Below are 53,626 nucleotides of genomic sequence, written 5' to 3' on the forward strand. Positions count from 1 at the left end.
GCAAATATTTGATTCCAGTGTGGTTTAGGGATTTGGAATACGCTCCAGACCAAGCCGCTACAATGTGGCGTATTTCAAATCCACCACACTGGCTGTCGTTGGCAGAATAAGCGTCGGCCGGTCCTTGTGGCGGGGTGTCCCCGCCGCTAGATATGCCATCACATTCGCGGCAGCGCAGCATGGAAGGCCGGTAGCTTGTTCGAACTTCTCAACGCCCTGAACGGCATCGTCTATATCGTGCTGGAAGCGGTCTGGTGGATCATCATCGTGCAGGCGGTGCTGAGCTGGCTGATCGCGTTCAACGTCATCAATACGTCGAACGAATATGTCCGCAACGGCCTCTATGCGCTCGACCGGATGACCGAGCCGCTCTATCGCCCGGTGCGCAAGGTGCTGCCCGATCTGGGCGCGCTGGACCTGTCGCCGATGGTGGTGTTGCTGGCGGTCATCATATTGCAGGGGCCGGTGCGCGAGAATCTGTTCGCGGCGCTGATGCGGGCCGCGGCCTGAATCCTGTCTGTCCGACCCCCGTCTGGACCATAGCGGGCGACGACCTGTTGATCGCCGTCCGGCTGACGCCGGGTGCGGCGAAAGAGGATATAGGCGGTGGCTGGATCGATGAGCGCAATGCGCGCTGGCTGTCCGCGCGGGTCCGCGCCGTGCAGGAAAAGGGCCGGGCCAATGCGGCGCTGATCGCGCTGCTGGCGAAAGGGCTGGATTGGCCGCGCAGCGCGATTTTGCTGGAATCGGGCGACACCAACCGGCTAAAGCGGCTGCGCATCATCGGCGGCGGCCGCGCGTCGGCGCGCCTGACCGCGCTTATCGAAACATGGGTAGGACAGACATGACCATCGGCAAGATCATCGACGGCAAGGCGTTCGCCGCCACCCTGCGCGACACGGTGGGCGAAGGCGTGGCGGGCTTCGTCGAGGCGACCGGGCGCAAGCCGGGGCTTGCGGTGGTTCTGGTGGGCGAAGACCCGGCCAGCAGCGTCTATGTCCGGTCCAAGGGCAAGATGACGGTCGCGGCGGGCATGGAAAGCTTTGAATTCAAGCGGCCCGACAGCATCGGCGAGGAGGATCTGCTCGACCTGATCGAAGAACTGAACCATGACGAGCGGGTCGATGGCATTCTGGTCCAATTGCCGCTGCCGGGGCATATCGACGAGGCCGCCGTGATCGGCGCGATCGACCCGGCCAAGGATGTGGACGGTTTCCATGTCGTCAATTCGGGCAAGCTGGCGACGGGGCAGGAGGCGCTGGTGCCCTGCACGCCGCTGGGCTGCATCATGCTGCTGAAGGACGAGCTGGGCGACCTGTCGGGACTGGAAGCCGTGGTCGTGGGCCGGTCCAACATCGTGGGCAAGCCGATGGCGGCGCTGCTGCTGGCGGAAAGCTGCACCGTGACGATCGCGCATAGCCGCACCCGCGACCTGGCCAGCGTGGTGCATCGCGCCGACATCGTCGTGGCCGCCGTGGGGCGCGCCGAGATGGTGAAGGGCGAGTGGATCAAGCCCGGTGCAACGGTGATCGACGTGGGCATCAACCGCGTGGCGGATACCGAGGATGGCAAGAGCCGGATCGTCGGCGACGTCGCCACCGCCGAGGCGCTGGCCCATGTCCGCGCCATTACGCCGGTGCCGGGCGGCGTCGGGCCGATGACTATCGCCGTGCTGCTGCGCAACACGCTGGTCGCGGCCCATGCCCGCGCCGGGCTGGCCAAGCCGGCGGGTCTGTGACGGCGCGGCTGGCGCTGCTGGCGTTAGGCGCGGCCGCCCTGGTCGCTGCCCCAAGCGCTGCCAAGCCGCCGCCACGCTTCCAGCCCGATCCGAGCAGCGTGATCGCGGCGGAGATCGCCTTCAACCGGCTGGCGCAGAGCAAGGGGCAATGGACCGCCTTTGCCGAGACGGCCGCCGACGATGCCGTGATGTTCGTGCCGCAGAAGGTGGTGGCGAAGGACTGGCTGAAGAAACAGGCCAATCCGGCCGCCTCGGTTCGCTGGTCGACGTCAGTCGTCTATGTATCGTGCGACGGCAATCTGGCCGCCAGCACCGGCAATTGGACGCGGCCGGACGGGTCGGTCGGCTATTATACCACGATCTGGCGGCGCGACCGGAAGGGGCGCTGGCAATGGATCATGGACCATGGCGACACGCTGGCCACCGCGCGTGCGACGCCGGAGTTTCTGAGCGGCAAGGTCGCGACCTGCAGGCGCGGGCCGCAGGGCGCCATGCCGCCGCCTCCGCCATCGGGCAAGAAGGGGGAATTACCGCCACCGCCCGACGAGAGCCTGATCTGGACCGCGGACGTCGCGACCGACGGCAGCCGGCAGGTGACGGTGCGGATGTGGACCGGCGCGGCCTATGAGACGGTGATCGACGACAGGGTAAAGGCGGGATCATGATCGAGCTTTTCATTTCCGCCTTCGTGACGTTGTTCGTCGTCATCGATCCGCCGGGCTGCGCACCCATCTATGCCAGCCTGACCAGCGGGGCCAATGCGGCGCAGCGCCGGGCGATGGCGATCCGGGCGGTCGGCATCGCGGCGGCGATCCTGCTTGTCTTCGCCCTGTGGGGCAAGCAGCTGCTGGGCGTGCTGGGCATCGCGCTCGACAGTTTCCGCATCGCGGGCGGCATCATGCTGTTCATGATCGCGATGGACATGGTGTTTGAAAAGCGGACCCAGCGGCGCGAGGACCGGGCGAACAAGATCACGACCGAAGAGCCGCATGTCGAGGATGTGTCGGTATTCCCGATGGCGATGCCGATGATCGCCGGGCCGGGATCGATCGCGACCGTCATGCTGCTGATGTCGCGGGCCAATGGCATGGCGGAGCGCGGGGTGGTGCTGGGCGCTGTGGTGCTGACGCTGGCGCTGATGCTGGGCGCGCTGATCGCCGCCGGGCCGCTGATGGCGCTGCTGGGGCGCAAGATCGAGGCAGTGATTACGCGGCTGCTGGGCGTGCTGCTCGCCGCACTGGCGGCGCAGTTCGTGATCGACGGGTTGAAGGCGAGTTTTTGAGGCGCCCGATCCTCTGATATGCCGTCATCCCAGCTTTCGCTGGGATGACGATAGATTGGTTAGCCCTTCACGTCGGCTTCGGTGACCGGCGCGATCTTGATTTCGACGCGGCGGTTGGACGCCTTGCCTTCTTCGGTGGCGTTGGAGGCGATCGGCTGGGTTTCGCCGAAGCCGCGGGTGCCGATGCGGGCCGACTGCACGCCCTTGCTCACCAGATAGCCGGCGACCGACTGGGCGCGCCGTTCGGACAGGGTCTGGTTGTAGGCGTCGGCGCCGTCGCTGTCGGTATGGCCGTACACGTCGATATAGGTCTTTGGATATTGCGACAGGACCGAGGCGACGTCGTTCAGCGTCGGCTGGAACTGCGGCTGCACGTCCGCCTTGTTATAGGCGAAGGTGATGCCCGACGGCATACGCAGCAGCAGATTGTCGCCGTCGCGAATCACGTCCACGCCGCTGCCGGCGGTTTCTTCGCGCAGCTTGCGTTCCTGGGCGTCCATATAGGCGCCGATGCCCGCGCCCGCGACCGCGCCGATGCCCGCGCCCAGGATCTTTTCGGTGCGGTCGTTGCGGCCGCCAACCAGATCGCCGAGCAGATAGCCGCCCAGCGCGCCGCCGATGCCGCCGATCGCCGCCTTCGAAATGCTGCGCTGGCCCGTGGTCGGGTCCGTCGTGCAGGCCGTGGTGGCCAGCATGGCGGCCAGCCCTGCGGCGCCGATGATGCGGTGAGAAATCCTCATGATCCTGTTCCCTTGTCTTTTTCGCGCCTGTAGGAGCGACTGCCCCTCATAATGGCCGAACATGGCGTTTGTTCCACATGCGAACTGAACCGATGATGAGGGGGATGTTGTGAAATTGAAAGATTAGCGGTTATAGGAGGTAGTTGACCACCATGGCCACGATCCCCCTCCATAATCCGACGCCCTTTCCCTGGGCCGATCTCGTCATCATCCTGGCGCTCGTCGCCCTGAATGGTGTCTTCGCCATGTCCGAACTGGCCATCGTGTCCGCGCGCAAGCCGCGGCTGCAGGGGCTGGAGAAGGCGGGGCGCAAGGGGGCGACAACGGCGCTGGCGCTGGCCAGCGATCCCGGCAAGTTCCTGTCCACCGTGCAGATCGGCATCACCCTGATCGGCATCATCGCGGGCGCCTATTCGGGCGCCAGCCTGGGCGGGCCGACGGGCGAGCGGTTGCAGTTGCTGGGCCTGTCGCCCAATCTGGCGGAAAATGCGGGTTTTGCGCTGGTCATCGGCCTGACCACCTATGCCTCGCTGATCGTGGGCGAGCTGGTGCCCAAGCAGTTCGCGCTGCGCGCGCCCGAGCCGATCGCGGTGCTGGTGGCGACGCCGATGCTGTGGCTGTCGAAGATCACCGCGCCGATCGTATGGGTGCTGGACGGGTCGAGCAGCCTGATCTTCAAGCTGCTGCGGCTGGACCGCGAATCGGAGAACCACGTCACCGCCGAGGAATTGCACCTGATCGTCGCGGAGGCGAGCAAGTCCGGCGTGATCGAGGAAAGCGAGCGGGCGATCATTTCGGGCGTCGTGCGGCTGGCCGACCGGCCGGTGCGCGAGGTGATGACCCAGCGGATGGACGTCGACTGGATCGACATCGCCGCCGACGATGCGACGATTCGCAGTCGCCTGCTGGAAACGCCGCATACCCGCCTGCCGGTAGGCCGCGGGTCGGTGGAAGATATTATCGGCATCGTCCAGGCACGCGACATCATGACCGCGCTGTTTCGCGGCGAGGCGCTCAATGTCGGCGCGCTGATGCGCCGGGCGGAGGTGGTGCCGGACCAGGTCGATGCGATGGACGCGCTGGAAGTGCTGCGCCGGTCCGACGTGCCGATGGTGATGGTCCATGACGAATATGGCCATTTCGAGGGGATCGTAACCCCGGCTGACCTGCTGTCGGCGATCGCCGGCCATTTCGCGTCGGACCGCGACGCCTATGACGAGCCGGACATGGTCGAGCGCGACGATGGCAGCCTGCTGGTGTCGGGGCAGATGCCGATCGACCAGCTGGCTGAGCGGATCGGCATCGACCTGTCGGAGGACCGCGACTATGCGACGGTGGCGGGCCATGCGCTGTGGCTGCTCAAGCGGTTGCCGGAGGTCGGGGACTTCATCGACGACCAGGGATGGCGGTTCGAGATCGTCGATATGGACGGGCGCAAGATCGACAAGCTGTTAGTGGCGGAGCGATAGGGGGCTGCCCTTTGGCCAAGCGACGAAGCATGACAGCTGTCGACCAGAAAGTGCCATTCAAGCGATCAGGCTCAATCGCTGATTGCGGACGTCACCTTCCGCTGCACAATCGTATCTATGTGGCGATGCAGACCATTAGAAGCGTGACCAAGCCCGGTTGGGTCGGCGGACGACGACCAGTTGCGATTGTACTTCTCCGCTGCCAAGATCAGAAAATGGATATTGTTCGAGAGATCGTCAGCCCGACGGGCAAACGGAAGATCAGGCTCTACCAACGCGCCGACGGCTTCTTTACCTATGACGAGACATTTGAAGCCTTTGATGAAATCGCAGGTTCGTATTGGTCTTCCGGCTATGAAGCAGGCATCTTTGAAACCGAAGAAGCAGCCACCGCCGACATGACGGCCACGACCCCTTGGATGCGGCATGAGGCTTAGCACACCCGCTTGTCCCATCCACCTGCTGCTGGGCTGCAATCGACAATTTTTGTTATTCCAAGTCATTCCTCTTATGCCTTAAAGCGGTCGTAAATTTCAGAGGTCATGGGGAGATTGCAGTTGGCCGCTCGAGAGTTTGTTAGGGCCTGCAAGCAAGAGCGAGATGCATTGCTCGCTATGTTCAGCGATGCATCCGTAGGCACAACTGTCGGACAGCACCTCGACGCAGCACAATTGAACTCGGCACAGCGTCGCAATGTGATTGCCGCGCTCGACGTGGCTCTGACCGACACCTTCTACACTTTGTTGATGGGCCTTGCTGGCGAAGCCTCACTTGGAGGGCAGCAGCAGGCATATAGGCTGTCAGATGAAATGGGGCGGCCTATCTCGCCGTCCGAACATGCAGGCCTTGGTGACCTCGCGTTTGAAGCCTTTCAAGCCGATTGAATGTCTGAGTTCGTGGTTGAAGGACTCGCCAGCAGACTGTCCGCAATCCACCCAAGTCGGCCATCATCTTACCCGCCAAGGTCGTTTTCGCTGCGGACGCAATTAGCACGAACGACAAAGGGCGCGGCAATCGATGCCGCGCCCTTTGTCCTTTGCTCTCTGGCGCCGCTTACTCGCTGGCGTTGGCCGCGTTCGCTGCGGGGGCTTCCGTCGCATTGGCGGCGTTGCCCGCTTCGGCGGCGTTTGCGCCTTCCGCTGCGGCAGGCGCGGCGTCGGCGGCGGGCAGCGGCAGGTTGGACCCCTGCGTGTTGAGCCAGGCGATCAGGTTGGCGCGATCGGCCGGATTGCCAAGGCCCGCAAAGGTCATCTTGGTGCCAGGCGCGAATTCACGCGGGCTTTTCAGCCAGTGATCGAGATTGTCGAAGCTCCATTCGCCGCCCTTGCTCTTGAGCGCGTCGGAGAAGGCGAAGCCGCCCTTGCCCTGGCCGATCGCTTCGCCGACCGTGGCGTAGAGATTGGGACCGATGCCGTTGGCGCCGCCTTGGTTCACGGTGTGGCAGGCGGCGCATTTGGCGAACACCTTCTCACCGGCCGCGACGTCCGCGCTGGCAAGCAGCGTGTTGAGGCCGGGGCCGGTGTCGCCGCCGCCTTCGCCTTCGGCTTCGACGCCTTCGATCGCATAGCCCATCTTTTCGGGCCGTTCGTCATGGAAATATTTGGAGCTGACGATCGCGCCGCCCAGCGCGATGATCCCCGCAAACAAAGCCCAGCCCGCCACGGTGTTGAAACGATCGCCCATTTCGCTCGATTTCCCTTGCGTTTCTGTTCTGGCGGCTGTCTTCCGCGCCCCCTCTTGTGCGCTGCCATAATGGCGGACACGCCACCATGCAAGCCGGGTTGGCACGGTAAATCGCCCTTCGCGTGCGCGGACGCCGCGCGGATGCTTGCGTGGGGGCGGGTGAAACCCTAAGCGCGCAGCCAGTCATGGAAAATTATCCCGCCCCCGCCCGCGCGATCGTCGCGCAACTCGCGCAAAAGGCCGCGGCCGACCCGGCGCGTGCCGTCGCCTATCAGGGCGCGCCCGGCGCCAATTCGCATCTGGCGGCGCTCGGCTATGCGCCCGATTGCGTACCTTTGCCCTGTTTCGCGTTCGAGGATGCGATCGATGCGGTGCGCAATGGACAGGCGGCGCGGGCGATCATTCCGATCGAAAACAGCCTGCACGGGCGCGTGGCGGACATGCATTTCCTGCTGCCCGAATCGGGGCTGGCGGTGATCGACGAATATTTCCTGCGCATCCGTCATTGCCTGATGGCGCCGGACGACAGCCCGGTGAAGAGCGCGATCAGCCATCCCCAGGCGCTCGGCCAATGCCGCCATTATCTGCGGGAGCGAGGCATTCAGCCGGTCGCCTATGCCGATACGGCCGGCGCGGCGGCGCTGGTGGCGGAAACGCGCACGCCCGGCGAAGGGGCGATCGCGCCCTATCTGGCGGCGGAATTGTACGGCCTGCGCCTGATCGCCGAGAATATCGAGGATAGCGACGACAATATGACGCGCTTCCTGGTGCTGGCGCAGGAGGCCAAGATGCCGGTCGCCAATGTCGGGCCGGTGATGACGACATTTCTGTTCGAGGTGAAGAATGTGCCCGCCGCCCTCTACAAGGCGATGGGCGGCTTTGCGACCAACGGGGTCAATATGACCAAGCTGGAAAGCTACCAGCGCGGAGCCAGTTTCGCCGCGACCGAATTTTTCTGCGATATCGAGGGGATGCCGGGCGACCCGGCGGTCGATCGGGCTTTGGCGGAGCTGGAGTTCCACACCAAGTGGGTGCGGCAGTTGGGCAGCTATCGGCAGGCGCGGCCGCGGACCTGAGGCGCGCGCGGGCGTGGGCCTGTTTCGGGCTAGGGAGACGGCTGAGATGGTTATTTTCCTGCCATTCCCCTCCCGCTGGCGGGAGGGGGAACGTGTCAGCTGGTCGTTCGCAGTCTTTGCCGCCAGTTTCGCGTCGGCGCTTTCGCAGGAGCGAGATCGCGCCTATAGCGCTTCCCATGGTCGCAGCCATCCTTCTGTCCGCCCTGGCGATGAGCGCGATCGTCGGCGTGCGTTACCTGCTGGCGAGCGGCGGGTTCGCACTGGCGACGCGGATTCGCCAGCCGGGACTTTACCGGGGGCTGGAGCGGCAGATGCGGCGGGAGATCGGCTGGTCGCTGGCGTCCGCGCTGATCTATGGCGTGCCCGCCGGCGTGGTCGCCTGGGGCTGGCAGGAACGGGGCTGGGCGCGCATCTATAGCGATGTCGGCGACTTTCCGCTGTGGTGGCTGCCGCTGTCGGTGCTGCTCTATCTCGCGACGCACGACACATGGTTTTACTGGACGCATCGCTGGATGCACCGGCCGCGGCTGTTTCGCATCGCCCATGCGGTGCATCACGCCAGCCGGCCGCCGACCGCCTGGGCGGCGATGAGCTTCCATCCCTGGGAGGCGGTTACCGGGGCGGTGGTGATTCCGGCTCTGGTGTTCCTGATCCCCATCCATGTCGGCGCGCTGGGATGCGTGCTGACGATCATGACGATCATGGGCGTGAGCAATCATATGGGGTGGGAGATGTTCCCGCGCTGGATGGTGCGCGGGCCGATGGGCGGGTGGCTGATCACCGCGACCCATCATCAGCGGCATCACGACCAGTATAATTGCAATTACGGGCTGTATTTCCGGGTCTGGGACCGTGTGTGCGGCACCGACAAGGGGTTGGGAGATTTCCGGGAGTTGGGCGAGTTCAAGAAGGTGGATGCGTGAGGCTTTTGCGAGGGCTGGGGCTGGCGCTGGTGGCGGTGGCGGGGCTGACGGCGGCGGCACCTGCGGGTCAGCCGCAGGCGCTCGGCATGGTGCTGGAGGGCCTGCGATCCACCAGGGGGCAGATATTGGTGTGCGTCACCCGGTCGGCCGACCATTTTCCCGATTGCACCAAAGATCCGGACAAGCGCCATTTCGCCGTAGCGGCGCGGAGCGGGGCGATCCCGCTCGGCCTGGTCGCACCGGGCGATTATGCGATCGCCATCGTCCATGACGAAAATGGCAATGGCAAGCTGGATACCTTTGCCGGCATCCCGCGCGAGGGCGTGGGCTTTTCGCGCAATCCGGTGCTGCGCTTCGGCGCGCCGAGCTTTCGGTCGGCCGGGTTCCCGGTCGCGGGCGCGCCGGTGGAGCAGGCGATCCGGCTCAAATATTTCCTGTGAAAAGCTGGGCTGGGAACCTGTAACCGCCTCAAAACATTCTTAGGCCCAGACGCACCTTCACGAACAGGGCCATCATGCATATTTTCCGCAGCCGACTGGCCGCGACTCTCGTCGCGGTCCTGCCCCTTTGCGCGCCCGCGATGGCGCAGGAGGAGGAACAGCATAGCAGCCTGACCATCGGCGTGGGCGGCGCGGCGATCCCCAGCTATGAAGGGTCGGACGACTATCGCGTGATGCCGATCGTGCAGGCGCGCGGCAAGGTGCATGACTTCGCCTTCTGGACCCGCGGGACGACGCTCTATGTCGACGCCATCCCCGATCCCACCGGCACCGGCGTAAATTTCGAGCTTGGCCCGGTCGTCAATGTCCGGCTGGACCGCACCAGCCGCAAGGGCATCAAGGACGATGCCGTGCGGCTGCTGGGCAAGCGCGACGTGGCGGTGGAGGTCGGCGGCTTCGTCGGCATCGGCAAGACCGGGGTCATCACCAGCGATTATGACAATCTGTCGGCGCGCGTGGCGGTGACCAAGGATGTGGCGGGCGCCCATGGCAGCACCGTCATCACGCCCACGATCGAATATTTCACGCCATTATCGATGACGACCTTCGTTGGTCTGAGCGCGTCGGCGGACTATGTCGGCAAGAAATATGGCCGTTATTATTTCGACATCACGCCGCAGGAGAGCCTGGCTAGCGGGCTGGATGTCTATGACCGGGCCGGGCGCGGGTCGGGCTTCAAGCGGATGAGCGTCAACCTGACAGCCGGCAAGTCGCTGTCGGGCGACCTGCGCAAGGGCTGGGCGGTGTTCGGCCTGGCCGGTTATGCGCGGGTGTTGGGCAAATATGGGGATTCGCCGATCGTGGCGGACGCGGGATCGCGCAACCAGTGGGTCGGCGCGATCGGCGTGGGTTATACTTTCTGATTCTGTCCAATCGCCGCCCGTCTTGTCCGTGAGGGGTGACGCCCCACATAAGGCGCGGTATGACGGCGGCGCATGACCGCATGGACAGGAGAATAGAAGCGTGGCGACCCTGGGATTGAGCGAGGCCGACAAGGCGGCCGTGGAGGCGTTTCGCCAGGATGTGGTGGAGCCTTCGCGCACGCAGTTGGTGATCGTCGATTTCTGGGCCGCATGGTGCGGCCCGTGCAAGCAACTGGCCCCGGTGATCGAGAAGGTCTGCGCCGACTATGCGGCCAAGGGCGTCAAGCTGGTCAAGGTCAATGTCGATGAGAATGGCTTTATCGCCAGCCAGTTCCGCGTGCAGTCGATCCCGACCGTCTATGCCGTGTTCCAGGGCCAGCCTGTCGCGGACCTGACGCAGGCGCGGACCGAAGGGCAGCTCAAACAATATCTCGACCAGCTTTTGTCGCAATTGCCGATCGAATCGGATGAGAAGGCGCAGTTGCAGGAAATCGCGCCGCTGATCGCCATGGGCGAGGAGGTGCTGGCGGCGGGCGATGCGGAGCGCGCCTTGTCGGTGTTCGGTCAGATCGCCGAGATGGCGCCCGACAATGTCGAGGTGGCGTCCGGTCTGGCGCGGGCGCTGGTGGCGCTGGGGCGGCTGGACGAGGCGGAAGCGGTGCTGGATGCGCTGCCGGCCGATGTCGCCAGAAATGTCGCGATCGATCAGGCGCGCGCGGCGATCGCGCTGGCGCGGGACGTGAAGCCGGTGGCCGACCTGTCGAGCGTGCAGGCGAGAGTGGAGGCCGATCCCGACGATCATGACGCGCGGTTCGAGCTGGCCGGCGGGCTGATGGCCAATGGCGATCGCGATGGCGCGGCCGAGGCGCTGCTGGAGATCGTGCGGCGCGACCGGGCGTGGAACGACGGCGCGGCGCGGGCGCAGTTGCTGACCATTTTCGATGCGGTGGGCCTGGAAGATCCGTGGGTGTCGGCGCAGCGGCGCAAACTGTCCCAGATCCTGTTTTCATAACCGCCATGCCACTGGCACGCGTCTCCATCTTTCCCTTGTCCGGCGCGCTGCTGCTGCCGGGGATGGACCTGCCGCTGCATATTTTCGAGCCGCGATACCGCGCGCTAATCCATGACGCGATGGCGCGCGACCGGCGGATCGGCATGATCCAGCCGCGCGGGGCCGGCGCCGTACCGCCCTTGTTCGATATGGGGTGCCTGGGCCATGTCAGCCAGATCGAGGCGCTGGAAGATGGGCGGTTCAACATCGTGCTGACGGGCCTGGCGCGGTTCCGATTGGTGCGCGAATTGCAGGTGCCGACCCAGTTTCGCCAGATCGAGGCCGATGTCGAGCAGGCGCCGCAGGAGGATGAGGTGCTGCACATGGCGGAGCGGGCGGCGCTGGAACAGGAATCACGGCGTTTCGCTGATGCTCTGGGCTATGTGGTGGACTGGACCGCGGTGTCGCGGCTGGACGATACGGCGCTGGTCAACGGCATCGCCCAGATCGTGCCGTTCGACCCGGCGGCCAAGCAGACCCTGCTGGAAGCCGACACGCTGTCCGAACGGTCGGAACGGATCATCCAGCTGATGCAGATCGTCGGCCGGATCGAGCGCGACGGCGGGGCCACGATGCAATGATTGGGCATGAGATCGCCCCCATCGATCCATGGCTGCTGGACAAGCTGGTCTGTCCGGTGACGCGCATGCCGCTGCGCTGGGACGCGGCGCGCGGCGCGCTGGTATCGGAGACGGCGGGGCTGGCTTTTCCGGTGCGCGATGGCGTGCCGGTGCTGGTGGTGCGGGAGGCTGTGGCACTTTGACCGTCTCACCCTTTTCCCGCTAGACCTCTTGGAGAGGTAGAGGCCACCTGTCTCAAGGTCGGGTGTTATCGAAAGCCCCCACCCCAACCCCTCCCCTGAAGGGGAGGGATTTAAGATTTGAACGCGGCGATGCATTCCACTTCGAGCGGGGCGCCCAGCGCCAGGCCGTCGGCGCCGAAGGCGCTGCGGGTGGGAAGGCGTTTGCCTTCGAAATAGGGGAGATAGGCGGCGTTGAAGCGCGGCCAGTCGGCCATGTCGTCCAGCATGACCGTGCATTTGACGACATGGCCGAAATCCAGGCCATTGCTCGCCAATATCTTGCCGATCGAATCCATCGCCCCCTTCACCGCGGCGTCGAAGCCTTCCTTATGCTTGTCCATGCCTTCGGGCACCTGACCGATCTGGCCGGACATGAAGAGGAGGTCGCCGACCCGGATCGACGGCGAAAAGGGGAGCCTGACGGGCAGGGCTTGCGGCGCGGCGGCGGGCTGGGCCAGAGCGGGTTGGGCGAAGGCGGGTGCGGCGGCCAGCAGCAGGGCGGTGGCGAGAAGGCGCTTCATAAGTCTCTCCTTGAAAAGATCAGGCGCGGGGCAGGGCGGCGAGCAGGCGGTCGACATCCGCCCTGTCGTTGAAGATCGACGGCGCGATGCGGAAATGATGATCGTGCAGCGAGATGCGCACCTGCGCCTTGGCCAGTGGGTCGGCGAGGCGGGTCTTCGCGTCGGGCAGCAGGGCGGTCAGCAGTGGCGTGGTTGTGCCGGGCGGGGTGATAAGGCGATAGCCTTTCGCGCTCAGGCCGTCGCGGAGCGGGGCGATCAGGCTTTGGGCATGGGCCTGGATCGCGGGGACGGTGAGGGTAGCGATATGGTCGAGGCCATGGTCGATCGCGGCGACCACCGCCTGCGCATAGGTGCCGGTGCCGAAATGGCCCAGCGCGCCGGGGCGGATGGCGTAGCTGACCGGTTCATTTCCGGGCGGGTCCATCGGATAGACATGGGTTTGCGGCGGGGACAGGCCGATGCCGGGCGGGGCGCCGGGCGCAGCGAAGCCATAATAGCCGAAATCGGCCAGCGGCAGGGCATCCAGCACGCCCCGCCGGGCATAGAGGAAGCCGAGGCCGAAATCGCCCATCAGCCATTTATAGGTGGCGCAGGCGGCGAAATCGACGCTGCTGGCGTGGAGATCGACGGGAATCGCGCCGGCGGCATGAATGATGTCGGCATAGACCAGTGCGCCGGCGGCATGGGCGAGGTCGCAGACGGCCTTCAGGTCGTGCTGGAAGCCATTATAGGTGGAGACGAGCGAGAGGCTGACCAGCGTCGTGCCGGGGGTGATGGCTTTGGCCATGTCGTCCATGTCGATGCGGCCGTCGCGCGCCTGCACCCAGGCGACATCGACGCCCTGTTTCGCCAGTTCCTGATACATGGGGAAGCCGGCATAGAAATGCAGCGTGTCGGTGACGATGCGGCCGCTCCTGTGTGGGAAGCCCAGCGCGCGGAGCACGGCCTGTTCGCCCATGGTGGTGGACTGGACCCAGCAGAGTTCGTCCGGATCGGCGTTCACCAGTCGCGCGAATTTGGCGATGGTGGCGGCGCGGTCCACCGGTCTCAGCGCCGCGGCGGCGGGATCGAGCGTGCGGGCGGCGACATAGGCGTCCATCGCCGCGCGCGCGCCGAGGCTGATCGGATGGGTGGAGGCGCTGTCGAGATAGGCGATCGGCGTGGGCGCGAAGTTCCCCTTGTCGGGCAGGCTGAGCGTGGTCGCGCTGGTGCGGGCCGCTTGCGCCGCCAGTGGGACGGCGATCGCCGCGCCCAAGGCCTGACGGCGGCTGAGCGTCATGCCATGACCTTGAGGAAGGCGGCCTTGAACGCCTGCATTTCGGCCGGGCTGCCAAAGGAGACGCGGACCCAGTCGTCCATATGTTTGCGCGGGCCGCCGATGAATATGCCCGCCTGGGCCAGCGCGGCGGTGACAGCGGCGCCGGGGCGGCCGACATGGATCATGGCGAAGCTGGCCTGGCTGGGCAGGTAGCGTAGCCCTCTGGCGTCGAGCCAGGCGAAGAGGTCGTCGCGCACGGCCTTGTTTTCCGCCTTGCGGGTCGGGAGCAGGGTCGGGTCGAGCAGGCTGGCCTCCGCCGCCAGCACGGCCGGCATGGGCGTGATGTTGGTGCCGTAGCGTGCCATGCCGTCGAGCAAATCCTTGCGCCCTGCGATCAGGCCGCAGCGCAGGCCGGCCAGGCCGTAGATTTTCGAGAAGGTGCGGGTCACCAGCAGGTCAGCTTGCCTCGCGACCAGATCGAGGCAGCTTTGCGCATCGCTGAAATGAATATAGGCTTCATCCACCAGCAGGATGCTACCCTTGGGCTTGTTCGCCAGCAGCCAGTCGATATCGGCGCGCGACGTGGTGAGGCCGGTCGGGTTGTTGGGATTGCACACATAATAGACGCCGGCGTCGGGCGCAGCGGCCAGCAGCGTGCGCGGGTCGGCAGCGAAATCGCCCGACAGCGGGACGGCGACCGAGCGGGTAATACTGGCATTGTCGAGGCCGAGAAAGCCCTGGTCGAAGGTCGGTTCGAAATAGGCGATCGGACGATCGGCGCTGGAGTAGCTGAGCGCCACCGAGCGCAGCGGCATGAAGGAGCCGGGATGGACCTGCACCTGGGTTGGCGACAGTCCGTTCTGGCGCGCGAAGAGGCTTTCGAGCTTCCCGGCAAAGGCCATGCCGTAGCGGCCCGACAGCGGCGGCAGCTTCGCCAGCGCGGCGAGCGCCGCGGGGCAGGGGCCGACCGGATGTTCGTTGCTGTTGATATAGACAGCGTCGGTCAGGCTCGCAGCCATGCCGGCTGGATCGTCGGGCAGGTCGACCTTGCGCCCGCGCTGGGCGATGGCGGTGGCTGCGCCCGCGACGGTAGCGGCGCCGATCGCGCCGCGCATCAGCATCCGGCGGGAGAGGGCGGCGGGTTCGGTCATTCTTCGCTTGCCCGGATGGCGGCGGCGACGCGCTTCACATCGGCTTCGCTGACCGGATCGGCATAGCTGTTGTCGAAATGGGTGCGGACATAGCCGACCACACCGGCGACCTGGCCGGGGGTGAGCATTTCGGAGAACCAGGGCATCCCGCCCTGGCCCTTCATCACAACGGTGATCGGATAGTCCGCCGTTGCCAGTTTCGCATTATGGGCCAGCGCCGGGACGGTGCCGTCGGGCGATCCCTGCGCATGGTCGAGATGGCAGGCGGCGCAGACCTGCTTATAGACCTGCTCGCCATCGGGCAGCGCCAGCTTGACCGGGCGGCCGCCGGGGGAATCCGCCAGCGCGGGGGCCGCGGCCAACGCCGCGAGAGCGCCGAGGCGCAGGAGCCAGCGCCGCATCTCAGGCCGCCTGCGCGTGTTCGTGGATCTGGGTGATCGCGTCCATGCCCGACAGGATCGACCCTTCCATCCAGCCGCCATAATAGCTGGCATGTTCGCCCGCCAGCACCACGCGATTGTCGAGCGTGACGAGAGTCTTGTAATGCGCCTTGCGGTTGTCCTCGCTCCAGGCGGAGGTGCAGCCCAATATCCACGGCACCCGGCTCCAGGGCACGGATACGCCGTTCATAAATTCCTTGCGATATTGCGGGTGGAACACTTCGCCCTGTTTCAGCGCGGTTTCGATCCGCTGCTGCGGCGTCATGCCGGCGAGCTGGAAGCCGGCAAGGTCGCGGGCGAAGGCGCCGAGCAGCACGGCGGGGCCGGTGCCGAACATCCTGTCGTTGGGATAGGATAGCTGGGTGATCGACTGGTCGGTGAAGCTGTGGCCGCCATAGATATTGTCGTCCTCCTCCCAGAAGCGGCGCTTGAATTCGAGGCCGATCTTGACGTGGCCGCCATAGGGCACCGCCTTCATCGCGGCCTTGAGCGCCGGGGACACCTGCATGTCGACCTGGCTGATGATCGAGAGCGGGATGGTGCAGACGCAATAATCGGCGCTGACATCGTGCATCTGCCCGCTGGCGACATCCTTGTAGCTTACCGTCACGCCCTTGTCGGACTGCGCGACCTTCACCGCCTTGGCATTGTAGGTGACGATCTTGCCGATCTTCCTGGCGAAAGCCTTGCCGATCATGTCCATGCCGCCGACTGGCTGGAACATCGTGGTCTGCATCACATAGCTGAAATAGAAGGACATGGCGGTCCAGACCTGCGGGTCGAGCACGTCCTGCAATTTGGCGATCTGCGAGGGGGTGGGCGCGCCGTTGCGGCCGCCGCCGGGCGCCTGGTCGTAGCCGCGCTGGGCGGAGACTTTAAGGCTGCTGGTGTAAGCGAGATTCTTGTCGAGCACGCCCCAGCCGCGTAGCGCCTCCATCAGTTTTTCCTGGTCTTCCGCGGACAGCTTGTCGTCCAGCGCCTTGGCGCTGATCGCCTTGGCCAGCAGTTCGGAGGTGTGGCCCTTGAAGTCGGTCGCGACTTCCTTGTAGCGCATCGGCTTGCCGCCAAAGGCTTCGGTCGAATGGATGAAGCCATTATGGTTGAGCTGGATGAAAGGCTCCAGCGCGACGCCGAACTGGCGACAATAATGGAGCAGCGCCTTGTGATGGTGCGGGATGCGCCAGGGGCCGGGATTGAGGTAATTGCCCGCCGCGAACTGCACCTTCTGCACCGTGCCGTCGCTTTCGGTGAAGCTGTCGCCGCCGCGCAGCGAGTAATTGCGGCCGCCGGGGCGATCCTGAAACTCCAGTATCCTGACCGCATAGCCGGCCTTTTGCAGCTCATAGGCGGCGGCCATGCCGGCAAGGCCCGCGCCCAGGATGAGGACGGAGGCGCCGGGCTTCGCGCCGGTCAGGACCGGCGGGCCGGTGAACTGGGTTTCGGCGGCGTGGCCGAGCGCCGTCATCGCCTGATACATGGCGGCGGCGCCACCGACCTTGCCGATCATGGTCAGGAGGTCGCGGCGGCTGGGTGTGGTGTCGTGCGTCATGAATGTCCCCCCTTGTTGCGCGCATTGCATGGTGCTTAGGGCGCCTTGGCGGCGATCGCCTCGATCTCGACCAGTTGCTGCGGCCGGGCGAGGCCGGCGATCTGGAAGGCGGAGCGGGTCGGCAGGTTGGGCTGGTCGGCGGTGCCGAAGAATTTCTTGTACGCGCGGGTCATGCCGTCGCGGTCCATCTTGCCGCCGAGCCTGGGGTCGCCGACCAGGAAGGCGGTGAGTTTCACGACGTCGCCCATGGTGAGGCCCATGTCGGCCAGTTGCGCCTTCATCCTGGTGAAGATGGAGAGGGTCTGCGCCTCGGTGTCGCCGAAGGCATCGGGGCTTTCGACATCCTTGGGATCGATCGGCGCGCCGGTCGCGCCGGAGAGATAATAGAGCGTGCTGCCGGGCGGGATGATGGCCGCGCTGGCGATCATGGCACCGGGCGCCTGCTTATGTTCGACGGTGGCGGCCCGGGCCGTGGTGAAGATCGGGGCCGAGCTGGCGGCCATGGCGGCCAGCAGGAAGGCGAAACGCGCTTTCATGGACAATCCCCCTATTGATGATGCTATTGGTTGGACGCGATTTCCGAGTCATCAGATGATTTCATCCGATTAGAAGTCGCTCCAAGAAAAAGGGCCGGTCCTTGCCGGACCGGCCCTTCCCTCGTGACGTCGATCAGAATTTGAAGTCGATGCGGGCGTAATAATAGCCGCCCGATGTGCTGTAGGCGCTGTGGCCGTAGGACGCGCTGTAGGAGCCCGAGCCGTTTTCATAGGGCGACACGCCGGGCGCCACCGTCACGCCCTTGAGCAGCTTGGGGATTTCCGGCTTCTTGTTGAACAGGTTGTTGGCGCCGAGCGAGAAGGTGACGGCGTCGGTGAAGTCGTAATTCACTTCCAGATCGGTGATGGCCGCCGCCTTGGCTACGCCGTTGAAGTAGAGCTGGTTGGCGTTCACCCCGTTCACCAGCGCGCCGTCGGCGATCAGGAAACCGCCTTCGGGGATGATGACCGACCCGTTGGCGGAGGAGGTGAAGGCCGGCCGCACCAGGACGCTGGTCTTGCCGTAGAAGGTTTCGCGCACGTTGACCGCGAAACGCCCGCTCTTGAACAGGGCGTTGGCGACGACCTTATAGTCCGGGTTGGCGCGTTCGATATTGCTTTCCGACGCGGCGTTGAACAGCGGATAGCCCAGCTTGTTGTTGGTGATCTTCGTCTTGTTATAGTTGGCGGTCAGCGACAGGTTGAGCTGGCCGAAGTCCAGCGCGACGGGATAGCTGGCCGAGAAGTCGATGCCCCAGGTGCGGGTGTCGACGCCGTTGGTGAAGCTTTGCACGCCGATCGTGCCGCTGCTGAACAAAGAGGGCTCGAGGGTAATGCCCGCCGCGGTCAGGGCCGCCAGAATGTCGGCACCACCCGCTTGCGGCACCCCGTTGAGGATGGCGTTGCGGGCCGCTGTGCCGGTGATCCGATCCTTGATCTTGATCAGATAGCCATCGACCGTGATTGCCAGCTTGGGCACCGGGCGGACGACGAAGCCGGCCGAGAAATTCTTCGACTTTTCCGGTTTCAGCGAATCGAAGCCCAGCAGCGCGGCGGCAGGCGAGCCGGCGGGCAACTGTGCGACGGCGCTGGTCGGGCCGACGTTGATGGTCGAATATTTCTGTTCCTGCAGCGTCGGCGCACGGAAGCCCGTGCTGGCGGTGCCGCGGATCGCGAAGGCGTCCGAGAAGTCGTAGCGGGTCGTGACCTTGCCGATCAGCGTGTCGCCGAAATCGGTATAGTCTTCGTAACGGCCGGCAAAGTCGACGCTCCAGCCATCGGTCGGCTTGGCGATCAGGTTGAGATAGCCTGCCTTGGAGCTGCGCTGGAATTCGCCGGCGTCGCTCGCCTTGTAACCGGGGAAGGACTGGACGCCGGTCTTGTAGGTCGAGATGGAATCGCCGGCGATGATTTCATATTCGTCCTTGCGATATTCGCCGCCGAAGGCGAGCGTGATCGGCGTCGCCATGCCGACATCGAATTCCTTGCGGATGTCGGTGGTGAGCGTGGTCTGGGCGAGTTTGAAACCGCCGTCGTAAGCGCTGTCCGGCGAGTTGGCGACGCCGATCCCGTTTAACTGATTCTGGTAGCTTTCCCGCCAGATTTCACGATGGGCCGACGCTTCGGTCCAGATATCGTCCTTTTGCGACCCATAGGTGCCGGACACATCATAGTTCCAGCCGCCGCCAAATTCGCCCTTGGCGCCGATGGTGAAGCTATATTCGTTTTCGATCACATGCTGGAGCGGGACCATGCCCACGACGCCGGTATTGCCGTAACAAACGCCGGGATCATAAGGGGTGTTGGTGACGTTGCCGCCCGCGTTGATCGCGCCGGTGGCGTCGCTTTCGTAGCAGATGCGCTTGGGATGGCGATAACCCTGCTTCGCCCAACCTTCGCGGCGGCTATAGTCGCCGAAGCTGTAGAGTTCGACGCCGCCGAAATCATAGCCCATATTGTAGAAGGCGACGTTGAGGTTGGTCTTGGGCTGGCCGCCGTTGATGCCCGACAGCGCATCGCCCGCGAGGTTCGACCATTGGGCCGGCGCGTTGGGTTGCAGCGTGCCGTCCTGCTGGGTGACGAGCACTTGGCCCTTGCCGACGGTGGTATAATCCTGGCGGCGGTGGAACAGGGTCAGGTTGAAGAAGCCGTCCTCGCCCAGTTTGAAGCCGACATTGCCCGAGGCGGAGAAGAGTTCGCCTTCGCTGTCATAATATTGACCGCCGGTGACCTTGAACGAGCCGCCTTCATCATTGTCCTTGAGGATGAAATTGAGGACGCCCGCGATCGCATCGGTGCCGTAGACGGCTGCTGCGCCTTCCTGCAACACTTCGACGCGCGAGATGGCGTCGGGCGGGATGACGTCGATGCTGGGCGCGGCAGACCCCTGGAACGCGCCGGAAATCACCTGAAGAATGGCGTTGCCGTGGCGGCGCTTGCCATTGACGAGGACCAGCGTGTGGTTGGGGCTGAGGCCGCGAAGACGGGCCGAGAGCGAGAAGCTGGACAGATCGGTGCCCTGCGTCTGCGCGGTGAAGCCCGGCACCATTTGGGTCAGAACCTGGTTGAGGTTCGGCTGGCCGACATGGCTGATGGCTTCTTCGCTCAGCACCTGAACCGGCGCGGCGGATTCGGCGGCCGAAATGCCGACGGCGCGGGTGCCGGTGACGATGATGGCGGCGCCGTCATCGGTCTGCGGTTCCTGCGGTGCATCCTGCGCGATGGCGCAGGCGGACCAGGACGAAGCCAGAATAAGTGAAAGTTTGAGCGCGGACAGTCGCGTCATTCATGCCCCCTGTTTTTGCATTATGATGACAAGGGGGATGACGGACGGGCTGTGGCAATCCTCTATTGCAGTGCAAAAAAATGCATTAAAACGTAATATTTCTCAATTGTTTCCATGGCAAAAGCCATCGAGGATATTGCGGGGATCGGCGAATCGGCAAGTGACAACTGTGCATCGCCGCCACGCCATTTTGCAATCAACTGGCATGGCGGATTTTTGACTCTGCTTCGTTATGGTTTCATTCAGCCGGTCAGGACGCCATTGCCGCGTCGATCAGCGCCTTGGCCTCCGGGCCTTCCCAATCCATCGCGCCGATCACCCGCACCATTTCCTTGCCCTGGGCGTCATAGATGACGGTGGTGGGCAGCAGGCCGGTGGCATAGTGGAAGCCGAGCTGGTTTTCCGGGTCGGCCCAGGCCTTGAGATGGGGCAGGTCATGTTTGGCGAAGAAGGGCTTGGCGGCCTTCAGCCCCTGATTGTCCTGCGAAATGGTCAGGACGGCGAGGCCCTTGGGCCCATAGGCCGCGGCGATCCGGTCGAGCGTGGGCATTTCCGCGATGCAGGGCGCGCACCAGGTCGCCCAGAGATTGACGAGGATCGGCTTGCCGGCGAAATCCTGGAGCGTCTTTTCGCCGCCACCGGGGTCCTGGAAGGCGAAGTCGGGGGCGGGGGCGCCCGCCTTGCTGCGGTCGAGCCGATAGTCGAAGGCGCCCTCCTTCTTCGTCGCGCCGCCTGTTGCCTCTCCCGACGTGGCGGGAACCTCACCGGGGAGGGCGGCATTGGCTTGCTCCTTCGGCGGCGATTGCCTATCGCAAGCCGCCAGAGCGGCAGGCAGGAGCAGTATCATTAGCGCGCGGAATGACGATATCACGGAAGCAGGCTCCAACAGCATGTGGGGCGGCCGGTTCGCCGCCGGCCCGGCATCGATCATGCGTGAGATAAATGCCTCCATCCCCTTCGACAAGCGATTGTGGAAACAGGATATCGCCGGGTCCAAGGCGCATGTCGCGATGCTCGCCACACAGGGCATCGTTGCGCAGGCCGATGCGGACGCGATTGCAGCGGGACTCGACACCATCGCCGCCGAATATGAAGCGAACGGCGTGCCGGTGAACCTGGACCTGGAAGACATCCATATGGTCACCGAGTCGCGGCTGGCCGAACTGATCGGGCCGGTGGCGGGTCGGCTGCACACCGCGCGCAGCCGCAACGACCAGGTGGCGACCGATTTCCGCTTGTGGGTGCGCGACGCGATCGACGAGGTCGAGGCGGGCTTGCTCGGCCTCCAGCGCGCGCTGGTGGCGCGGGCGGAGGAGAATGTTGATGCGGTGATGCCGGGCTTCACCCATTTGCAGTCGGCGCAGCCGGTGACGCTGGGGCATCATCTGATGGCCTATTATGAGATGGTGCGGCGCGACCGCAGCCGCTTTGCGGACGCGCGCGCGCGGCTGAACGAATGTCCGCTGGGCGCGGCGGCGCTGGCCGGCACCGGCTTCCCGACCGATCGCCATGCGACGGCGGCGGCGCTGGGCTTTGCCAAGCCGACCGACAACAGCCTGGACAGCGTATCGGACCGCGATTTCGCGCTCGACTATCTGATGGCCGCGACCCAGGCGTCGCTGCACCTGTCGCGGCTGGCCGAGGAGTTCATCATCTGGGCAAGCCAGCCCTTCGGCTTCGTGAAATTGCCCGACGCCTATTCGACCGGCAGTTCGATCATGCCGCAGAAGCGCAATCCTGACGCGGCCGAGCTGGTGCGCGGTCATGCCGGGCGGATCATGGGCTGCATGACGGCGCTGTGCGTGACGATGAAGGGGCTGCCGCTCGCCTATTCGAAGGATATGCAGGACGACAAGCCGCCGGTGTTCGAGGCGCACGACCTGCTCGCTTTGTCGATCGCGGCGATGACCGGCATGGTCGGGACGGTGACGTTCCGCACCGACCGGATGCGCGGGCTGGCCGAGAGCGGCTTTGCCACCGCGACCGACCTCGCCGACTGGCTGGTGCGCGAAGGCGGCATTCCCTTCCGCGAGGCGCATCATATCACCGGGCGCGCGGTCGCGGCGGCGGAGGCGGCGGCGGTGCCGCTGGACCAGTTGCCGATCGCGACGCTGAAAGACATCGACGCGCGGATCGACGAACGGGTCTATGCGGTGTTGACGGTGGACGCGTCGGTCGCCAGCCGCCAGAGCCATGGCGGCACGGCGCCTGCCCAGGTGCGGGCGCGGATCGCGCAGGCGAAAGAGGAACTGGCGAAACAGGAGCTGGGATCATGAAGAAGCGGACGCTGGCTGGCCTGTCCCTGATCGCGCTGGCGCTGGCCGGATGCGGGGGGCGCCAGCCGCTGAAACCCGTCAAGGGCCAGAATCTGCCTGCGGTGCCGACGGGCGCTGCGACCGCGCCGACCGCGGCGCAGTTGATGGAACCCTCCATCCAGGCCCGGCCCGAGCGCAATGTGGAATTGCTGACGCAATCCCGGCAGCGGGCCGACGACCCGTTCGACCTGCCGCCCGAAAAGCGGCCGCAATAAGCTTTTAAGGACGCGAAGTTGGACCATTTTGACTATGTGAACGGCGCCATGCAGGTGGAGCAGGTGCCGCTGGACGTGATCGCCGATGCGGTCGGCACGCCCGTCTATGTCTATTCCACCGCGACGCTGGAGCGCCATGTCAGCGTCTTTCGCGACGGGCTGCGCGCGCTCGACAACCCGCTGATCGCCTTTGCGGTGAAGGCCAATCCCAATGGCGCGGTGCTGGCGACGCTGGCGAAGCTGGGGCTGGGCGCGGACGTTGTGTCGGGCGGCGAATTGCTGCGCGCGATCGCCGCGGGCATTCCGGCCGATCGCATCGTCTTTTCGGGTGTCGGCAAGACCGCGCAGGAAATGCGGCTGGCGCTGGAACAGGGCATTTACCAGTTCAATCTGGAGAGCGAGCCGGAAGCCGAGATGCTGTCGGAGGTCGCGCTGTCGATGGGCCTGCGCGCGCCGGTTGCCTATCGCATCAATCCCGATGTCGACGCGGGCACCCATGCCAAGATTTCGACCGGCAAGTCGGAAAACAAGTTCGGCATCCCCTACACCCATGCGCTGGAATCCTATGCCGCCGCGCGCGATCTGCCGGGCCTGGACGTGCAGGGCGTCGCCGTCCATATCGGCAGCCAGTTGACCGACCTCGCCCCGCTGGAGGCCGCCTTCACCAAGGTCGGCGCGCTGATCGAGCAATTGCGGGCGGCGGGGCATGACATTCGCACCGCCGATCTGGGCGGTGGCCTTGGCGTGCCCTATGATCCCTCCCAGCCTTTGCCGCCCAGCCCCGCCGATTATGGTGCGATGGTGTGCCGGGTGACGCAGGGCTGGCCGGTGCGGTTGATGTTCGAGCCGGGCCGGGTGATCGTGGGCAATGCCGGCGCTTTGCTGTCGCGCGTGGTGCGGGTGAAGCAGGGCGCGCAGGCGCCCTTCGTGATCGTCGATGCGGCGATGAACGACCTGATGCGACCCAGCCTCTACGACGCCTGGCACGATATCCGCGCGGTGAAGCCGGCGGGGACGCGCGAAACCGCCAATGTCGTGGGGCCGGTGTGCGAGACGGGCGACACCTTCGCCATGCATCGCGACATGGACGTGGTGCAGGCGGGCGACCTGGTCGCCTTCATGACGGCGGGGGCCTATGGCGCGACCATGGCGGGCACCTACAATAGCCGTCCGCTGACCCCTGAAGTGCTGGTGTCGGGCGACCAATGGGCGGTGGTGCGCGCGCGGCCGCCGGTCGAGACGCTGATCGAAGCGGACATCATCCCGGACTGGGTCGGCCGCTGATGCACAGCCTGCCCGTCTTCCTGCGGCTGACGGGCAGGCCGGTGATCCTGACGGGCGAGGGCGAGGCGGCGGACGCCAAGCGCCGGCTGCTGGAACGGGCGGGCGCGATCGTCGTGGGCGAGAGCGATCCCGACGCCCGGGTCGCGATCGTGGCGGACGGGGACGCGGCGACCGTGACGCGGCTGCGCGCGCGGGGCGTGCTGGTCAATGCGACCGACACGCCGGACCTGTGCGATTTCACCCTGCCGGCGATCGTGGACCGCGATCCGGTGCTGATCGCGATCGGCACCGGCGGCGCTTCGGCGGGGCTGGCCAAGGCGTTGCGGCAGCGGCTGGAGGCGATGCTGCCGGCGCGGCTGGGGGCGTTGGCGACGGCGCTGTACGCGGCGCGGGCGGTGATCCGGGCGCGCTGGCCGGAGGCGGATGCGCGGCGGCGGGCGATCGATGCGGGGCTGGTCCCCGGCGGCGCGATCGATCCGCTGCGCGACGGGGCGGCCGATGGCGTGCCGGGCTGGCTGGCGGGGGAAGGCGCGGCGACGCCGTCGCGGCTGGAGGCGATCCGGCTGCTGTCGGGCGATCCCGACGATCTGACATTGCGGGCGGCGCGGCTGCTGGGGGAAGCGGACCGGGTCTATCATCATCCGGCGGTGGCGCCGGCCATATTGGATCGCGCGCGGGCGGATGCGGCGCGGATCGTCACCCAGGCGCCGCCTGCGATGGCGGGGGACGGCCTGTCGCTATGGCTGGAGCTGGATCAGCCCTGAGCGGCGTGGAGCCGTTCGACCTCGTCATGCAGCGCCTGGATCGAGCAGACGAGGCGGGCGCGATCGAGCTGCATTTCGCGCAGCGCTTCGCGGGTTTCGCCCAGTTCCACAGCGCGGCGGGCGATGCGGGCGTCGAGTTCGGCATTGTGGCGGGTGAGGGCGCCGAGCTGTTCCGCGCGCTGGCACAGATGGCGCAGACGGGCGTCGAGAACGTCGAAGTCGAAGGGCTTGACGACATGGTCGTCAGCGCCGGCGGCGAGCGCCTCCACCGTGGACTGGCTGTCGAGCCGCCCGGCGATCATCACGAAACAGGCGTTGCCGGCCAGATTGGCGGCGCGGATCTTTTGCATCATGCCGACCGCCGGCAGCATCGTCAGGCCCATGTCGACCAGGATGATATCGACCGGGCGGGTGACCAGCAGGTTGAGGGCGATGAAGCCGTTTTCGGCCAGCACCACGTCATAATTGAGGTGCGACAGGCGGCGGGCGACGACCGCGCGCGCGGTAGGATTTTCATCGACCAGCAGCAGGCGCAGGCGGCGGGGGGAGCGCAAGGCTTCGGCTGCGCCGTCGAGTTCGCCGTGGCGGATGCGGTTGCGCTTGAAGATCGGCATGTCGTCCCACTTTTCCCGATTCTGGCCTGATGGGAAAAGGATAGGAACCGCGCCCGAAGAAATGGTTAACGCGCGGAGGTGCGATTAATTCGATTTAATTGGTTCGGTGCGGTCGCGCGCCATAGCCTCTCCCCGACATCAACGGAGGAGATCGTCATGTCCGAACAGATCACACAGCTTGCCATCGACGATATTGCGGACCTGCAGGACGGCGCCAGCCTGTTCGGGCTGGAGGATCGCGACGCGCTGGAAATCAGCGTGATGGACGTGGTGATCGCGGTGATCGTGCGGCCGTGATCCCGGCGGCGCTGGCCGCGGCGGTCGATGCGGCCGAGGCCGCGCCGCTCGATCGGGCGGTGGCGCTGATCCGGCCGTTCATGACGGACATTGGCTGGTTCGAGGCGTTGCTGGCGGCGGAGATACAGGCGATGGCGGGCGACCCTCGCTACCTGCCGGGCTTTCGCGCCAGTCGCCAGGGCGGCGCGCGCCATCTGGTGCTGGCGCGGACAGAGCGGATATGGCTGACCGCGAGCCTGCTGGATGGGGGGCAGGCACCCTCCGACAGGGTGCATTTTTCCGGGCGCCTAAGCTTGTGCCGGCCGTTGAACGGACCGCTGGCGGGCGACGCCTGGCGGCTGGAGGGCGAACGGGCGGTGGTGGTCGGCACGCGGTCCTGCGCGGCGGGGGCCACGATCGAACTGGACGAGCGGCGCGAGGCGCTGTGCCTGCGGCCGGCCGACGCGCCGCTGATGCTGCTGCGGGCGCAAATCGCGCCGGTCGGGCCGGTGCAGGCGCGCATCCATGACCGCAGCGACGGGCGGGCGATCGCCAGCGCGCAGGCGGACGAAGCTCATGCCCGCACGCTGATGCTGTTGTCGCTGCTGCGGCTACAGGGGCGGCGCGATGCCGCCGGGCAGTTCGCGCAGGCGCTGGACGCGCCGCTGCCGGGCCAGCGCTGGGCGGTGATGCGGGAATATCTGGCGCTCGATACGCAGCGCGCGCTGCCGGCGTTGCGGGCCATGGCGAGGCGGGAGGCCGATGCGACGGTGCGGGGGCTGGCGGCGCGGACGCTGCGGCAGGTGGAGGGCGAACCATGCCCCGCCTGATCGTGCCGCCGGAGGACGGTGCGACCATCGATCTGGAGGCGCTGATCGACTGGTGCGAGAGCGCGGCCTTCGACCCCGGATGCGAAGAGGGGCTGGCGGAAGCTGCGCCGATGCTGCGCGCGCTGTCGCGCAACCGCGATTTCCTGTCGGAGCTGGCGGTGGCGGAGCTGAAGGATCGCTGCGCCGGGCAGAGGCGGGTCAATCCCTATTCGGCGCAAGTGCTGCTGCTCCATCCGCCGACCGACCGCTATGTGCTGCGTGCCGCCTTCTGGCCGGCGGAACGCGACCATGTGGTGCGGATGAGCGGCGCGTCGGCGTTCCTTTATCATGTGCCGCACGACCATAGTTTCGACTTCCTGACCGTGGGCTATCTGGGGCCGGGATATGCGTCCGACTATTATGACTATGACCCCGCCGATGTGGCCGGGGCGGACGGGGAGGCAGTGGCGCTGCGCTTCGTCGAGCGCAGTTGCCTGTCGGAAGGCAAGATGCTGCTCTACCGCGCCAATCGCGATGTCCATGCGCAATTGCCGGCGGAGTCGCTGTCGGTGTCGCTCAACATATTGGCCAGCGCGCCCGACCAGGGGTGGCGGCGTCAATATCGGTTCGACACGGCGCGCGGCGTGATCGCCCAATGCATGACGGCGGCGAGCGCTCAACTGCTTCTGGAACTGGCGGTCGGATGCGGCAGCGGCGATGCGATCGACTTGGCGCATGATTTTGCCGCGCGCCACCCGGTCGACGCGATGCGCTGGACCGCCTGGCGCACGATCGGCGCAGGGCTGGCGGATGCCGCCGCGCGGCTGGCCCATGCCGAGCAGGGCGCACGGAGCGGCAGTCCGCTGCTCCGTCGTGCGGGCGAGGCTGCGTTGCGAAACATCCATAACGGATATGAAATGGCTTGTTTTTGACCCCCTCCGCAGGTGGGATGTGGATGACGAGGATATGGCGGGCCAGATGTGGGCAGACGGGTGGAATGCCATGGCATGGGGCCGGATTTCGCGCCGGTCGCGCGGGCGCTGAGCGCGCGCGGCCTTGAATTGGCGATCCGGCCGGGGCGGGACCAGTCGCCGCTGGTGCGCGTGGGCGACGCGACCATATTGTGGCAGGGGATAGACGATCCGGCCGCCCGCGCTCGCGCGCTGGAGGAGGGGATGCAGGAGGTGGTCGGCCCCTGGATGCACGAGGCGGAAACGGTCGCCCGGATCATCCGTCTGGCCGATGCCGAACAGCCCCGGTTGCGGCTGGGCGAGTTGACGATCCGGCTGGTCGACCGGCGGGTGGAGCGTAACGGCCGGCCGATCCCGCTGCTGGCGCGGGAATATGCGCTGCTGCTGCATCTGGCGCGGCGGCCGGGTCAAGCGGTGAGCCGGACGGAGTTGTTACGCGCGGTCTGGCGGCTGGACTTCGACCCCGGCACCAACAGCGTCGAGGTGCATATGTCGCGGCTGCGCGGCAAGCTGGATCGCGGGTTCGCCGTGACGATGCTGCATACGGTGAAGGGGCGCGGCTACGCGCTGTGCCCGGACGGGCGTTGGCCCGACACCGCCTGACGTCCTGATGTCAGACGGGCGGCGCGTCCGGCGGAAGCGAAGGCCCGGACAGAGGCGCATAGGCGCGCAGGAAGATGTCGACAGCGAAGGCCGCGTCGGCGGCGATTTCATTGGGGGCGGGACGGTCGATCCGGCCAATCAGCATTTGCTGGTGACAGCCGGACATCGACAGCGACATCAGCGCGCGTGCGGCATCGATCGGATCGGCCATCCGCAACTGGCCGCGCGTCATTGCGCCATGCAGGAAGTCGGCCAGCAGCAGGCGGGTATTCTGTGGCGCGAGATCGAAGAAAATCCGGCTTAGATCCGGGAAGCGGCGCCCCTGCGCGACGATCAGCCGATGCAGGGCGCTGGCGTCTGGCGAGGTTATTTTCTCGATCAGGCTGCGGCAAGCGCTCTGCAAGGTCGGCTCCAGCGCGCCGTCTGGATCGAGAATCTGCGATAGCCGGCCCTGATAGGCCTTGGCTGCCCGCTCGACCACGGCGGCGAACAGCGCTTCCTTCGAAGGGAAGTAGTTCCACAAGGTGCCCTTCGATCCGCCCAGTTCCGCGGCGATCCCCGACATGGTGGTGTCGGCGAAGCCATGTTCGAGGAAATAGGTCTGCGCCACGGTCAGGATCGCGTCGCGTCGATCCTGGCGGCGGGCCTCCCTTCTGCTGGGAATCACAGGCGTATCGGGCGTTGTCATAAAATCGTACCATAGAGTACGCTATTTCGGTTGACAAGGCCGGGCGGGGGCGGCAAGTGCAATTTTCATACTAGGTGGTACGGTTAGATATGTCCGTGAGTCGCATTGCCCTGGCCGCCCGCACGGGAGGCATGGCTTCTTCCCTTCTGCTATTGGCGGCCTGCGCCGCGGTCCCCGATCTGGGCGCTAAGCCCGAGCTGCGCACCCCTGCGGCCGTCGCGGCGGAGCGCAGCCTGGCTGCCGCGCCGGTGGCATGGCCGGGCGACGGCTGGTGGAGCGCCTATGGCGATCCGCAACTGGATGCGCTGATCGCCGAAGGGTTGCGCGCGTCGCCCGACGTCGCCGCGGCCGGCGCCCGTTTCCGCAAGGCGGCGGGCATGGCGCAGCAGGCGGGCGCGGCCTTGCTGCCGTCGGTCGATCTGGAGGCGAGCGGCGCTGCGACCAAGCAAAGCTATAATATGGGTCAGCCCCGGAATTTCGTGCCGAAAGGCTGGCTGGGCACAGGGCGCGTGGCGCTGGACATGGGCTTCGACCTCGACCTGTGGGGCAGGAACAAGGCCGCGTTGGCCGCGGCCACCTCCGAAACCCGGGCGGCGCAGATCGACGCGCAGCAGGCACGGCTCGCGCTGACGACGGCGATCGCCGACGCCTATGCCGATCTGGCGCGGCTGCATGACGAAGCGGATATCGCGCAGCGCACGCTCGACATCCGGATGGCGAGCCAGAAGCTGGTCGCCGACCGGCGGGACAATGGCCTGGAAACGCGCGGCAGCGTGCGGCAGGCGGACGCGACCGTATCGTCCGCCCGCGCGCAGCTGGCCGCCGCGACCATGGCGATCGAATTGCGGCAGCATCAGATCGCGGCGCTGATCGGCGCAGGACCGGACCGGGGGCTTTCGATTGCCCGGCCGAAGATCGGCGCGCTGGCGCCGCTGGGCCTGCCCACCGATGTCACCACCAATCTGGTCGCCCGCCGTCCCGACATCGCCGCCGCGCTGGCCCGCACCGAAGCGGCGGCCAAACGGATCAAGGTGGCCCATGCCGATTTCTTTCCCGCGTTGCGGCTGAGCGCGCTGATCGGCGTGCAGTCGCTGGGCTATGACACGGTGTTCAGCGGCACGTCGGCGACCGGTACGCCCAAGCCCTTCATCAACAGCCTGTTCGACAAGGGATCGCTGTTCGGCACGGTCGGTCCGGCGATCAGCCTGCCGATCTTCCATGGCGGGGCCTTGCAGGGCCAGTATCGCGGGGCGCGTGCCACCTATGACGAGGCGGTCGCGTCCTACGACAAGACCGTGCTGGCCGCCTATCAGGAGGTGGCCGACGCCGTCACCACGCGCAAGACGCTGGACCAGCGGCTGGTCGATGCCCGCGCGGCGGTCGCCGCATCGGAGGACGCCTATGGCATCGCCCAGAAACGCTATAAGGGCGGGCTGTCCACCTATCTCGACGTGTTGAATGTCGAGGACCAACTGCTCGGCGCGCGCCAGTCTCTCGCAGGGCTGGAGGCGAGCGCCTTCTCGACCGATATTGCTCTCATCCGTGCGCTGGGCGGCGGCTTCGCCGCCAGCGACTTCCAGTCCAAGGACAAGCCCCATGGCTGACGCCAATCCGCAAACCCCAGCGCCCGACAGCGACGATATGCAGCAGGAAGGCCGCCAGTCGGCGCGCAAGACATGGCTGATCCGGCTTGGCCTGGTCGTCATCGTCGGCGGGCTGTTGTGGGGTGTCTGGTATCTGCTGGTCGGCCGCACCCATGTCGCCACCGACAATGCCTATGTGAATGCCGAAATGGCGCAGGTGACGCCGCTGACGTCGGCGCAGGCGACTGAGGTGCTGGTCAGCGACACCCAACAGGTCAAGCGCGGCGACATATTGGTGAAGCTGGACCCGACCGACGCGAAGATCGCGGTGGCGCAGGCCGAAGCCGACCTGGCCGAAGCCAGGCGTCGTTTCCGCCAGACCGCGGCGACCAGCACGTCGCTGGCGGCGCAGGTGGATGCGCGCGGCGCGGATATCGTGCAGGCGCGCGCGCAGATGGCGACCGCCCAGGCCGACTTCGACAAGGCGCGGATCGACCTGCAACGGCGCGAGGCGCTGGTGGGCGATGGCGCGGTGTCGGGCGATGAAGTGACCGGCGCGCGCAAGGCCTATGCCTCCGCGCGGGCGGCGCTGGACCTGGCCCGCGCCGGCGTCCAGACAGCGCAGGCGACCCGCAGCGCTGCCAGCGGGCAACTGGCGGCCAATGATGCGCTGGTGCGCGGATCGACGGTCGATACCGACCCGGCGGTGATGGCGGCGCAGGCCAAGCTCGATTCGGCGAAGCTAAACCTCGACCGCGCGGTCATCCGCGCGCCGATCGATGGCGTCGTCACCAAGCGGCAGGTGCAGGTGGGCCAGCGCGTGGCGCAGGGTAGCCCGATCATGAGCATCGTCCCGCTCGCCCAGGTCTATGTCGACGCCAATTTCAAGGAGCGGCAACTGCGCGGCGTGACCGTCGGCATGCCCGCCAAGGTGACGTCCGACCTCTATGGCAGCGACGTCGTCTATCATGGCAAGGTCGTCGGCTTTTCCGGCGGCACCGGATCGTCCATGTCGCTGATCCCGGCGCAGAATGCGACCGGCAACTGGATCAAGGTGGTGCAGCGCCTGCCGCTGCGGATCGCGCTCGACCCCAAGGAACTGGCCGCGCATCCGCTGCGCGTCGGCCTGTCCATGGATGTCGAGATCGACCTGTCCGACAAGTAGGGCGAGATTGAGGAAGGTTCGGGCGATGAGCAGCGACGACGATATCTTCTCGCGGCTCTCGCCGCGCACCCGGACCCTGGCGGGACTGGTGCTGGCCATGAGCAATTTCATGGTTGTGCTGGACCTGACCATCGCCAATGTCTCGGTGCCGCACATTGCGGGCAATCTTGGCATATCGCCCGACCAGGGGACGTGGATCATCACATCCTATGCGGTGGCGGAGGCCATTTGCGTGCCGCTGACCGGCTGGCTGGCGCAGCGTTTCGGCGTGGTGAAGATGTTCACCTTCGCGATGGTCGGGTTCGGCATCTTCTCGCTGCTGTGCGGCATGTCGATGACCCTGGGCATGATCGTCGCCTGCCGCATCGGCCAGGGCATTTGCGGCGGGCCGATCATGCCGATGTCGCAGACGCTGCTGATGCGCATCTTCCCGCCGGAGGCGCGACCCCGCGCCATGGGCCTGTGGGCGATGACGACGCTGCTCGGCCCGGCGATGGGTCCGATCATCGGCGGTTATATCAGCGACAATTGGAGCTGGCACTGGATCTTCTTCATCAACCTGCCGATCGCGGTGATGTGCGTCTTTGCCGCGCAGGCGCTGCTGCGGCCGGTGGAGACCGACACGGCCAAGGTGCCGATCGACAAGATGGGCCTGTTCCTGCTGGTCTTCTGGATCGGTTGCCTGCAGGTCATGCTGGACATCGGTCGCGATCATGACTGGTTCGCCGATCCGATGATCGTCATTCTGGGCGTGCTGGCGGTGATCGGCTTCTTCGCCTTCATCATCTGGGAACTGACGGAGGAGCATCCGGTCGTCGATCTGCGGGTGTTCCGCCATATCGGCTTCACCTCCGGCGTGTTTTCGCTGGCGCTGTGCTTCGGCGCCTATTTTTCGGGCATCGTCATCATCCCCCAATGGTTGCAGATGACGCAGGGCTATACCGCCACCTGGGCTGGCATCCTGACCGCCTTCACCGCCATGGCGGCGCTGATGACCGCCCCTGTCGCCGCGCGTTTCGTGGGGAAGGTCGATCCGCGGCTGATGATTTCAGGCGCGGTCTTCTGGCTGGGGCTGATGACATTGTGGCGCGCGCACTGGACCAGCGGCATTGATTTCTGGACGATGGCGGCGCCGCAATTCATCCAGGGCTTCGCGATGCCCTTCTTCATGATTCCGCTGACCACGCTGACGCTGGGATCCGTGCTGCCGAGCGAAACGGCGTCGGCGGCGGGTCTCCAGAATTTCGTCCGCACCATGGCGATCGCGATCGCGACCTCGCTGGTGCTGACCGGCTGGAGCGATTCGCAGCGCGTGTCGCGCAACGAGCTGGCAAGCGTCTTGCAACCGGCCGATGCGCAGGCGCAGTTGGGCGGCCTGGGCTTTTCCACCGAGCAGATCCGCCAGACCATCTCCAATATCGTGGAGCAGGAGGCGATCGTGACGGCGGTCGACCATATCTTCTTCATCTCAGCGCTGATTCTGTTCGGCGCCGCGATCATCGTCTGGCTCGCGCCGCGTCCGACCGGGCCTGTGGACACCTCCGCCGCCCATTGAGCCTCAGCGCAGCGGCAGGGCGATCCGCCGCGTGATGCCGATCGCCTCGAGGAAGGCGGGGTCGTGGCTGACGACGAGCAGCGCGCCATCATAGGCGGTGAGGCCCTGTTCGATCGCGGCGATCGAATCGAGGTCGAGATGGTTGGTCGGCTCGTCCAGCAGCAGCAGCGGGGGCAACGTCTCTCCGCCCAGTACGCAGGCGAGCGCGGCGCGCAGCCTCTGCCCGCCGCTCAGGCTTTCCACCCGTTGCAGCGCCAGGTCGGCGCGGAAGCGGAAGCGGGCGAGCGCGGCATGGACGGCGTTGCGGGAGGCGCCGGGATGCAGGCGTGCGAAATTGTCGGCAATGCTGGCATCGGCATCGAGCAGGCTGGCGTCCTGATCGAGCAGGGCGTAGTCGGCGGAGCGATGGATGCGGCCCGACAGTGGCGCGAGGTGGCCCGCGATCAGGTGCAGCAGGGTCGATTTGCCGACGCCATTGGGGCCTGTAATGGCGATTCGCTCCGGTCCGGCGATGGTCAGGCTGAGATCGCGTAGCGGTGGGTTGACGGGATTATGGCCGGCCGTGACCGCTTCCAGCGTCAGCAGCATACGGCCGGTCGGGACATTGGCGGAAGGCAGGGAGACACGCAGCGGATCGAGTATTTCGATTCGGGCGCGCGCTTCGGTCATCGCCACCTGCGCTTCCGCGCGCTGCTGATCGGCGCGGCGGGCCGCGTCTCCGCTCGATTGTTCGGCCTGCTGCTTGCGCTTGCCCAGCAGGATGCGTGGCATACCGCCCTTCGCCGCCTGCCGCGCGCCCGCGCCGTCGCGGCGCTGCTGACGCTCGGTCGCGAGCTGCGTCCTGCGGGCGAGGTCGGACGCCTGCCGCTGCGCCTGGTCGAGTGCATGATGGGCGGCTGCCAGCTCGATATCCTTGCGCGCGCGCCAGGCCGACCAGTTGCCGCCATGGCGCGTGATGCCGAGGCTGGTCAGTTCGGCGATCGCATCCATCGTCTCCAGCAGCGCGCGGTCGTGGCTGACGATGATCGCTCCGCCGCGCCAGCGGCCGAGCAGGGTGATGAGCGCGTTGCGACCGTCGGCGTCGAGATGGTTGGTCGGCTCGTCCAGAATGAGCCAGTCGGGCCGGGCGAAAAGGGCGGCGGCGAGCGCGGCGCGGGTGTGCTGGCCACCGGACAGGTGCGCCAGTGATGTGGCGGGATCGGCCTCAAGCCCCACCTCCGCCAGGGCGTCGGCAAGGCGGCCCGGCAGGGTCCAGTCGCACTGGTCGAGGTCGTCCATCGTCGCCGCGCCCGCGTCCGCCCGATCGAGCAGCGCCAGGGATGCGCTGACGCCAAACAGATCGGCGATGGTCCGGCCGGGGTCGGCGTCGCGCGCCTGGCGCAGGGTCGCGACAGCGCCGGTGACGCTGATCTGCCCCTTCGCAGGTGTTCGATCGCCTGCGATGAGTGCGAGCAACGTCGATTTGCCGACGCCGTTGCGGCCGATCAGGCCGATGCGTTCTGGGATGAAGCGGAAGTCCAGGCCGGAAAGGACGGGCGTTCCGTCAGGCGTGGACCAGCAGAGATTCGAAAGAGTGATGGCAGGCATGAACGGCTTTCCTGAAGGCAGAGCGGGTGGGCTGTGCGGTCAGGGCGATGTTCATGGCGGCGGTCCTCGTCGGTGAGGCGATCATGGCGGAAAGTCGCAAGCTTTTCGCGCATCGCAGATGTGAAGCTCGACCCTTAGCAGCAAATGCCCTTGCCGGACAGGGGGTGGGACAGGCTTAGACGCTGGTCAGCGCGGACCGCCGTCGCGGGAGAGGTTCGCCAGATCCTCCGGCCGGTTGACGTTCGGGAGGACGAGGCCGGGCATCGCCACCATGCGCGCGCCGATGCGGGCGAGCCAGCCGTGGATGGAGCGGTTGTTATCCTCCGCCAGATGGGCGTCGAGTTGCGGCGACAGCGTCGCAGGCCACCAGCCGAGCAGTTGCTGTCCTTTCAGGATGGCGGCGCCCTCGCCGATCAGGGCGGCGGGCAGGGCGGCGGGGTATAAGGGCATGTCGCAGCCGGTGGTCAGCACCCCGGCGAAGCCATGGTCCAGCGCGTGATGGAGCGCCGCGTTCAATCCGCCGAGCGGCCCCATGTCGGGCGCGGGGCGATCCGGCAGGCCGCCTTCCCGGCCGCAAATGACGACCGTCGCGACATGGGGGGCAAGGCCGGCCATCGCATGATCGATCAGGGTGCGGCCGTCGGCCATGCGGGCCAGCGCCTTGTCGCTGCCGAAGCGGCTGGAGCGGCCGCCGGCCAATATGGCGCCCAAAATCCGTCCTTCGTGCATCGCTTGATAGCTCTCCTCTATAAAGCCTATAGCAGAATCAATGCAGACCCGCCTCGTCGAATATTTTCTGGCGCTGGAGCGCGAAGGCCATTTTGCCCGCGCCGCGGCGCATTGCAATGTGTCCCAGCCGACCCTGTCGGCGGGGATCGCCACGCTGGAGGCGCAACTGGGCAAGCGGCTGATCCGGCGCGACCGCAAATATGGCGGGCTGACGGCGGAGGGGGATGCGATCTTGCCCTGGGCGCGACAACTGGTCGCGGCGGCCGAAGCGCTGGGGCAGGCGGCGGAGACGGCGCGCGGGCCTTTGAAAGGCGAGTTGCGGTTGGGCGCGATACCCGCGGCGATGCCCGCCATCGGCTGCCTGGTCGCGGCGATGCAGGCGCGGCATCCCGGCCTCAACGTGTCGATCCGGGCGTTGACGTCGCGCCAGATCGAGCGGGAACTGGCGGCGTTCGAGCTGGATGCGGGGCTGACCTATCTGGATTTCGAGCCGCCCGCCCATGCGCTGTCGGTGCCGCTCTATGTCGAGCGGACGATGCTGGTGAGCGCGGTGGGCGGCGTGGCGGTGCCCGATCCGCTCGACTGGACGACGCTGGCGGGCCTGCCGCTCTGCCTGCTGCATCAGGGGATGCAGAACCGGCGGATTCTCGACGCGCGGCTGGCCGAGCGGGGGCTGGCGCTGCGGCCGCTGGTGACGGCGGACAGCTATGTCGCGCTGCTGGGGCTGGTGCAGCAGGGGCGGCTCTGTTCGATCATTCCCGACAGCCATGCGGCCTTGCTCGACGGGCTGAACTGGGCGCGGACCCATGCCATGCCGGAAACGGACGAGGGCAGCCGGGTCGGCGTGATCGTATCCGACAGCGCACCGATGGGGCCGTTGGCGCAGGCGGTGCTGGGGGTCGCGCGCGACCTGCGCCTGCCATCGGGCTTCCGGATTTCCTGATAGGGTTTTTCTATCAAAGATGGACGACTTCGATTTGACCCGCTGACGGCCGGGGCGCAGGATCGCACCCAAAATCGGGCCAGAAGGCAGGGTAGAAATGGAAGAATTTATCGGCGCATGGACTGCGCGCCATGGCGCGACGCGCGACCGGCTATTGCCGCTGCTGCACGCGATGCAGGAAGAGGCCGGCCATATCGACGATGCTTGGGTGCCGGCGATCGCCAAGGCGCTGAACCTCAGCCGCGCGGATGTGCATGGGGTCGTCACCTTCTATCATGATTTTCGGCGGGTCGCGCCGGGGCGGCATGTGGTGAAGCTGTGCCGGGCGGAAAGCTGCCAGGCGCGCGGCGGTGCGGCGATCGAGGCGGCGGCGGCGCGACGGCTGGGCGTGGTGATGGGCGAGACGCGGGGCGACGGGCAGGTGGCGCTGGAGCCGGTCTATTGCCTGGGTCTGTGCGCGATCGGCCCCAATGCGCTGGTCGACGGGCGGCCGGTGGCGCGGATCGATGCGGCCGCGCTGGAGCGGATCGCGCTGGAGGTGGCGGCATGATGCGCGTGTTTATCAGCCGCGACATGGCGTCGGTCGCGCTGGGCGCGGACGATGTGGCGCGCGCCTTTGCACAGGCCGGGTGCGAGGTGGTGCGGACCGGGTCGCGCGGGCTGTTCAGCATCGAGCCACTGGTCGAGGTGGACACGGACGCGGGGCGGATCGGATTCGGGCCGGTCGGGCCGGATGATGTGGCGGCGGTGCTGGAGGGCAGCCATGCTTCGCGGCTGGGGCCAGTGGCGGAACTGCCCTTCTTCGCCGGGCAGCAGCGTTTCACCTTTGCGCGGTGCGGTGTGATCGATCCGCTGAGCCTGACCGACTATGCCGCGCAGGACGGCTGGGTTGGGTTGGAGAAGGCGCGGGCGCAGGCACCACAGGCCGTGGTGGATACGGTCAAAGGGTCGGGCCTGCGCGGGCGCGGCGGGGCGGGTTTCCCGACCGGGATCAAGTGGCAGACGGTGCTGGACGCGCCTGCTGACGAGAAGTTTATCGTCTGCAACGCCGACGAGGGCGACAGCGGCACCTTCGCCGACCGGATGCTGATGGAGGGCGATCCCTATTGCCTGATCGAGGGGATGGCGATTGCCGCTCACGCGGTCGGCGCGCGGCATGGCTATATCTATATCCGCTCCGAATATCCCTTTTGCATCGCGACGATGCGCGCGGCGATCGAGGCGTCGGCGCACATCGTCGCGCCCTTCACGCTGGAGGTGCGCGAGGGGGCGGGCGCCTATGTCTGCGGCGAGGAAACGGCGCTGCTCGATTCGATCGAGGGCAAGCGCGGACAGGTGCGCGCCAAGCCGCCTTTGCCGGCGCTCCAGGGGCTGTTCGGGCGGCCGACCGTCATCAACAATGTGCTGTCGCTGGCGGCCGTGCCGTTCATCCTAAGCGAAGGTGCGGAGGCCTATGCGGCGGTCGGGTTCGGGCGGTCGCGGGGCACGATGCCGGTGCAACTGGCGGGCAATGTCAAGCATGGCGGGCTGTACGAGATCGGCTTCGGGATCACGCTGGGCGAACTGGTGAACGAGATTGGTGGCGGCACGGCGAGCGGGCGACCGGTGCGGGCGGTGCAGGTGGGCGGACCTTTGGGCGCCTATTTCCCGCCCGGCATGTTCCATCTGCCGTTCGATTATGAAGCCTTTGCGCAGGCTGGCGGGCTGATCGGCCATGCCGGGATCACGGTTTTCGACGATAGCGTGGACATGGCGCATATGGCGCGCTTCGCGATGGAATTCTGTGGGGCGGAGAGTTGCGGCAAATGCACGCCCTGCCGGATCGGATCGACGCGCGGGGTGGAGATTATGGATCGAATCATTGCGCAACGGCCGGGGGGTGAAGAGAAGAAAGATCCCGGCCTTCGCTGGGATGACGGGGGGTTGGGGAAGGCGCTATATTCTCGCTCTCCATCCCGGATCGATGTGTCGATCGAGGGGCAGACGGCTTTGCTGCGCGATCTGGCCGATACGATGAAATATGGGTCGCTATGTGCGTTGGGGGGCTTCACCCCCTATCCGGTGCTGAGCGCGCTCGACTATTTCCCCGAGGATTTCGGTGCGCCTGCACCCATCAAGGAGGCAGCGGAATGAGCTTCAATCGCGAAACCGATCATGGCACGCCGCCGGCGCTCGCCACGGGCAAGTCCGTCACCCTGACCATCGACGGGCAGAGCGTGACCCTGCCCGAAGGCACCAGCATCATGCGCGCGGCGTCGCTGACAGGCGGGTCGATCCCCAAGCTGTGCGCGACCGACAGTGTCGAGAGTTTCGGGTCGTGTCGCCTCTGCCTGGTCGAGGTGGAGGGGCGTAACGGCTATCCCGCATCCTGCACCACGCCGGTGACGGACGGCATGGTGGTGCGGACGCAGACCGACCGGCTGAAGCAATTGCGGCGCGGGGTGATGGAACTGTATATCTCCGACCATCCGCTCGATTGCCTGACCTGCGGTGCGAACGGGGACTGCGAATTGCAGGATCAGGCGGGCGCGGTGGGCCTGCGCGACGTGCGCTATGGCTATGACGGCGCAACCAATATGGGGCAGGTAAAGGACCAGTCGAACCCCTATTTCGATTTCGATCCCAGCAAATGCATCGTCTGTTCGCGCTGCGTGCGCGCCTGCGAGGAAGTGCAGGGCACGTTCGCGTTGACGATCGAGAATAAGGGTTTCGAGTCCAAAGTGTCACCGTCGCAGGGCGAGGATTTCCTCGGCTCCGAATGCGTGTCCTGCGGCGCGTGCGTGCAGGCCTGCCCGACCGCGAGCCTGATCGAAAAGGCGGTGGTGGAGATCGGCACGCCCGACCGCGCCGTCGTCACCACCTGCGCCTATTGCGGCGTCGGCTGCACCTTCCGCGCGGAAATGCGGGGCGAGGAGCTGGTGCGGATGGTGCCGTGGAAGGACGGCAAGGCCAATCGCGGCCATAGCTGCGTCAAGGGCCGCTTCGCCTGGGGTTATGCGCAGCATCAGGACCGGATATTGAATCCGATGATCCGCGGGTCGGTCAGCGAGCCGTGGCGCGAAGTGTCCTGGGACGAGGCGATCGCCTATACCGCGCGCGAGTTTCGCCGGATTCAGGCGAAATATGGGACGCGCAGCATCGGCGGGATTACGTCGAGCCGTTGCACCAATGAGGAAACCTTCCTTGTCCAGAAGCTGATCCGGCAGGGGTTCGGCAATAATAATGTCGATACCTGCGCGCGCGTCTGCCACTCGCCGACCGGCTATGGTTTGAGCCAGACTTTCGGCACGTCGGCGGGGACGCAGGATTTCGACAGCGTCATGGCCGCGGACGTGATCCTCGTCATCGGCGCCAATCCGACCGATGGGCATCCGGTCTTCGCCAGTCGCATGAAGAAGCGCTTGCGGCAGGGCGCGAAGCTGATCGTCATCGATCCGCGCCGCACCGATCTGGTGCAATCGCCCCATGTCGCGGCGGAACATCATCTGCCCTTACGACCCGGCACCAATGTCGCGATGCTGACCGCGATCGCCCATGTGGTCGTGACCGAGAAGCTCTATGACGAGGCTTTCATTCGGGCGCGGTGCGACTGGGACGAGTTTGCCGACTGGGCGGATTTCGTGTCGGAGGCGGCGCGCTCGCCCGAGGCGATCGAGCCGCTGACCGGCGTGAAGGCGCAGGACGTGCGCGCCGCGGCGCGGCTCTATGCCACCGGCGGCAATGGCGCCATCTATTATGGGTTGGGCGTCACCGAACATTCGCAGGGCAGTTCGACCGTGATGGCGATCGCCAACCTGGCCATGGCGACCGGCAATGTCGGGCGCGAGGGCGTGGGCGTGAACCCGCTGCGGGGGCAGAATAATGTGCAGGGGGCCTGCGACATGGGCAGCTTCCCGCATGAATTTTCGGGCTATCGCCATGTGTCCGACACCGCGACGCGCAGCCTGTTCGAGCGGGCATGGGGCGTGGCGCTGGACGCCGAGCCGGGATTGCGCATCCCCAACATGCTGGACGCCGCGACCGACGGGACGTTCAAGGGGCTGTTCGTGCAGGGCGAGGATATCCTCCAGTCCGATCCCAATACCCATCATGTCGCGGCGGGGCTGGCGGCGATGGAGTGCGTAGTGGTGCAGGATCTGTTCCTCAACGAAACCGCCAATTACGCCCATATCTTCCTGCCCGGATCGACCTTCCTGGAAAAGGACGGCACGTTCACCAATGCCGAGCGGCGCATCCAGCGGGTGCGCAAGGTGATGGCGCCGCTCAATGGCCATGCGGATTGGGAGATCGTGCAGTTGGTGGCCAACGCCATGGACTTGGGCTGGACCTATGGTCACCCGTCCGAAATCATGGATGAGATTGCGGCGCTGACCCCGACCTTCGCCGGCGTCCATTATGACCGGCTGGAGGCGGAAGGATCGCTGCAATGGCCGGCCAACGACGCCGCGCCCGACGGCACGCCAACCATGCATATCGACGGCTTCGTGCGTGGCAAGGGCAAGTTCGTCGTGACCGACTATGTGCCGACCGACGAGAAGACCGGGCCGCGCTTCCCGTTGCTGCTGACGACCGGGCGCATTTTGAGCCACTATAATGTCGGCGCGCAGACGCGGCGCACCGCCAACACCGCCTGGCACCCGGAAGACCGGCTGGAGATGCATCCTAGCGATGCGGACAATCGCGGCCTGAAGGATGGCGACTGGGTGACGCTGCGCAGCCGGGCGGGGGAGACGACCCTGCGCGCGCTGATTACCGAGCGGGTCGCGCCGGGCGTGGTCTATACGACCTTCCACCATCCCGAGACGCAGGCGAACGTCATCACCACCGACTATTCGGACTGGGCCACCAATTGCCCGGAATATAAGGTGACGGCGGTGCAAGTGATGGCGTCGAACGGGCCGAGCGACTGGCAGCAGGATTATGCGCAGCAGGCCCGGACCAGCCGCCGCATCGCGCCGCTGGAAGCGGCCGAATAGGATGACGGACATGAGCGACGACACCCATGTCATGTCCACCACGGACCGGCTGGTCTATATGGCGCACCAGATCGCCCGCAACATGGCGATGATGGGCGAGGCGAAGGCGGTAGCGGCGTTGGCCGAGCATCTGACCCGCTTCTGGGATCCGCGGATGAAGGCGCAGATCGTCGCCATCGCGCAGGACCAGCCCGAGCGCCTGTCGCCGATGGTCGCCGCCGCCGTCGCGCGCATGGCGCAGGGCAGGCCGGCGCCCGCCGTCGATGCGGCGCAGTTCAACGCGGTGGACGAGGCCGGGCATTGCGACGCCGGTTGAGCGGCGCGCCGTCCATCGCTACGCCGTGACGATGGATGATGCCGCCGCCCGCCCGCTGACTTTCGATCGCCTGACCCCGGACGGCGGGACGCAGGCGATCGACCGCGCGCTGGCCGACGAAGTGCCGGTCGCGATCGAATTTAACGGCATCGGCTATGCGGTGCTGATGGCGACGCCCACCGACATTGGCGATCTGGTGTTGGGCTTTGCGTTGGGCGAGCGGCTGATCGGGCCGGGCGACGCGGCGTTCGACGTCGATACCCATCGGACTGAACAGGGCATCGTGGCCCGCGCGACCTTGCCGCAGGACCGCACCGATGCGCTGCTGGAGCGGGTGCGGCATCGTGCGTCCGAATCCTCCTGCGGCATATGCGGGATCGAGAATCTGGAGCAGGCGATCCGGCCGCTGCCGCGGGTGATGACGACGTCGCGGGCGGACCGCGCCGCCATCTTTCGCGCGCTGGCGGCGCTGCACGATCACCAGCCGTTGAACGCGGCGACTGGCGCGGCCCATGCCGCGGCCTGGGTCGGGGCGGACGGGGCCGTCCGGCTGGTGCGCGAGGATGTCGGGCGGCACAATGCGTTCGACAAGCTGATCGGGGCGATGGCGCGGGCTGGCGCGGACTGGGACGGCGGTTTTGCGCTGCTGTCGTCGCGCTGTTCCTATGAACTGGTGGAAAAGGCCGTGCTGAGCCAATGCCCGCTGCTCGTCACCCTTTCCGCGCCGACCCGGCTGGCGGCCGCCCGCGCGGAAGAGGCCGGCTTGCCGCTGGTCGTGCTGGCGCGGCGGGACGCCATGTTGCTGCGGAGCAACAGGCCGTTGGCTTAAACCCGGTGCCGCTTGGCATCGCATCCGCTTTCCCTTAGAGCGCGCGGCGTGGGGGCGGCTTGGCTTCCCCTGCGAGATGATCGCGCCGGTGCCCGGCAACGGGCTTAATCGGGAATGCGGTGCGGGCGTGCGAGCGCCCAATTCCGTGGCTGTCCCTGCAACTGTAAGCGGATAGTGCGATGCATATGGTCGAAAGACCGGCCACTGGACCCATGTCCGGGAAGGCTATGCATCCGTGCTGCGACCCGCGAGCCAGGAGACCTGCCGGCGCTTGGTCGCTCTTGCTTTGGTCCAGGGGATGGCCGGAGCACGGTGGTTTTTCCGTCGAGCGACGCCATGCGGCCGGGGCCGCATCGGGTTGTGGACGGGATATGGCGCCATCCCTTGCTTCCGCCCGACCGCATTGCGGACGCCCCAGGCCAAGTCGCACCGGCGCCGGGGGGTATATATGTTGAAAACAGGCATTTCTCTGGTGGCGCTGATCGTGGCGACGCCGGTATGGGCGCAGGATGACGAGATCGTCGTCACCGCCACGGGTATTGCGCAGTCGCGCGACGAGGTCGGCCAGGCGATCACCGTGATCGATGCGGAGACGATCAAGACGCGGCAGGCGATCGATGTGGTCGATTTGCTGGCGACGACGCCGGGCGTGCGCTTCAACCGCAACGGATCGACCGGCGGCGTGACCGGCGTGTCGCTGCGCGGCGCGGAGACGACGCAGACTTTGGTGCTGATCGACGGGGTGAAGGTCAACGATCCCAGCGGCATCGGCGACGGCTATGATTTCGGCCCGCTGCTGACCGGCAATATCCAGCGGATCGAAATATTGCGCGGCTCCAACTCGGTGGTCCATGGCAGCCAGGCGATCGGTGGCGTGGTCAACCTGATGACCGGCGTGCCGGCCGAGGGCTTCGGCGCGAACGCATCGGTGGATTATGGCTATAGCGACACGCTGAGCGCCAAGGCGGACGTGTCGGGCACCAGCGGCATCGCCACGGGCGGCGTAGGCGCGGCCTATTTCCGCACCGACGGCATTTCGTCGGCCGCAGGCGGGACGGAGCGCGACGGGACCGAGAATATCGCGACCAACGCCAGGCTGAAGCTCAGCTTCACCGATATGCTGAGCCTGGACCTGCGCGGCTATTATATCCATGCCGACCTCGACTATGACAGCTTCTTCGGCGCACCTGCCGACAGCAGCGACGTCAGCAAGCTCGACCAATATGTCGGCTATGCGGGCCTCAACCTGGCGCTGCTGGATGGCAAGCTGACCAACCGCGCCGCCGTCACCTGGATGCGCAACGATCGCGACTATTATTTCGTGCGCGGCACCGACCCCGACTATGGCTATTCGGGCACCAACCTGCGCTTCGAATATGAAGGCGTCTACGCGCCGGTCGACCAGGCCAAGCTGCTGTTCGGCTATGAGCATGAGCGGCCGGATTATGATTTCTTCGGCTTCGGTTCGACCGCCAGCGCGAAGATCAACATCGACAGCGTCTATGCGCTGGCGATCGTCAAGCCTTTCGCTGGTTTGGCCGTGACCGGTGGCGTGCGCCATGACGACCATAGCCAGTTTGGCGGCGCGACGACCTTCGGCGCGAACGCCAATTATTCGCCCAATGGCGGCGCGACCAATGTGCGGCTGAGCTATGGCGAAGGGTTCAAGGCGCCGTCGCTCTATCAACTGTACGACAGCTTTAGCGGCAATGCGGCGCTGCGCCCTGAACGGTCCAAAAGCTATGATGTCGGGTTCGACCAGAGCCTGGACGGTGGTCGGGCGATGTTGTCGGTCACCGCTTTCCGCCGCGATACGCGCAACCAGATCAATTATGACAACGCCACCTTCACCTATGGCAATCTGGACCGCACCCGCGCCAAGGGCGTGGAAGCGTCGATCGCGCTGAAGCCGGTCGATGCGCTGACCGTCACCGGCAGCTACAGCTATGTCGATGCGCGCGACCGGTCGGCAGGGTCGGCCGATTTCGGCAATCGCCTGGCCCGCCGCGCCGCCAATGCGGTGAGCGTGTCGGCCGACTATGTCTGGTCGTTCGGCCTGTCGACCGGCGCGACGGTCACGATGGTGGGCGACAGCTTCGACAATGCGGCGAATACGCGGCGGCTGGACGGCTATGCGCTGGCCGGGGTGCGGGCCTCGATGCCGCTGGGCGCGCATCTGGAAGTCTATGGTCGCATCGACAATCTGTTCGATGAGACGTACCAGACGGCCTATGGCTATGGGTCCTATGGCCGCGCTGCCTATGGCGGCGTGCGTGTTCGCTTCTGATCGACAGGCAAGGGGGCGGGCGTGATGCCTGCCCCTTCAGCGCGGCGCGTTCAGTCGCGCCATGATGGTGCGCGCCGCCTGCACATAGGCGGGGCCGCCGCACACGGTCCAGCTTTGCGGCAGGCTGATGCGCGGAACGGCGGCGAGCGCGGGATGGTGCAGCATTTCGGTGCCCTGATCGACCACGCGGTCGGTGGCGCTTTCCACGATCAGCCAGTCGGGCCGCGCCGCCACCATTTCTTCCAGCGGCACTTGCGCCAGCGGCGGTTTGCCAAGTTTGGCGGCGAGATTGGTGAGGCCGACGCGGCGCATAAGATCATCGATCAGCGTGCCGGTGCCGGTCATATAGCCGCGCCGCTGATAATAGGCCGCGACGCCGCCACGCCTGGGACGGGGCAGGGCGGCGAGATCGCGATTCATGGCCGCGATCAGCGCCTCGCCGCGATCGACATGGCCGGTCGCGCGCGCCACCTGCCTGATCTGGTCGAGGATCGCGCCATAGCTGTCGGCGCTGGCGAGGCCGAGCGTGCGCCACTGGCCCGGCGGCGCGCCCGCCACCGCATTCGGGCCGATCGGGAAACCCAGGATCAGGTCGGGGCGGATCGCCAGCACTTCCTCCGCGGGACGGCGCAGCGTGCGAAAACCGCGCGCCCTGGTCGTCGCAGCGGACAGTTCGGGATCGCGCGCATTGCTGCTGAGCGCGGCAATCTGAACGGGATCGGCGAGGGCGAGCAGATATTGGTCGGCGCAGACGTTGAGCGAGACGATGCGGCGCGGCGCCGTGGGGGCGGCAGCGCCGGTCAGTGCGATCAGCGCGGTCGCCGCCAGAAATATCCTGCTGGTCATGCCCATCGCCTTATCAAGCATGGGCAAGGAGGCAAGCCATGACCGTGCGCCGTCATCATCCGTTGCTGATCCCCGGCCTGCTGCTGCTGGTCGTGGCGGCGGCGTTCGGATCGGTCCTGCTGGGCGCGGTGGCGATCAGTCCGGGGCGGATCGGCGCGGTGCTGACCGGCGGGGGAGACGCGGTCGCCCGCACCATCGTGCTGGATCTGCGCCTGCCGCGGATGCTGCTGGGCCTGATCGTCGGCGCGATGCTGGGCGTGGCCGGCGCCGCGTTGCAAGGCTATCTGCGCAATCCGCTGGCCGAACCGTCGGTGCTGGGCGCGTCCAATGCGGCGGCGCTGGGGGCGGTCTGCGCGCTCTATTTCGGGCTGGCGCAGCTGCATCCGATGGTGCTGCCGCTGCTGGCCATATTGACCGGACTCGTCGCCATCCTGACCCTGTTCGCGCTGTCGGGCACGGTGGAAAGCCCGCTGACGCTGATCCTGGCCGGCATCGCCGTGGCGACGCTGGCGGGGGCGGGGATCAGCCTGGCGCTCAACCTGTCGCCCAATCCCTTCGCTGCGATGGAAATCATGAGCTGGCTGATGGGGAGTCTGGAAAATCGCAGCTACGCCCATGTCTGGATTGCCTTACCCTGCGTCGTCGTCGGCGCGGCGCTGCTGATCGCGGACGGGCGGACGCTGGACGCGCTGACATTGGGGGAGGATGGCGCGCAGGCGCTGGGCGTCAATCTGCCCGCTGCGCGGTTGCGCATGATGCTGGGCGTGGCGATCGGCGTAGGCGGCGCGGTCGCGGTGTCGGGATCGATCGGCTTCGTCGGGTTGATCGTGCCGCATCTGGTCCGGCCGCTGACCGACCGGTCGCCCTCGGCGGTGCTGCTGCCTTCGCTGCTGGGCGGCGCGGCGCTGCTGACGCTGGCGGATATCGGGGTCAGGCTGATCCCGACGAACAACGAATTGAAACTGGGGGTGGTGACGGCGCTGCTGGGCGTGCCGGTCTTCCTGGTCCATCTGATACGGGAGCGGCGGCTATGGTGACGATATCGGCGCAGGGGCTGACGGTGCGGCTGGGTCGCCACGCGGCGGTGCGCGATGTGGACGTGACGCTGGAACCGGGCACGCTGGTCGGCGTGGTCGGTCCCAATGGCGCGGGCAAATCGACGCTGATCCGTGCGTTGCTGGGACTGGTGTCGCCGCAGGCGGGGCGAGTGCTGATCGATGGGCAGGACGGGAAGCGGCTCGACCGGCAGACGATCGCGCGTGCCGTCGCCTATCTGCCGCAGGGCCAGACGCTGCACTGGCCGCTCAGCGTCGAGCGGCTGGTGGCGCTGGGGCGGCTGCCGCATCTGGGGCCGCTGTCACGCCTGTCGGAAGAGGACGAAGCGGCGATCGAGGCGGCGATGGCGCGGGCCGACGTGCTGCACCTGAAAGGCCGGGTCGCGACCGAATTGTCGGGCGGCGAGCGGGCGCGGGTGCTGCTGGCGCGGGCGCTGGCGGTGGGCGCGCGCGGGCTGATCGCGGACGAGCCGCTGGCGGCGCTCGATCCTGGACATCAGATCGACGTCATGGACCTGCTGCGCGGCGAGGCGCGCGGCGGGGCGCTGGTGGTGACGGTGCTGCACGACCTCGGCATGGCGGCGCGCTATTGCGACCGGCTGCTGCTGATGGACGGCGGGGCGCTGGTGGCCGATGGCGCGCCGATGGACGTGCTGACGGCGGATGCGCTGGCGCGGGTCTATGGCGTGACGGCGCGGATCGAGCGGGACGGCGACGCGCCGCTGATCCTGCTGGTGGGGCGGGTGTCCTGATCCACCCCGCCGGCAGGGGCGGAATTACTCGCCGAAGCCGTGTGGGGCCGGATCGGCCACGGTGATGGCGCCGGCGCCGACTTCGCTGACTTCCAGCGCGCGTTCGGCGACGCCGGCGCGGTTGAAGCGGAAGGCGCCGTCGATGCCGGAAAAGCCGCCTGCGTCGCGCAGCCGCGCGGCGGGGAAGGGCGATCCGGGCTTCCAGTCCTGCGCGATCCGCACCGTCAGCAGCACCGAATCATAGCCGAGCGAGGACAGGCGGAAGGGGGATGCGCCGTAGCGCGCGCGATATTTGGTCGCGAGCTGGCGGTAGAGCGTGTCGGAGACGCTGGCGAACCAGGCGCCACGCAGCACGGGGCTGGCGGCCAGCGTGCCTTCCGTATTCCACAATTCGGTGCCGAGCAGCCGCGCGGTGGCGCCGCCATTCTTCCGCACGATCGGCGCGACCTGGAGCGCGACGCGGCCGCTGTCGGCGATCAGCAGTGCATCATAGCTGGAGGAGGCCTGCAATTTCCTGACCGCAGCGGTGATGGAGGCAGGAGTCCGGTCGAACGTCTGCATGGAGACGACGGTGCCGCCGGCCTGCTCGACCGCGCGCAGCAATGCATTGCCCGCCCGTTCGCCATAGGTGCCGCGCGGCACCAGTGCGCCGAAGCGCGACAGGCCCTTGCCCTTGGCGAAGTCGACGACGCGGTCGATCGACTGGGCGGTGTTGTAGCCCAGCACATAGACGCCGCTGCCCGCGATGCTGGCGTCGTTGGAGAAGCTGATCACCGGCACATTGGCGCGCGCGGCGATCGGTCCGATCACGCGGGCGTCCTCCGCCAGCAACGGCCCCAGGATCAGGCGGTTGCCATCGGCCAGCGCCTTGGTCACCGCCGCCGCCGCGCCGAGCGCGGTGTCATAGGTGGTGATCCGGACCTTGTCGGTCCGGGTGTCCATCAGCGCCAGCGTGGTGGCGTTGGCGATCGATTGGCCGACGCCCGCATTGGGGCCGCTCATCGGCACGAGCAGCGCGACGCGATGGCGGGTGGCGTCGGTCGGCAGGCCCTGTACGACCTCCGGCCCGGTCGGCTGGGTCGGGCGGGTGGGGGTGGTGGGCGCCGGCCCCTTCGGCACGATCGATTGACAGGCGGCGAGGAACAGGGCCGCCCCCATGAAGGCGCAACGCGCGCCGCGCTTCACGGCAGCGAACACATTTGCTTGCCGGGGGGCATCCGTCTCTGTCATCTGGCGTCCTTATGGAAACTCGAACTTCTGGGCTAGAGCCTGGGCTTTATATCGTTGCGGGGCCGATCGGCAACCTTGGTGACCTTACGCCGCGTGGGGCGGAAGTCCTGCGACTGGCCGATGTGGTCGCCGTGGAAGATACACGGGTGAGCGCACGCTTGCTGCGCCATGCCGGATCGGACCGGCCCATGGTCCCCTATCACGACCATAGCGCCGAAAATGTCCGCCAGCGGCTGGTCGAACGGATGGCGGGCGAATCGGTGGCCTTGCTGTCGGACGCGGGGACGCCGCTGATTTCCGATCCGGGCTACAAGCTGGTGCGCGACGCGCGGGCGGCGGGGCGGCGGATCACGACCCTGCCGGGGCCGAGCGCAGCGATCGCGGCGCTGACCCTGTCGGGGCTGCCGACTGACCGTTTCCTGTTCATGGGCTTTTTGCCGAGCAAGGCGAAGGCGCGGGGCGATACGCTGGACGAGGTGGCGGCCGTGCGCGCGACGTTGGTCTTCTACGAAAGCGGGCCGCGCCTGTCGGAAAGCCTGTCGGCCATGGCCGCGCATCTGGGCGATCGCGAGGCGGCGGTGAGCCGGGAGATCAGCAAGACGTTCGAGGAAACCGCCTGCGGTACGCTGTCCCAACTGTCCGCCCGCTATGCCGATGCGCCGCCCAAGGGCGAGATCGTCGTCACCGTCGGCCCGCCGGGCGAAGCGCCGCCCGCCAGCGCGGAGGACGCCGACGCGGCGTTGCGGGAGGCGCTGACCCGGCTGTCGGTGTCCAAGGCGGCGGGCGAGGTCGCGAAGAAATTGGGGCTGGACCGGCGGACGCTCTATGACCGGGCGACGGAATTGAAGGGGTGACGAGAGCGGCGGCGGAGCAGCGCGGGCGGCAGGCCGAACGCATCGCCGCCTGGTGGCTGCGGCTGAAGGGCTGGCAGATCGTGGGTCGCCGGATGCGCACGGCGGCGGGCGAGGTCGATCTGGTCGCGCGGCGGGGCGCGATGCTGGCCTTCGTCGAGGTGAAGGCGCGGGCGAGCGCGGCGGACCTCAACCTGGCGATCGACGAGCGGCGGCTGGCGCGGGTGGCGAAGGCGGCGGAAATATTGTGGCACGAACTGGCGAAACCGGGGGACGACATGCGAATCGACGTCATCCTCCTTGCGCCGGGGCGTGCGCCGCGCCATCTGGCCAATGTCTGGCATGGGGGGTGAAGGCCCGCCCCATCCATCAATCCCGTTCGTGTCGAGCGGAGGTTCGAGCGAAGCCGAGAACCGCAGTCGAGAAAGGGTTCTCGACGGGCGCTTCTCGACAAGCTCGAAGCTGCTCGAACCGAACGGTTTAAGGGAATGACGCGCATGACCGAACTCAACCCCCTGACCGTCGCCGTGCAGATGGACCCCATGGAGGGCATCAAGATCGGGGGGGATTCGACCTTCCATATCATGCTGGCGGCGCAGGCGCGGGGGCATCGGCTCTATCATTATCTGGCGCCGGACCTGACCTTCCGCGACGGGCGGGTGCTGGCCAAGGCGCGCCCGGTCAAGGTGCAGAAGGTGCAGGGCGATCATTTCGCCTTCGGAGAACCGGAGTTGCTGGACCTGGGCCGCGACGTCGATGTCGTGTGGATGCGGCAGGATCCGCCCTTTGACCTCAGCTACATCACCGCCACCCATTTGCTGGAGCGGGTGCAGGCGGAAACGCTGGTGGTGAACGACCCGGCCAGCGTCCGCAATGCACCCGAAAAGCTGTTCGTGCTCGATTATGCGCGCTTCATGCCGCCCACGATGATCACCCGCGACCTGGCGCAGGTGAAGAGCTTCCTGGCGGAGCATGGCGAGATCGTGGTCAAGCCGCTGTACGGCAATGGCGGCGTGGCCGTGTTCCACGTCGGCAGCAACGGCGCGAACCTGTCGTCGCTGGTGGAATTGTTCAACGCGTCCTGGGTCGAGCCGTTCATGGTGCAGGCCTTCATTCCCGGCGTCGCGCAGGGCGACAAGCGCATCGTGCTGATCGATGGCGAGGTCGCGGGTGCGGTCAACCGTATTCCGGGTGCGGGCGAGATTCGCTCGAACCTGGCCGTGGGCGGATCGGCGGCGAAGACGGAGCTGACCGACAGGGAGCGTGAAATCTGCGCCGCCATGGGGCCGGAGTTGAAGGCCCGCGGGCTGCTGTTCGTGGGCATCGACGTGATCGGTGGCGAGTGGCTGACCGAGATCAACGTCACCTCGCCGACCGGGATCGTGTCGATCGACGCGTTCGACGGCACCGACACCGGCGGCCTGATCTGGGACGCGATAGACGCCCGGCTGGCGGCGCGGGCGGCGGCGTGAGTTGATGCTTTATTGTCGTCATGCCGGCGCAGGCTGGCATCTCTCTTCTTCCTGGAGCGTTGATCAGAAAAGTGAGATCCCAGCCGGCGCTGGGATGACGGCGTGGATATATCGAGGATGACCGACTGGGTTCTCCGCCTGATCGATGCGGGCGGCTATTGGGGCATCTTCTTCCTGATGATCCTGGAAAATGTCTTTCCGCCGATCCCGTCCGAACTCATCATGGGGATTGGCGGCATCCGCGTCGGGCAGGGGCGGATGGACATGGGCTGGCTGCTGCTGGCCGGCACGATCGGCACCACGATCGGCAATTATTTCTGGTATCTGGTCGGCCATGTGCTGGGCTTCGAGCGTCTGAAACCCTTGGTCGATCGCTTCGGCCGCTGGGCGACGCTGGAGTGGCGCGATGTCGAGGCGCTCGACCGACTGTTCGGCAAATATGGCCAGATCGTCGTCTTCGTCTTTCGTTTCATGCCCGCCTTCCGCACGATGATATCGCTGCCCGCGGGGCTGTTCCGCATGGGGCATGTCCGCTTCCTGTTGTGGACGATGGGCGGGGCGCTGATCTGGAATGTCATCCTGGCTTATGCCGGCTATGTGCTGGGGCAGAATTTCCGGGACATCGACCATTATATCGGCCCGGTGGCGACCGCCTGCGTGGTGGGCGCGGTGATCCTCTATCTCTGGCGGCTCGCGACCTGGCGGCCCAAGGGCTGAGGTTCAGAACGGAATCTTCACCCCCACCATCACCCGCTGGGAGGTGGTGCCGTTGCCGAAGCCCTGGCTTTCGACATGGAGGTTCGCCTTCACGTCGCCGAACAGGCCGATCTCCGCCCGACCGAGCGGCGGCTCGATGCTCAGCGGTTCGCGATCGACCCGCTGGCTCGGCTTGCGGGCGGTGACGATGATGGCATTGGCGTCGGGCGAAGGCTTGACCCGCTTCAGGTCGAAGTCGGGCGGAATGTCGGTGGCGCCGACGCTCTGCAATGCCAGGACCAGACGCAGCATCATCGCATTTTCCCTCGCCATGGAGAAGTGATGCAGGCTGGTCGGGAAATGCGGCGCTATCGTGGCCCTTTCACGCCCTGGGATGGGCGTTGCGATAGATGTCGAGCAGGTGCGCGGCATCGACCTGGGTGTAGACCTGCGTCGAGGACAGGCTGGCATGGCCCAATAGCTCCTGCAAGGAGCGCAGGTCCGCGCCGCGGCCCAGCAGGTGGGTGGCGAAACTGTGGCGCAGCGCGTGGGGCGTCGTTCGGTCCGACAGGCCCAGCCGCCCTCGCGCGCCCTGCACCGCGCGGCGGATGAGCGCGGGGGAAAGCGGCCCGCCGCGCGCGCCGCGGAACAGCGGCTGGTCGCGGGCGGGCGGATAGGGGCAGGCGTCGACATAGGCGTCGATCGCGGCGCGCACCTGCGGCAGCAGGGGCACGATGCGGGTCTTGCCCCGCTTGCCGGTGACGCGCAGCGTGTCGCCCAGCGGCAATATGTCGCCATGCAGGCCCATCGCCTCGCCGATGCGCAGGCCTGCGCCATAGAGCAGCAGCAGCACCGCCCAGTCGCGCGCGCCGATCCAGCCTTCGCGGGCCGTCTCGGCGATGTCCTGCGCCAGCGAGACGGCTTCGTCGGGAGAGATGGGGCGGGGGAGGCCGCGCTTGACCCTCGGCCCCTTGAGCAGCGGCACGCGGGCGTCGTCGCCGCCGACGAACCTGAGGAAGCCGCGCACGGCGGAGAGTTCGCGGGCGGCGGAGAGATTGCCGATGCCGTCCGTCCGCCGGCTGGCGAGGAAGGCGCGCAGCTCGGCCTGATCGATGTGCGCGAGCGTGGCGGGGCTGACGCCTTCGCCGCGATGCTGTTCGAGGAAGGCGATCAGCCGCTCGGCGGTGGCGACATAGGCGCGGACGGTGTGGACGGAGCGCCGCCGGTCGAGCGCGAGATGCTGGCGCCAGCGTTCGGAAAGGGCGGGGGTCATTTCGGAGACGCCGCACTTAACTTCGCACATTTCCCGCCGGTTTCGACATTTTGGAACAGGCGTTGGACATATTGTTGCGAGGTGAGCTGGAAAGCAGAGATGCGCGTGATGGACATGCGTCGTGTTTACCAGAGCAGGGATCGGTAGGACAGATTAATGGGTGGGTTGCGGTCATTCGTCATTTCGTCATCCCGGCCTTGAGCCGGGATCCCGCTATTCTTCAAGCTACTGAGTAAGCGGAGGAAATGAAGAAGCGGGATCCCGGGTCAAGCCCGGGATGACGGTGTAATCCATTCCAATGTCTGGTGGCTTTCAGACCAAGCGCCTGTCTCACCTGCTGCCTAGCAGTCGCCCTTGAAATCCGCGCATAAATGGGCACATGGGATGCATGGCAACACCTTTCGATCCGGCCGACCTGCCGACCGGCGTCCTGATGTCGCTGTCTCCGCTGGTAGCGCGCGTGCTGGCGCCCAATCCGTCGCCCTTCACCTATACCGGCACGCAAACCTATGTCGTGGGCATGGATGCGGTGGCGGTGATCGATCCCGGCCCGGCGGACTCCGATCATCTGGCCG

Annotated in this window: 59 protein-coding genes and 1 riboswitch (1 of these 60 cut by a window edge); of the genes, 41 read left to right on the forward strand and 18 right to left on the reverse strand. The window is 66.6% G+C overall.

Annotated elements, in window-relative coordinates; genetic code table 11:
- Positions 1-195 precede the first annotated feature (195 nt).
- The 5 genes from K9B33_RS13910 to K9B33_RS13930 are packed head-to-tail and all read left to right on the forward strand — an operon-like array spanning position 196 to position 3,020.
- Positions 196-510, forward strand: a complete 315-nt coding sequence (locus K9B33_RS13910) for a YggT family protein (protein WP_224549585.1) — start codon at positions 196-198, stop codon at positions 508-510.
- Positions 511-557: 47 nt separating this feature from the next.
- Positions 558-848 carry a DUF167 family protein gene (locus tag K9B33_RS13915; protein ID WP_263499585.1) on the forward strand — a complete coding sequence of 97 codons (291 nt, stop codon included), beginning with the start codon at positions 558-560 and terminating at the stop codon, positions 846-848.
- Positions 845-1,738, forward strand: a complete 894-nt coding sequence (folD, locus tag K9B33_RS13920; RefSeq protein WP_224549587.1) for a bifunctional methylenetetrahydrofolate dehydrogenase/methenyltetrahydrofolate cyclohydrolase FolD — start codon at positions 845-847, stop codon at positions 1,736-1,738. Before K9B33_RS13915 ends, folD begins: the two co-directional genes overlap by 4 nt.
- Complete coding sequence (locus tag K9B33_RS13925) at positions 1,735-2,403, forward strand: YybH family protein (protein WP_224549589.1); 669 nt, start codon at positions 1,735-1,737, stop codon at positions 2,401-2,403. Before folD ends, K9B33_RS13925 begins: the two co-directional genes overlap by 4 nt.
- Positions 2,400-3,020, forward strand: coding sequence for a MarC family protein (locus K9B33_RS13930; RefSeq protein WP_224549591.1), 621 nt, complete (start codon positions 2,400-2,402; stop codon positions 3,018-3,020). Before K9B33_RS13925 ends, K9B33_RS13930 begins: the two co-directional genes overlap by 4 nt.
- 59 nt (positions 3,021-3,079) lie before the next feature.
- Here the strand turns inward: K9B33_RS13930 and K9B33_RS13935 are convergent, their stop codons facing one another.
- Complete coding sequence (locus K9B33_RS13935; protein ID WP_224549593.1) at positions 3,080-3,760, reverse strand: OmpA family protein; 681 nt, start codon at positions 3,758-3,760, stop codon at positions 3,080-3,082.
- Between the two features lie 152 nt (positions 3,761-3,912).
- Here K9B33_RS13935 and K9B33_RS13940 point away from each other — a divergent pair, with 152 nt between their 5' ends.
- The 3 genes from K9B33_RS13940 (at position 3,913) to K9B33_RS13950 (ending at position 6,113) form a co-directional block, all read left to right on the forward strand.
- Positions 3,913-5,229 (forward strand): hemolysin family protein, encoded by a 1,317-nt coding sequence (locus K9B33_RS13940; RefSeq protein WP_224549594.1) that lies wholly within the window; start codon positions 3,913-3,915, stop codon positions 5,227-5,229.
- Positions 5,230-5,258: 29 nt separating this feature from the next.
- Positions 5,259-5,666 (forward strand): hypothetical protein, encoded by a 408-nt coding sequence (locus K9B33_RS13945; RefSeq protein WP_224549596.1) that lies wholly within the window; start codon positions 5,259-5,261, stop codon positions 5,664-5,666.
- Between the two features lie 177 nt (positions 5,667-5,843).
- Positions 5,844-6,113, forward strand: a complete 270-nt coding sequence (locus tag K9B33_RS13950) for a hypothetical protein (RefSeq protein ID WP_224549598.1) — start codon at positions 5,844-5,846, stop codon at positions 6,111-6,113.
- A 169-nt stretch (positions 6,114-6,282) separates the two neighbouring features.
- On the opposite strand, the gene K9B33_RS13955 is transcribed toward K9B33_RS13950, so the two are convergent.
- Positions 6,283-6,912: a c-type cytochrome gene (locus K9B33_RS13955; protein WP_224549600.1), complete on the reverse strand. Its 630-nt coding sequence runs from the start codon at positions 6,910-6,912 to the stop codon at positions 6,283-6,285.
- A gap of 185 nt (positions 6,913-7,097) precedes the next feature.
- Between K9B33_RS13955 and K9B33_RS13960 the strand changes: the two genes are divergently transcribed.
- The 7 genes from K9B33_RS13960 to K9B33_RS13990 all read left to right on the forward strand — a co-directional run bounded on the left by K9B33_RS13960 (position 7,098) and on the right by K9B33_RS13990 (position 12,088).
- Positions 7,098-7,988, forward strand: coding sequence for a prephenate dehydratase (locus K9B33_RS13960; protein ID WP_224549601.1), 891 nt, complete (start codon positions 7,098-7,100; stop codon positions 7,986-7,988).
- 176 nt (positions 7,989-8,164) lie between these two features.
- Positions 8,165-8,911, forward strand: a complete 747-nt coding sequence (locus tag K9B33_RS13965; protein ID WP_224549603.1) for a sterol desaturase family protein — start codon at positions 8,165-8,167, stop codon at positions 8,909-8,911.
- The gene (locus K9B33_RS13970; RefSeq protein ID WP_411974020.1) at positions 8,908-9,351 is read left to right on the forward strand and encodes a DUF2141 domain-containing protein; all 444 of its coding nucleotides are present in this window, start codon (positions 8,908-8,910) and stop codon (positions 9,349-9,351) included. Before K9B33_RS13965 ends, K9B33_RS13970 begins: the two co-directional genes overlap by 4 nt.
- 74 nt (positions 9,352-9,425) lie before the next feature.
- Positions 9,426-10,274, forward strand: coding sequence for a MipA/OmpV family protein (locus tag K9B33_RS13975; protein ID WP_224549605.1), 849 nt, complete (start codon positions 9,426-9,428; stop codon positions 10,272-10,274).
- A gap of 100 nt (positions 10,275-10,374) precedes the next feature.
- On the forward strand, positions 10,375-11,286 hold the full coding sequence (locus K9B33_RS13980; protein ID WP_224549607.1) for a tetratricopeptide repeat protein: 912 nt from the start codon (positions 10,375-10,377) through the stop codon (positions 11,284-11,286).
- A gap of 5 nt (positions 11,287-11,291) precedes the next feature.
- The gene (locus K9B33_RS13985) at positions 11,292-11,906 is read left to right on the forward strand and encodes an LON peptidase substrate-binding domain-containing protein (RefSeq protein WP_224549609.1); all 615 of its coding nucleotides are present in this window, start codon (positions 11,292-11,294) and stop codon (positions 11,904-11,906) included.
- Positions 11,903-12,088 (forward strand): Trm112 family protein, encoded by a 186-nt coding sequence (locus K9B33_RS13990; protein WP_224549611.1) that lies wholly within the window; start codon positions 11,903-11,905, stop codon positions 12,086-12,088. The genes K9B33_RS13985 and K9B33_RS13990 overlap by 4 nt, the downstream gene beginning before the upstream one ends.
- A gap of 110 nt (positions 12,089-12,198) precedes the next feature.
- Here the strand turns inward: K9B33_RS13990 and K9B33_RS13995 are convergent, their stop codons facing one another.
- The 7 genes from K9B33_RS13995 to K9B33_RS14025 all read right to left on the reverse strand — a co-directional run bounded on the left by K9B33_RS13995 (position 12,199) and on the right by K9B33_RS14025 (position 20,367).
- Positions 12,199-12,648, reverse strand: a complete 450-nt coding sequence (locus K9B33_RS13995) for a RidA family protein (RefSeq protein ID WP_224549613.1) — start codon at positions 12,646-12,648, stop codon at positions 12,199-12,201.
- Between the two features lie 19 nt (positions 12,649-12,667).
- On the reverse strand, positions 12,668-13,927 hold the full coding sequence (locus K9B33_RS14000; RefSeq protein WP_224549615.1) for an aminotransferase class V-fold PLP-dependent enzyme: 1,260 nt from the start codon (positions 13,925-13,927) through the stop codon (positions 12,668-12,670).
- Positions 13,924-15,057, reverse strand: a complete 1,134-nt coding sequence (locus K9B33_RS14005) for an aminotransferase class I/II-fold pyridoxal phosphate-dependent enzyme (protein WP_224549616.1) — start codon at positions 15,055-15,057, stop codon at positions 13,924-13,926. The genes K9B33_RS14000 and K9B33_RS14005 overlap by 4 nt, the downstream gene beginning before the upstream one ends.
- Entirely contained in the window at positions 15,054-15,458 is a 405-nt protein-coding gene (locus tag K9B33_RS14010; RefSeq protein ID WP_224549618.1) for a c-type cytochrome, read from the reverse strand. Before K9B33_RS14010 ends, K9B33_RS14005 begins: the two co-directional genes overlap by 4 nt.
- A gap of 1 nt (position 15,459) precedes the next feature.
- Positions 15,460-17,046 (reverse strand): flavin monoamine oxidase family protein, encoded by a 1,587-nt coding sequence (locus K9B33_RS14015; protein ID WP_224549620.1) that lies wholly within the window; start codon positions 17,044-17,046, stop codon positions 15,460-15,462.
- Positions 17,047-17,081: 35 nt separating this feature from the next.
- The gene (locus tag K9B33_RS14020; RefSeq protein ID WP_224549621.1) at positions 17,082-17,582 is read right to left on the reverse strand and encodes a RidA family protein; all 501 of its coding nucleotides are present in this window, start codon (positions 17,580-17,582) and stop codon (positions 17,082-17,084) included.
- A 133-nt stretch (positions 17,583-17,715) separates the two neighbouring features.
- Entirely contained in the window at positions 17,716-20,367 is a 2,652-nt protein-coding gene (locus K9B33_RS14025) for a TonB-dependent receptor plug domain-containing protein (RefSeq protein ID WP_224549623.1), read from the reverse strand.
- 37 nt (positions 20,368-20,404) lie between these two features.
- Here K9B33_RS14025 and K9B33_RS14030 point away from each other — a divergent pair, with 37 nt between their 5' ends.
- Positions 20,405-20,587: a hypothetical protein gene (locus K9B33_RS14030; protein WP_224549625.1), complete on the forward strand. Its 183-nt coding sequence runs from the start codon at positions 20,405-20,407 to the stop codon at positions 20,585-20,587.
- A gap of 30 nt (positions 20,588-20,617) precedes the next feature.
- Here K9B33_RS14030 and K9B33_RS14035 read toward each other — a convergent pair whose 3' ends face one another.
- Entirely contained in the window at positions 20,618-21,214 is a 597-nt protein-coding gene (locus K9B33_RS14035; RefSeq protein WP_224549627.1) for a TlpA family protein disulfide reductase, read from the reverse strand.
- A gap of 43 nt (positions 21,215-21,257) precedes the next feature.
- Here K9B33_RS14035 and argH point away from each other — a divergent pair, with 43 nt between their 5' ends.
- Genes argH through K9B33_RS14055 form a run of 4 tightly spaced genes read left to right on the forward strand, consistent with a single transcriptional unit; the run spans position 21,258 to position 24,945 of the window.
- Positions 21,258-22,643 carry an argininosuccinate lyase gene (gene argH, locus K9B33_RS14040; protein WP_224549629.1) on the forward strand — a complete coding sequence of 462 codons (1,386 nt, stop codon included), beginning with the start codon at positions 21,258-21,260 and terminating at the stop codon, positions 22,641-22,643.
- On the forward strand, positions 22,640-22,897 hold the full coding sequence (locus K9B33_RS14045) for a hypothetical protein (RefSeq protein WP_224549631.1): 258 nt from the start codon (positions 22,640-22,642) through the stop codon (positions 22,895-22,897). Before argH ends, K9B33_RS14045 begins: the two co-directional genes overlap by 4 nt.
- An 18-nt stretch (positions 22,898-22,915) precedes the next feature.
- A complete protein-coding gene (gene lysA / locus K9B33_RS14050) occupies positions 22,916-24,181 on the forward strand; it encodes a diaminopimelate decarboxylase (RefSeq protein ID WP_224549633.1) in 1,266 nt (421 codons plus the stop codon).
- The gene (locus K9B33_RS14055; RefSeq protein WP_224549634.1) at positions 24,181-24,945 is read left to right on the forward strand and encodes a bifunctional precorrin-2 dehydrogenase/sirohydrochlorin ferrochelatase; all 765 of its coding nucleotides are present in this window, start codon (positions 24,181-24,183) and stop codon (positions 24,943-24,945) included. Before lysA ends, K9B33_RS14055 begins: the two co-directional genes overlap by 1 nt.
- On the opposite strand, the gene K9B33_RS14060 is transcribed toward K9B33_RS14055, so the two are convergent.
- Positions 24,936-25,559: a response regulator transcription factor gene (locus K9B33_RS14060; RefSeq protein WP_224549636.1), complete on the reverse strand. Its 624-nt coding sequence runs from the start codon at positions 25,557-25,559 to the stop codon at positions 24,936-24,938. The genes K9B33_RS14055 and K9B33_RS14060 overlap by 10 nt on opposite strands.
- 156 nt (positions 25,560-25,715) lie before the next feature.
- Here K9B33_RS14060 and K9B33_RS14065 point away from each other — a divergent pair, with 156 nt between their 5' ends.
- The 4 genes from K9B33_RS14065 to K9B33_RS14080 all read left to right on the forward strand — a co-directional run bounded on the left by K9B33_RS14065 (position 25,716) and on the right by K9B33_RS14080 (position 28,218).
- On the forward strand, positions 25,716-25,856 hold the full coding sequence (locus tag K9B33_RS14065; RefSeq protein ID WP_224549638.1) for a hypothetical protein: 141 nt from the start codon (positions 25,716-25,718) through the stop codon (positions 25,854-25,856).
- Positions 25,853-26,665 (forward strand): hypothetical protein, encoded by an 813-nt coding sequence (locus K9B33_RS14070; protein WP_224549639.1) that lies wholly within the window; start codon positions 25,853-25,855, stop codon positions 26,663-26,665. Before K9B33_RS14065 ends, K9B33_RS14070 begins: the two co-directional genes overlap by 4 nt.
- A complete protein-coding gene (locus K9B33_RS14075; RefSeq protein WP_224549641.1) occupies positions 26,653-27,576 on the forward strand; it encodes a transposase in 924 nt (307 codons plus the stop codon). Before K9B33_RS14070 ends, K9B33_RS14075 begins: the two co-directional genes overlap by 13 nt.
- Before the next feature lie 75 nt (positions 27,577-27,651).
- A complete protein-coding gene (locus tag K9B33_RS14080) occupies positions 27,652-28,218 on the forward strand; it encodes a winged helix-turn-helix domain-containing protein (RefSeq protein WP_224549642.1) in 567 nt (188 codons plus the stop codon).
- Between the two features lie 10 nt (positions 28,219-28,228).
- Here the strand turns inward: K9B33_RS14080 and K9B33_RS14085 are convergent, their stop codons facing one another.
- Positions 28,229-28,906, reverse strand: coding sequence for a TetR/AcrR family transcriptional regulator (locus tag K9B33_RS14085; RefSeq protein ID WP_224549643.1), 678 nt, complete (start codon positions 28,904-28,906; stop codon positions 28,229-28,231).
- Between the two features lie 89 nt (positions 28,907-28,995).
- Here K9B33_RS14085 and K9B33_RS14090 point away from each other — a divergent pair, with 89 nt between their 5' ends.
- Genes K9B33_RS14090 through K9B33_RS14100 form a run of 3 tightly spaced genes read left to right on the forward strand, consistent with a single transcriptional unit; the run spans position 28,996 to position 33,209 of the window.
- Complete coding sequence (locus K9B33_RS14090; protein ID WP_224549644.1) at positions 28,996-30,510, forward strand: efflux transporter outer membrane subunit; 1,515 nt, start codon at positions 28,996-28,998, stop codon at positions 30,508-30,510.
- On the forward strand, positions 30,503-31,654 hold the full coding sequence (locus K9B33_RS14095; protein ID WP_224549645.1) for an EmrA/EmrK family multidrug efflux transporter periplasmic adaptor subunit: 1,152 nt from the start codon (positions 30,503-30,505) through the stop codon (positions 31,652-31,654). Before K9B33_RS14090 ends, K9B33_RS14095 begins: the two co-directional genes overlap by 8 nt.
- 25 nt (positions 31,655-31,679) lie before the next feature.
- Entirely contained in the window at positions 31,680-33,209 is a 1,530-nt protein-coding gene (locus K9B33_RS14100; protein ID WP_224549646.1) for a DHA2 family efflux MFS transporter permease subunit, read from the forward strand.
- Positions 33,210-33,212: 3 nt separating this feature from the next.
- Here K9B33_RS14100 and K9B33_RS14105 read toward each other — a convergent pair whose 3' ends face one another.
- A complete protein-coding gene (locus K9B33_RS14105) occupies positions 33,213-34,796 on the reverse strand; it encodes an ABC-F family ATP-binding cassette domain-containing protein (RefSeq protein ID WP_224549647.1) in 1,584 nt (527 codons plus the stop codon).
- A 186-nt stretch (positions 34,797-34,982) separates the two neighbouring features.
- Positions 34,983-35,525, reverse strand: coding sequence for a molybdenum cofactor guanylyltransferase (locus tag K9B33_RS14110; protein ID WP_224549648.1), 543 nt, complete (start codon positions 35,523-35,525; stop codon positions 34,983-34,985).
- A 40-nt stretch (positions 35,526-35,565) separates the two neighbouring features.
- Here K9B33_RS14110 and K9B33_RS14115 point away from each other — a divergent pair, with 40 nt between their 5' ends.
- From K9B33_RS14115 to K9B33_RS14145, 7 genes are all read left to right on the forward strand, one after another.
- The gene (locus tag K9B33_RS14115; RefSeq protein WP_224549649.1) at positions 35,566-36,468 is read left to right on the forward strand and encodes a LysR family transcriptional regulator; all 903 of its coding nucleotides are present in this window, start codon (positions 35,566-35,568) and stop codon (positions 36,466-36,468) included.
- 97 nt (positions 36,469-36,565) lie between these two features.
- Positions 36,566-37,018 carry an NAD(P)H-dependent oxidoreductase subunit E gene (locus tag K9B33_RS14120; RefSeq protein WP_224549651.1) on the forward strand — a complete coding sequence of 151 codons (453 nt, stop codon included), beginning with the start codon at positions 36,566-36,568 and terminating at the stop codon, positions 37,016-37,018.
- Positions 37,015-38,601 carry a formate dehydrogenase beta subunit gene (locus K9B33_RS14125; RefSeq protein WP_224549653.1) on the forward strand — a complete coding sequence of 529 codons (1,587 nt, stop codon included), beginning with the start codon at positions 37,015-37,017 and terminating at the stop codon, positions 38,599-38,601. Before K9B33_RS14120 ends, K9B33_RS14125 begins: the two co-directional genes overlap by 4 nt.
- The gene (fdhF, locus tag K9B33_RS14130) at positions 38,598-41,444 is read left to right on the forward strand and encodes a formate dehydrogenase subunit alpha (RefSeq protein WP_224549655.1); all 2,847 of its coding nucleotides are present in this window, start codon (positions 38,598-38,600) and stop codon (positions 41,442-41,444) included. Before K9B33_RS14125 ends, fdhF begins: the two co-directional genes overlap by 4 nt.
- Before the next feature lie 10 nt (positions 41,445-41,454).
- On the forward strand, positions 41,455-41,760 hold the full coding sequence (locus tag K9B33_RS14135) for a formate dehydrogenase subunit delta (RefSeq protein ID WP_224549657.1): 306 nt from the start codon (positions 41,455-41,457) through the stop codon (positions 41,758-41,760).
- A gap of 31 nt (positions 41,761-41,791) precedes the next feature.
- Positions 41,792-42,589, forward strand: a complete 798-nt coding sequence (fdhD, locus tag K9B33_RS14140; RefSeq protein WP_224549758.1) for a formate dehydrogenase accessory sulfurtransferase FdhD — start codon at positions 41,792-41,794, stop codon at positions 42,587-42,589.
- 69 nt (positions 42,590-42,658) lie between these two features.
- Positions 42,659-42,873, forward strand: a riboswitch (cobalamin riboswitch).
- A gap of 164 nt (positions 42,874-43,037) precedes the next feature.
- Positions 43,038-44,876 carry a TonB-dependent receptor plug domain-containing protein gene (locus K9B33_RS14145; protein WP_224549658.1) on the forward strand — a complete coding sequence of 613 codons (1,839 nt, stop codon included), beginning with the start codon at positions 43,038-43,040 and terminating at the stop codon, positions 44,874-44,876.
- A gap of 36 nt (positions 44,877-44,912) precedes the next feature.
- On the opposite strand, the gene K9B33_RS14150 is transcribed toward K9B33_RS14145, so the two are convergent.
- Positions 44,913-45,722: an ABC transporter substrate-binding protein gene (locus tag K9B33_RS14150; RefSeq protein ID WP_224549660.1), complete on the reverse strand. Its 810-nt coding sequence runs from the start codon at positions 45,720-45,722 to the stop codon at positions 44,913-44,915.
- A gap of 38 nt (positions 45,723-45,760) precedes the next feature.
- On the opposite strand from K9B33_RS14150, the gene K9B33_RS14155 reads away from it, so the two are divergent.
- Together K9B33_RS14155 and K9B33_RS14160 are read left to right on the forward strand one after the other, a co-directional pair.
- Positions 45,761-46,759 carry a FecCD family ABC transporter permease gene (locus K9B33_RS14155; RefSeq protein ID WP_224549663.1) on the forward strand — a complete coding sequence of 333 codons (999 nt, stop codon included), beginning with the start codon at positions 45,761-45,763 and terminating at the stop codon, positions 46,757-46,759.
- A complete protein-coding gene (locus K9B33_RS14160; RefSeq protein ID WP_224549665.1) occupies positions 46,753-47,529 on the forward strand; it encodes an ABC transporter ATP-binding protein in 777 nt (258 codons plus the stop codon). The genes K9B33_RS14155 and K9B33_RS14160 overlap by 7 nt, the downstream gene beginning before the upstream one ends.
- Before the next feature lie 24 nt (positions 47,530-47,553).
- Here the strand turns inward: K9B33_RS14160 and K9B33_RS14165 are convergent, their stop codons facing one another.
- Positions 47,554-48,759 carry a penicillin-binding protein activator gene (locus K9B33_RS14165; RefSeq protein ID WP_411974024.1) on the reverse strand — a complete coding sequence of 402 codons (1,206 nt, stop codon included), beginning with the start codon at positions 48,757-48,759 and terminating at the stop codon, positions 47,554-47,556.
- 11 nt (positions 48,760-48,770) lie between these two features.
- Here K9B33_RS14165 and rsmI point away from each other — a divergent pair, with 11 nt between their 5' ends.
- The 4 genes from rsmI to K9B33_RS14185 all read left to right on the forward strand — a co-directional run bounded on the left by rsmI (position 48,771) and on the right by K9B33_RS14185 (position 51,799).
- Positions 48,771-49,613 (forward strand): 16S rRNA (cytidine(1402)-2'-O)-methyltransferase, encoded by an 843-nt coding sequence (gene rsmI / locus K9B33_RS14170; RefSeq protein WP_224549667.1) that lies wholly within the window; start codon positions 48,771-48,773, stop codon positions 49,611-49,613.
- Positions 49,610-49,963, forward strand: a complete 354-nt coding sequence (locus K9B33_RS14175; RefSeq protein ID WP_224549669.1) for a YraN family protein — start codon at positions 49,610-49,612, stop codon at positions 49,961-49,963. The genes rsmI and K9B33_RS14175 overlap by 4 nt, the downstream gene beginning before the upstream one ends.
- A 144-nt stretch (positions 49,964-50,107) precedes the next feature.
- Complete coding sequence (gene gshB, locus K9B33_RS14180) at positions 50,108-51,082, forward strand: glutathione synthase (protein WP_224549670.1); 975 nt, start codon at positions 50,108-50,110, stop codon at positions 51,080-51,082.
- Positions 51,083-51,199: 117 nt separating this feature from the next.
- Positions 51,200-51,799 (forward strand): DedA family protein, encoded by a 600-nt coding sequence (locus K9B33_RS14185; RefSeq protein WP_224549671.1) that lies wholly within the window; start codon positions 51,200-51,202, stop codon positions 51,797-51,799.
- Positions 51,800-51,802: 3 nt separating this feature from the next.
- On the opposite strand, the gene K9B33_RS14190 is transcribed toward K9B33_RS14185, so the two are convergent.
- Together K9B33_RS14190 and K9B33_RS14195 are read right to left on the reverse strand one after the other, a co-directional pair.
- Positions 51,803-52,093, reverse strand: coding sequence for a hypothetical protein (locus K9B33_RS14190; RefSeq protein WP_224549672.1), 291 nt, complete (start codon positions 52,091-52,093; stop codon positions 51,803-51,805).
- A gap of 67 nt (positions 52,094-52,160) precedes the next feature.
- Positions 52,161-53,051 carry a tyrosine recombinase XerC gene (locus tag K9B33_RS14195; RefSeq protein ID WP_224549673.1) on the reverse strand — a complete coding sequence of 297 codons (891 nt, stop codon included), beginning with the start codon at positions 53,049-53,051 and terminating at the stop codon, positions 52,161-52,163.
- 388 nt (positions 53,052-53,439) lie between these two features.
- On the opposite strand from K9B33_RS14195, the gene K9B33_RS14200 reads away from it, so the two are divergent.
- Positions 53,440-53,626 carry the 5' portion of an MBL fold metallo-hydrolase gene (locus tag K9B33_RS14200; RefSeq protein ID WP_224549674.1) on the forward strand. It continues 692 nt past the right edge of the window, so 187 of the gene's 879 nt are visible here — the first part of the coding sequence; its start codon is at positions 53,440-53,442; the stop codon falls past the right edge of the window.

Source organism: Sphingobium sp. 3R8, from assembly GCF_020166615.1.
Taxonomy (GTDB): Bacteria; Pseudomonadota; Alphaproteobacteria; order Sphingomonadales; family Sphingomonadaceae; genus Sphingobium; species Sphingobium bisphenolicum.

What these genes read in the sequence shown, in the direction of transcription:
- folD (WP_224549587.1), top strand. Translation starts at nt 845, where the DNA reads ATGACCATCGGCAAGATCATCGACGGCAAGGCGTTCGCCGCCACCCTG.
- K9B33_RS13930 (WP_224549591.1), top strand. Translation starts at nt 2,400, where the DNA reads ATGATCGAGCTTTTCATTTCCGCCTTCGTGACGTTGTTCGTCGTCATC.
- K9B33_RS13935 (WP_224549593.1), bottom strand. Translation starts at nt 3,760, where the DNA reads ATGAGGATTTCTCACCGCATCATCGGCGCCGCAGGGCTGGCCGCCATG.
- K9B33_RS13940 (WP_224549594.1), top strand. Translation starts at nt 3,913, where the DNA reads ATGGCCACGATCCCCCTCCATAATCCGACGCCCTTTCCCTGGGCCGAT.
- K9B33_RS13945 (WP_224549596.1), top strand. Translation starts at nt 5,259, where the DNA reads ATGACAGCTGTCGACCAGAAAGTGCCATTCAAGCGATCAGGCTCAATC.
- K9B33_RS13950 (WP_224549598.1), top strand. Translation starts at nt 5,844, where the DNA reads ATGTTCAGCGATGCATCCGTAGGCACAACTGTCGGACAGCACCTCGAC.
- K9B33_RS13955 (WP_224549600.1), bottom strand. Translation starts at nt 6,912, where the DNA reads ATGGGCGATCGTTTCAACACCGTGGCGGGCTGGGCTTTGTTTGCGGGG.
- K9B33_RS13960 (WP_224549601.1), top strand. Translation starts at nt 7,098, where the DNA reads ATGGAAAATTATCCCGCCCCCGCCCGCGCGATCGTCGCGCAACTCGCG.
- K9B33_RS13965 (WP_224549603.1), top strand. Translation starts at nt 8,165, where the DNA reads ATGGTCGCAGCCATCCTTCTGTCCGCCCTGGCGATGAGCGCGATCGTC.
- K9B33_RS13975 (WP_224549605.1), top strand. Translation starts at nt 9,426, where the DNA reads ATGCATATTTTCCGCAGCCGACTGGCCGCGACTCTCGTCGCGGTCCTG.
- K9B33_RS13985 (WP_224549609.1), top strand. Translation starts at nt 11,292, where the DNA reads ATGCCACTGGCACGCGTCTCCATCTTTCCCTTGTCCGGCGCGCTGCTG.
- K9B33_RS13990 (WP_224549611.1), top strand. Translation starts at nt 11,903, where the DNA reads ATGATTGGGCATGAGATCGCCCCCATCGATCCATGGCTGCTGGACAAG.
- K9B33_RS13995 (WP_224549613.1), bottom strand. Translation starts at nt 12,648, where the DNA reads ATGAAGCGCCTTCTCGCCACCGCCCTGCTGCTGGCCGCCGCACCCGCC.
- K9B33_RS14000 (WP_224549615.1), bottom strand. Translation starts at nt 13,927, where the DNA reads ATGACGCTCAGCCGCCGTCAGGCCTTGGGCGCGGCGATCGCCGTCCCA.
- K9B33_RS14005 (WP_224549616.1), bottom strand. Translation starts at nt 15,057, where the DNA reads ATGACCGAACCCGCCGCCCTCTCCCGCCGGATGCTGATGCGCGGCGCG.
- K9B33_RS14010 (WP_224549618.1), bottom strand. Translation starts at nt 15,458, where the DNA reads ATGCGGCGCTGGCTCCTGCGCCTCGGCGCTCTCGCGGCGTTGGCCGCG.
- K9B33_RS14015 (WP_224549620.1), bottom strand. Translation starts at nt 17,046, where the DNA reads ATGACGCACGACACCACACCCAGCCGCCGCGACCTCCTGACCATGATC.
- K9B33_RS14020 (WP_224549621.1), bottom strand. Translation starts at nt 17,582, where the DNA reads ATGAAAGCGCGTTTCGCCTTCCTGCTGGCCGCCATGGCCGCCAGCTCG.
- K9B33_RS14025 (WP_224549623.1), bottom strand. Translation starts at nt 20,367, where the DNA reads ATGACGCGACTGTCCGCGCTCAAACTTTCACTTATTCTGGCTTCGTCC.
- K9B33_RS14030 (WP_224549625.1), top strand. Translation starts at nt 20,405, where the DNA reads ATGACGGACGGGCTGTGGCAATCCTCTATTGCAGTGCAAAAAAATGCA.
- K9B33_RS14035 (WP_224549627.1), bottom strand. Translation starts at nt 21,214, where the DNA reads ATGATACTGCTCCTGCCTGCCGCTCTGGCGGCTTGCGATAGGCAATCG.
- argH (WP_224549629.1), top strand. Translation starts at nt 21,258, where the DNA reads ATGTGGGGCGGCCGGTTCGCCGCCGGCCCGGCATCGATCATGCGTGAG.
- K9B33_RS14045 (WP_224549631.1), top strand. Translation starts at nt 22,640, where the DNA reads ATGAAGAAGCGGACGCTGGCTGGCCTGTCCCTGATCGCGCTGGCGCTG.
- K9B33_RS14055 (WP_224549634.1), top strand. Translation starts at nt 24,181, where the DNA reads ATGCACAGCCTGCCCGTCTTCCTGCGGCTGACGGGCAGGCCGGTGATC.
- K9B33_RS14060 (WP_224549636.1), bottom strand. Translation starts at nt 25,559, where the DNA reads ATGCCGATCTTCAAGCGCAACCGCATCCGCCACGGCGAACTCGACGGC.
- K9B33_RS14065 (WP_224549638.1), top strand. Translation starts at nt 25,716, where the DNA reads ATGTCCGAACAGATCACACAGCTTGCCATCGACGATATTGCGGACCTG.
- K9B33_RS14075 (WP_224549641.1), top strand. Translation starts at nt 26,653, where the DNA reads ATGCCCCGCCTGATCGTGCCGCCGGAGGACGGTGCGACCATCGATCTG.
- K9B33_RS14080 (WP_224549642.1), top strand. Translation starts at nt 27,652, where the DNA reads ATGGGGCCGGATTTCGCGCCGGTCGCGCGGGCGCTGAGCGCGCGCGGC.
- K9B33_RS14085 (WP_224549643.1), bottom strand. Translation starts at nt 28,906, where the DNA reads ATGACAACGCCCGATACGCCTGTGATTCCCAGCAGAAGGGAGGCCCGC.
- K9B33_RS14090 (WP_224549644.1), top strand. Translation starts at nt 28,996, where the DNA reads ATGTCCGTGAGTCGCATTGCCCTGGCCGCCCGCACGGGAGGCATGGCT.
- K9B33_RS14095 (WP_224549645.1), top strand. Translation starts at nt 30,503, where the DNA reads ATGGCTGACGCCAATCCGCAAACCCCAGCGCCCGACAGCGACGATATG.
- K9B33_RS14100 (WP_224549646.1), top strand. Translation starts at nt 31,680, where the DNA reads ATGAGCAGCGACGACGATATCTTCTCGCGGCTCTCGCCGCGCACCCGG.
- K9B33_RS14105 (WP_224549647.1), bottom strand. Translation starts at nt 34,796, where the DNA reads ATGCCTGCCATCACTCTTTCGAATCTCTGCTGGTCCACGCCTGACGGA.
- K9B33_RS14110 (WP_224549648.1), bottom strand. Translation starts at nt 35,525, where the DNA reads ATGCACGAAGGACGGATTTTGGGCGCCATATTGGCCGGCGGCCGCTCC.
- K9B33_RS14115 (WP_224549649.1), top strand. Translation starts at nt 35,566, where the DNA reads ATGCAGACCCGCCTCGTCGAATATTTTCTGGCGCTGGAGCGCGAAGGC.
- K9B33_RS14120 (WP_224549651.1), top strand. Translation starts at nt 36,566, where the DNA reads ATGGAAGAATTTATCGGCGCATGGACTGCGCGCCATGGCGCGACGCGC.
- K9B33_RS14125 (WP_224549653.1), top strand. Translation starts at nt 37,015, where the DNA reads ATGATGCGCGTGTTTATCAGCCGCGACATGGCGTCGGTCGCGCTGGGC.
- fdhF (WP_224549655.1), top strand. Translation starts at nt 38,598, where the DNA reads ATGAGCTTCAATCGCGAAACCGATCATGGCACGCCGCCGGCGCTCGCC.
- K9B33_RS14135 (WP_224549657.1), top strand. Translation starts at nt 41,455, where the DNA reads ATGAGCGACGACACCCATGTCATGTCCACCACGGACCGGCTGGTCTAT.
- fdhD (WP_224549758.1), top strand. Translation starts at nt 41,792, where the DNA reads ATGGATGATGCCGCCGCCCGCCCGCTGACTTTCGATCGCCTGACCCCG.
- K9B33_RS14145 (WP_224549658.1), top strand. Translation starts at nt 43,038, where the DNA reads ATGTTGAAAACAGGCATTTCTCTGGTGGCGCTGATCGTGGCGACGCCG.
- K9B33_RS14150 (WP_224549660.1), bottom strand. Translation starts at nt 45,722, where the DNA reads ATGACCAGCAGGATATTTCTGGCGGCGACCGCGCTGATCGCACTGACC.
- K9B33_RS14155 (WP_224549663.1), top strand. Translation starts at nt 45,761, where the DNA reads ATGACCGTGCGCCGTCATCATCCGTTGCTGATCCCCGGCCTGCTGCTG.
- K9B33_RS14160 (WP_224549665.1), top strand. Translation starts at nt 46,753, where the DNA reads ATGGTGACGATATCGGCGCAGGGGCTGACGGTGCGGCTGGGTCGCCAC.
- K9B33_RS14165 (WP_411974024.1), bottom strand. Translation starts at nt 48,759, where the DNA reads ATGACAGAGACGGATGCCCCCCGGCAAGCAAATGTGTTCGCTGCCGTG.
- rsmI (WP_224549667.1), top strand. Translation starts at nt 48,771, where the DNA reads ATGGAAACTCGAACTTCTGGGCTAGAGCCTGGGCTTTATATCGTTGCG.
- gshB (WP_224549670.1), top strand. Translation starts at nt 50,108, where the DNA reads ATGACCGAACTCAACCCCCTGACCGTCGCCGTGCAGATGGACCCCATG.
- K9B33_RS14185 (WP_224549671.1), top strand. Translation starts at nt 51,200, where the DNA reads ATGACCGACTGGGTTCTCCGCCTGATCGATGCGGGCGGCTATTGGGGC.
- K9B33_RS14190 (WP_224549672.1), bottom strand. Translation starts at nt 52,093, where the DNA reads ATGATGCTGCGTCTGGTCCTGGCATTGCAGAGCGTCGGCGCCACCGAC.
- K9B33_RS14195 (WP_224549673.1), bottom strand. Translation starts at nt 53,051, where the DNA reads ATGACCCCCGCCCTTTCCGAACGCTGGCGCCAGCATCTCGCGCTCGAC.